The organism is Chryseobacterium sp. D764, from assembly GCF_019317325.1.
In the GTDB taxonomy this organism is placed as follows: domain Bacteria; phylum Bacteroidota; class Bacteroidia; order Flavobacteriales; family Weeksellaceae; genus Chryseobacterium.
The window spans coordinates 1787205-1844875 of sequence record NZ_CP079219.1; the positions used below are offsets into that span (position 1 = coordinate 1787205).

Below are 57671 nucleotides of genomic sequence, written 5' to 3' on the forward strand. Positions count from 1 at the left end.
GTTTGAGAAATATTATTTCCTGAATTGTTCTGGATATATCCGTTATTCGGGAAACTGTAAATTCCGGCAGGGTTGAAGGCTGTAGTATACGTTCCCCCAGGAAAGGTGAAAGTCACATTCGTAGCTGAAGTGATGGTTCCCTGATTTACCGTGAAAGTAAGGTTTGATCCTAAACAAATTCCGCCAACATTTGTAAAGCTCACTACCGGAAGGGTAATTAAAGATACCGGCATAGTGATAATCTTCGTCACTCCACATTTCACTACTTTTAAAACCAAATCAGTAGTACTCGTTGAAGAAATTTCGTTGAAATTTACCGTAATATTAGCTGTACCCTGTCCTCCAATAACACTTCCGAAGTTAGAACTCGCAAATGACCATTCCATAAAATCCGGAACAATTCCATTCAGATTGGCACTGAAATTTTGAGTGCTGCTCGGACAGAAAGGCCCTGAATTCGGATTAATAACAATCGTGCTAAGATCCAGTTTCGTTACATTGAACGATTTTGGAGCCGAAAGACATGCTGCACTGCTGATGGATTTATTCTGTGCAGACACTGTATATGATGTAGTGCCAGCGTTAAATATAACCGTTACAGAAGGACCTGCATTACTTCCCTGAATAGTTCCGTTGGTAACACTCCAAACCGGTACCATTCCCGAGTCAACTGAGCTGATGGTATAAACGTAAGGTTTTCCAGGGCATACTTTTGTTTCTCCAGAGATTGTTCCGTTAGGAGCCTGTGGAATTGGTAATACCTTAATAATTCTTGCATTACTTTCACAACCTCCACCTTGCTTGGTAGCTGTAACAGTATAAGTTCCTGCTGCCGCAAAGTTGTAGTTAAATATTCCTGTCATTACAGGAGAAGTATAAGTAGAACTTCCTGTTGTTACTTTCCAGATAACAGGGATATTAGGCGAGGCTGTAAATCCTTGGCTTGTTCCTGCACATATTTCATCTACACCTCCGCTTATCACTACCGGCGCCTCTACTATAATATCAATAGATGCCTGCCCTTCACAAGTCAATAAAGTATTGAAATAATTAGCTGTAAGGTGATAAGTACCTGGCTGACTTGCTGAGAAAACAACTTCATTTCTCTGCTGGGTATTTGTCAGCTGACCTCCTGCAGGACCTGATACATTCCATTGAACGCTCGTTGTAGGCCATTGAGGAATTGAATATGTGTACTGTCTGCCGGTACATATCACTTCCTGCCCTTTAACTTTTGCATTCTTTAAAACTACAGGAATTTTGATCGTAGTCCACTCAGGACAGGCACAATCAGACATATACATTACATATCCGAAGCCATCAAGCGGATCTACCTGATCCCAAACCACTTCAATTTCGTTACCGTTAGTGTTAACAATTGTTCCACCAATAACTTTCCACTGTCCTTTGTTACATCCATCCTGTGCATTGTATTTTTCAGTACTTCCTTCGCATACTACGGAGGCACAGTTGATCTGTACAGGATCTGCTTTTAATACCTTAATCTGTTTTTTAATTTTATCCTGACAGCCGCACTTGTTGGTTACGGTCAATTGAATTGTATAATTTCCAGGATTAGCATACAAATGAGATGGTTCAAAAGCTGTGGAAGTTGTACCATCGCCAAAATCCCAGAAGTAATTGATGATATCAGACCCTCCGTTCTGTTCGGAAAGATTATCAAAATAGATCGTCGTATTTTTACATACCGTATCGCCCAAATTCATCAATTCAAATTTTGCGATCGGTCTGTTGATCTTCACAATACAGATAGTCTGAGTTTCAACAGTTCCATCATTGTACGTGATGACAGCCTGCAGAGATCCGTTACCTGCTGATCCCCAGCCTACATTGGCTATGGTATTCGCAGGCCCGGAAGTAGTTACCGTTCCTCCGGAAACCGTCCATTGTACACCAAAAACATTAGGTCCCTGCACCTCATAGGTGACAGCTGATGCCTCACAGACACGCAGACATTGGGATGAATTGATGTAGGAAAAGGCGACTCCATTGTCTGGAACCTGATCATCTTTTTCGCCACGGAATTCCTGGCATCCGACCTGAGCGGTCCATGTAATTCGAGCTTGTGCTTGCAGTACCCAAGGTACCAAAAGCCAACATAGTAGAAGCCATCTAAAGATGTGCTCCCTACCAAAATAGGTGTTGTTTTTCATAGTTATTAAAAAAGTTATTAATTTTTTTGTCAAATTAATAAAAAATTTAATACAAAAATCATTTAATAGTGAAAAAATAACATAATTTTACAATTGAATCCCAACGATATAGATAAATTCATATTTATATGTTATTTCACCACTCTATTAGTTATATAAAAAAATCTATTCCTATCTTAATTTTTACAGCTAAAGACCATCATAAACCAAATAAAATTCTAAATTTTAATTTATTAAAAACCAAAAAACACTACCAAAAGATAAATTTGTTTATTTTTTACTAAAAAAATTACATTTAAATTAAAATTAATAACATTAATAAAGATGAAAATAACAATCTTCTCCTCCATTCATTATTCTTCAAATAATCTTCATACATCTTGACCTCATAACCTTCTTGTACAAATACACACATCCAAAACCAGAATGATATCCTAAGGCACAATAAAGGAGAATTGCCAACAAGGTTAAAAAACTTTATCTTTGTTTTTCGAGGCTTATCATAAACATTTTATTTGAAGATCTTCCCTATGAAAAACAACAGCTTTTTATTTTCTGCAAAAGGAATTTGTACCGCAGCTTTTCTTTCCTTAAACACAATAGTTTACGCTCAGAAACCGGCAGACATTTCAACAATTTCAGAAAAAACATTAAACACTATTCTGGAAAAAAACAGAGCTTATTATACACAGGGCAAAGTGGCAGATTACATTCCTGAACTGGGAAAAATGGAGGCTAAAGCAATCGCGTTTTCAGTAGTAGATAAAAATGGAAAAGTATTCAACACCGGAGATGTGAGTAAAAAATTCACGATGCAGAGTATCTCCAAAATCATATCATTAATGGTGGTTGTAAACGAAAAAGGAGAAGCGCATATTTTTGACAAAATGGGATATTTCGGCTCTGACAAACCTTTCAACCATTTTTCAAACCTTGAGACCACAGGCAAACCACTCAATCCCATGATGAATGCAGGAGCTATTCTTACTACTTCGTTAATTTCAGGAGACGGCGAGAAACCTTTCCTTAAGATTCTGGATATGGTAAGGTATATTACCAAAAATCAGACAATTGAGTATAACAAATCTGTTTATGAATCTGAAAAAGCAACCGGACACCGTAACCGGGGTATGTTTTACATCATGAAAAACAGTGGACTGATTTCAGGAAATGAAGATCAGCTGGATAATTATTTTAAGCAGTGTTCTATTGAGCTTACCGCTGAAGATCTTGCAAAAATCGGTTATTTCTTTGCCAACCAATGTGTAAGGTTTGACGGAGATGCCACTTATAAGAATGCAGATATAGCAAAGTTGGTGGAGTCACAGATGCTGACCGCCGGAATGTATGAATTCAGTGGTGAATACTCCAGAACCGTAGGTCTTCCAAGTAAATCCGGTGTCGGAGGCGGAATTACCGTAAGTGTTCCCGGAAAAATAGGAATTGGTGTATTCAGTCCATCTTTGGATCAACATGGAAATTCACTGGCTGGATATCACATGATTTTAGATCTTGCAAAACAATACGGATTAAGTATATTTTAAATCTTGAAAGCCTGTTCATCGGATAATAAAATTACATTATCCAATAATCTTTAAAAGGCTTATTCATCAGAAACATCTCAACCATCAAACCTATAAAAAACAGTAAGTATATCAAACACTTACTGTTTTTTTATGAATTTCGGAAAGATATATTAATTATTCTTAAAATTCTCTATCTATTTATTTATCAAAAAGATAGAGAAAGTTCATAAATAATTCAAATTAAATCACAATATATTGATTAATTTTATTTAAATTCGCTTTGCCGTTTTATCAGATTGATAAAGGCAATTTTTACATTTCGGAACCTTATTCATTCTATATTATCTTTTTGTAATATATGCAAAAACAAATCTCTTGTTTTTGAAATATTTTATTTTTTATTCCTATATTTGCTTAACATTTTTTTAACTATAACTATTTATAATTAAAGTTGAGAAGATTGTACCGGCATGTTTCTAAGAATAAATAAACAATAAATATATTTTAATAACATATGAACAATTGATATTTTTATATTAATAAATAATTATCAAATTGTACTTATGGTTAAAAAATATATACATTTTTATTATTTTTATTCACTCATAACAGAAAAACACCATCAATACTAATGGCATCCGTGTTCTGATATGAGATATCATTAACTATTCCTATACCGTAAATGCTATGAAAAACTTGACCAAAATCAGGCTAATGCCTTTTGAAAAACCGGATACCAACCTTATATCATACAATCTATTAACAAACAATAGATTTTTGAATAATTACCATAAAAACACATACATCATTAAAGATTTAACAAAAACCAATTTTATTATATCGTAACAAAAGCGATCGCCTTAATACCGAAAGGCCTTACATTTTGTTATGAATCTCTTGCTATCATTCAATAATTATCACGCCATGAAAAACTTAACCATTATTGGACTGACGCCTTTTGAAAAACCAGACGTTAACCTTATCCCTAAACTACACCAGGCGGGTGCATTTCCCGTTTTAAGTTTAGGAAATGAAATAACGACTGCACAGGAAGCGTTACATCAACTTGATCAGATAGACGTACCATCGTATGGTATTTATTTTTCTAATGACAATTTCACCGCTCTTCAAATTCCTGAAAAAGTAAGGTTTGCAATCCTTCCGTTCGGAATGTCGAAGCCTTTCAACCTGCCTGCTGTTTATCAGGTAAGCAGTCTGGAAGAAGCCAGACAAGCTGAACAATCAGGAGCAGAAGGAATCATTATCAAAGGAAATGAAGCAGGTGGATGGGTAGGCTATGAATCCACGTTTGTATTATTTCAGCGTGTGATCAAAGAAATTCAGAACATTCCGGTGTGGGTACAGGGAGGAATAGGTCTCCATACCGCAGCGGCATCAAAAGCATTGGGAGCAACAGGAGTTGTACTGGACAGCCAGCTGGCTCTGTTTCCTGAAAGTTCAGCTCCTAACGAACTGAAAGAAGTCTGCTCAAAACTGAATGGTACAGAAACTAAGGTGATTGCTAACCATCGTGTATTGGTAAGACCCAATTCACCTGCATTACCAGAAAACACAACAGCTGAAGATCTGAAACAGTACTTCACTGGTCTGGACCTCAGTACATGTTATATCCCGATGGGACAAGACATTTCGCTGGCAACAGATCTGTATGAGGATTTCAAAACCCTGAAAAAAATGGTTTTCGGATTCAAAGAAGCCATGTATGGACACCTAAAGCAGGCAAAAGCACTTAAAGTAATTGATAAAGACAACACTTTAGCTCAGGAACTGGGTCTTCGTTATCCTATCGCTCAAGGTCCGATGACCCGTGTAAGCGATGTACCGTCATTTGCGAATGCAGTAGCAGATGCCGGAGCATTACCTTTTGTTGCCTTATCCTTATTGAAAGGAGAATCTGCAAAATCTCTGGTAATGGATACTAAAAGACTGGCTGGTGAAAAAACCTGGGGTGTAGGAATCCTGGGATTCGCACCACAGGAATTAAGAGATGAACAGACATCATATATATTAGAAGCCAAACCTCCTGTCGTTTTAATTGCAGGCGGAAGACCAGCCCAGGCTAAAGTATTTGAAAAAGCCGGAATAAAATCATTCTTACACGTTCCTTCCCCTGCCCTTCTGGATATTTTCCTGAAAGAAGGTGCCAGAAACTTCATTTTTGAAGGGCGTGAGTGCGGAGGCCATGTAGGTCCCCTTTCAAGTATGGTTCTTTGGGAAAAACAAATTGAACGTATCTTAAAAGAAGAACACCCTGAAAACATCAGTGTCTTTTTTGCAGGAGGAATTCATAACGCCTTTTCAACTGCGTTCGTTTCTATCATGGCTGCACCGTTAGCTGCAAGAGGAGTAAAAATTGGTGTATTGATGGGAACCGCTTATCTCTATACCAATGAAGCTGTACAGACCGGAGCCATTCAGGAAGAATTTCAGTCGCAGGCTATGCAGGCAAAAGATACAGTTCTACTGGAAACAGCTCCCGGACATGAAACCCGTTGTTTAAATACAGCATTTGCCCACCATTTCAATACAGAAAAAGCAAAGCTTCTTGCTGCAGGAATGGATAAAAAACAAGTGTGGGAACAGCTCGAGAAATTAAACGTAGGCCGTTTAAGAATTGCGGCTAAAGGTATAGAGCGTCAGGGTGATCAACTTGTCAATATTCCTAAAGATGACCAACTAGACTTAGGAATGTATATGATTGGGCAGGTAGCTACCATGCACAATCGTGTGATCTCATTAGCGGCTCTGCATCAAAGTGTTGTAGACAACTATGAGCATATTCAGGAGGCAGCGTTACCGGAAGAACCGGTTTCTACAGAAAAACCTCTGGACATCGCTATCGTAGGAATGGAATGTATTTTCCCGGGTGCTAAAAACCTTGATGAATATTGGAGAAATATTATTTTAGGAAAAGACAGTGTTACCGAAGTACCTGATGAAAGATGGAATAAAGAATTGTATTACCACCCGGATTCTGACGGACCGGATGTATCTCACTCAAAATGGGGTGGATTTATTCCTAAAATCGATTTCGATCCATTGGCATTCGGAATTCCGCCACAATCTCTTGCGGCCATTGAACCTACACAGCTGTTAACTTTATTGGTTGCAAAACGCGCCATGGAAGATGCAGGATATGGTGAAAAACACATCAACAGAGAAAACATTTCTGTTATTATAGGTGCTGAAGGAGGAAATGATCTTGCCAACAGCTATAGTTTCAGAGGATATTATAAGCAGGTTTTCGGAGAACTTCACGAAGAAGTAAAAGAAGCCTTCCCACATACCACAGAAGACTCATTTCCGGGTATTCTTGCCAATGTTATTGCAGGTAGAATCACAAACCGACTGGATCTTGGCGGCAGAAACTTTACCGTAGATGCTGCTTGTGCTTCATCATTAGCAGCTATTGATCTTGCTTGCCAGGAACTTGTATTAGGAAAATCCGATATGGTACTTGCCGGAGGAGCAGATTTACACAACGGAATCAATGATTACCTGATGTTCTCCAGTACTCATGCTCTTTCCAGAAAAGGAAGATGTGCTACATTCGATGGTGATGCAGATGGTATTGCCCTTGGAGAAGGTATCGCTATCCTTGTTTTAAAAAGATATGAAGACGCAGTACGCGATGGTGACCGTATTTATTCGGTGATCAAAGGAGTTGGCGGATCCAGTGACGGAAAAGCTCTGGGATTGACTGCTCCAAGACAGATAGGCCAGGTAAGAGCGTTGGAACGTGCTTATTCCCAAGCTGGTATAAGTGCTGCTTCTGTAGGTCTTGTAGAAGCTCACGGTACAGGAACTGTAGTCGGTGACAAAACTGAATTAAGTGCATTAACTAATTTATTCAGCCGTTCAGGGGCATTACCGGGACAGACTCATTTAGGTTCTGTAAAAACACAGATCGGGCATACAAAATGTGCGGCAGGATTAGCAGGATTAATCAAAGCGTCCCTTGCCGTATATCACGGGGTAAAACCACCTACCCTTCACCTTCAGCAGCCTAATGCTTATTATAATGCAGCAACCAGTCCGTTTGCCTTCCATGCAGAAAGTGGATTGTGGGCGGAGAAAAACCGGTATGCAGGAATCAGTGCGTTTGGATTTGGAGGAACGAACTTCCATACGGTAATTGCCAATCATCCTAAACAGGATAATTCAATCGCAATGCAATCGTGGCCTTCAGAACTGTTTGTTTTCCGTGGAGAGACTTACGAAGAAGCAAAAGGACAGTCGAGCCAGATTAAAGCTTTATTAGAAATCAATGATGGCATTCCATTAAAAGATCTTGCTTACAGTTTAAGCATCAGTTCAGAAAAACCAATCCAGTTCAGTATTGTTGCAGACACCGCTGAAGATCTGATGATGAAGCTTGAACTAGTACTACTAGGGATTGAGACAAAAGATACCTTTACTGTGAATAAGAAAGAAGGTAAAGTAGCCTTCACATTCCCAGGACAGGGCAGCCAGAGAATTAATATGGCTCGTGATTTATTCGTCGTTTTCCCTGCTATGCGTAAGATTATTGATGAGTATCCTGAACTTGAAAAAGTAGTTTTCCCATCTAAAACATTTAATGAAGCTGATTTAAAACAACAAAAAGAAACCATTAAAGATACCCGTTTAGCGCAACCTCTTTTAGGAATTGTAGACCTTGCACTGGCTAAATTCTTAGAATCATTAGGCATTATTCCTGATATGCTGGCAGGTCATAGTTATGGTGAAATACCGGCTTTATGTTTTGCCGGGGTATTTGGAGAAGATAAACTGGTTGACTTAAGTGTTCAGAGAGCTCAGTCTATTTTAGACTCAGTAGAAGGTGGAGATCCTGGTTCAATGCTGGCTGCAAGTGCTACAGCGGAACGTTTACAGCCGATTATTGCAAAAGTAGAAGGATGTTATCCTGTAAACTTCAACGCTCCTGCTCAATGTGTCATTGCAGGAAGTACTGAAGCGATCAATAAATTACTGGAAGTTCTTAAACAGGAAGGTATTTCTGCTAAAAAACTGGAAGTTGCATGTGCATTCCACAGCCCATTATTGGCAAAATCCAAGGATTTATATGCTCAGGTATTGAAAGATGTTCCTTTCCAGGAAATGCAGATTCCTGTTTGGTCTAATACTACAGCTGAGGTATATCCGTCAAATCCATCAGAAATAAAAGAAAGACTTACTGATCATCTGGTACAGCCTGTAAGATTTGTAGAACAGCTTCAGGCGATGTACAATGACGGTGCAAGAATATTCATCGAAGTAGGACCAGGAAAAGTCCTTACAGGATTAACCAAATCCTGCCTTGAAAAAGATCAGCTGACCTTATATGTTGAAGACAACAGCCGTAATAAATTCAGCCATCTTCTTTGTATGCTGGCACAATATTTAGGAACAGGCCGAAGCTTCAATATCGATAAACTTTTTGATGGCCGAAGCGTTAAGGTAATTGATCTTAACCAACCTGAGCTTTACAAGAAAAGCCCTGCCATCTGGCGTGTAAACGGGCAAACTGCCCACCCAACTAATGGTAATCTGCCATCTAATGGTGCTTTACCACTTATAAACCCTATTCCCATGAACAATTTTACTAATAATCCACAACCCCCTGCAACTGAAGCTCAGTCTACTGCTGAACGTATGCTGCAGGAATATTTAAACAGCATGAAATTAATGATACAGGCACAGCGTGATGTGATGCTTTCCTTTATGGGACAGAATCCTCAGGCGTTCCCTGCTCCGGTATATCATTCACCAGTACAGACTCCTGCTCATCAGCCAATATCTACCATTCCGGTTCAGCCTGTTCAACAGGAAAGACCCGTAGCCGTTGCTGCTGTGAAACAGGCCCCTTCAAGAGATATCAAATCCTTATTACTACAGGTGGTAAGTGATAAAACAGGATATCCTCAGGAAATGCTGGGTATGGAAATGGACCTTGAAGCTGACTTAAGTATTGATTCTATTAAAAGAGTTGAAATCATCGGAACACTTCGTAACGAACTTGGAACTCTGGGTAACGGAAACACCAGTGAAGATACTGTTATGGAGCAATTAGCAGGAATAAAAACCTTAAGTGGTCTTGTTTCATGGCTTACTGAATTCTCAGGAGCTGAAACAACTGCTGCCCCTGAAAAAAACGGATCTGCAGCTGAATCAACAGCTTCAAAACCACAAGCTCAACCGGAATTCTCTCTTGAAGACCTTCAAAATGCTATTCTGAATATCGTAAGTGATAAAACAGGATATCCAAAAGAAATGTTAGGTCTTGATCTTGATCTGGAAGCGGATTTGAGTATAGATTCCATTAAACGTATGGAAATTATCGGTGATCTTAAAACCAAAATCGGTTTTGGTCAAAACCTTGAACAGGCTGATGATGTTATGGAAAAACTCGCTGCAATTAAAACACTTCGTGGTCTGGCAGGCTGGATCAACGAAATGAATGGTGAAGCGAACGAAACAAACAGCGAAACCAAGGAAACAAACATTGCAGAACCAACTCAAAATGTACTTTCACGTCTTCGTTTTGATATCACTCCTACTGACGCTTCTTTAGTACAAAACACAGAAATATTGCAGGGAAAACGTTTCGCAATTACTCAGGATGAAAGAAAACAAACCTCAGCGATCAAAGAAGCTCTGGAAAAACATGGCGCAATTGTAGAAATAGTAGATACAGAAAAAGATCTTTCAAACATTGAGGGATTAATTATGCTGGACCTGTTCTCAGCAGTTGATAAACCAAGCATTATTGATCACGTAGATCTGATTAAAAAACTGGATTTTGATAAAGCTAAATGGGTATACCTAGTTTCAGACATCACGGCTCATCTTCAGGAAATCACTGATGTAAGTATATTACGCCACCATCAGGGATATCCGGGACTTTTCAAAAGTTTAGCAAGAGAATTTGATAATACAACATGTAGACTGATCAGCCTGAGTACTCCTCAGGAAGTAGATCAGATTGCTGAAATTACATTAAAGGAGATCCTTACAAATGATAAACCCGCTGAGATCATTTACAAAAATGACCAACGACACAGAGTAGATATCATCCCTTCCCCATTGTCAACGAGTCTGAGTGAAGCTCAAATTCAATTAGATCAAAAATCTGTAGTATTGGTATTGGGAGGTGCACAAGGAATCACGGCCGAACTGGTAAAACATATGTCTCAGGCTTATCCTTGTACTTATATTCTGGTAGGAAGATCTGCAGATCCTAGAAATGAAGTTTCTGCTAAAGAATTCGAAAATATGAAAACAAAAGAGGAAATCAGAGGTTTCCTGATCAGATCCGGACAATTCACTTCTCCTGCAGAAATAGAAAAAGAAACGACGAAGATTTTCAAAAACAATCAGATCCTACGCACAATCCGTGATATGGAAGAACTTGGAAATACCATTATTTACCAATCATTGGATCTTTGTGACGAAGAAGGTTTAAGCAACCTGATCAGCAGTATTTATGAAAAATATAACCGTCTGGACGGAGTAATCCATGGAGCAGGTCTTTTAGAAGATAAACTATTCAAACAAAAGACGACAAGTTCTTTCGGACGTGTATTTGATACCAAAGTAAAACCACTTCGTGTATTGGCTGAACAGCTTCGTACAGACTGTCAGTTTGTAGTATTGTTCTCAAGTATTGCTTCCGTATACGGTAACAAAGGCCAGACAGATTATGCTGCAGCAAACAGTGTACTGGATGATTACGCGAATGCTTTAAACAAAAGATTAAAAGGAAAAGTAATCTCTATCAACTGGGGACCCTGGAAAGGAGCCGGAATGGTCTCTTCCACCCTGGAATCAGAATATGAACGCAGAGGAATATCCATGATTCCTTTGGATGAAGGGAAAGAAATCTTTCTTAACGAGATCAAATATGGAACTGAAAGCCAGGTGCTGATCATGTCAGGAAATAATTGGTAAAACGCTGCATAAATTCAATATGAAAAAAACAGATGTTGCTGTAATTGGCCTTTCCTGTGTCTTTCCCGGGGCACAGGATGCCAACACTTTTTGGCAGAATATTGTCAATAAAGTCGATTCTACCGAGCTGGCTCCGGCTGATCGGATAGATCCGGTTCATTTCAGTGATGCAACAAGTCCCGTTGACCGTTTCTACTGTCAGCGCGGAGGGTTTATCCCTGATTATACATTCGATCCTACGGCGTTTGGTATTCTGCCATTGGCTGTTCAGGGAACGGAACCTGACCATTTGCTTACCCTTGATCTGGTACAGAAAGCATTGGAAGATGCTGGTGTATTTCAAAAGAATGCTTCCCTTGAAAAAGCAGGAATTATTATCGGTAAAGGAAACTATACCGGTCCGGGAGCTACCCGCGCTATTGAAATTGTAAGAACCGGAGAACAGATTTCTTCGTTACTGCAGGAATTACTGCCCCACGTTTCTACTTCCGATATTGAAAAGGTAAAACATGCTTTTCAGGAACGCAAAGGACGTTTTGCAGCAGATACTGCTATGGGATTAATTCCTAATCTTGTAGCCTCTCTTGTAGCCAACCGTTTCAATTTAGGCGGTGCCGCATTTACTGTAGATGCAGCCTGTGCCTCTGCTTTGATTGCTGTAGACCATGCTGTACAGGAACTTCAGAGAGGACGTTCCGACATCATGATTGCAGGAGGAGTACACACAGGACAGAACGCTGCGTTCTGGAGTATTTTTGCCCAGCTGGGAGCCATGTCCCGTCAACAGCAGATCAAGCCGTTCAGTATGGATGCTGACGGACTACTGATTGGCGAAGGTTGTGGTTTTGTCGTTTTAAAACGATTAGAAGACGCCGTTCGCGATCAGGATAAAATCTATGCTGTTATTAAAGGGATTGGAGTAAGCAGTGACGGTACCGGAACCAGCGTGATGAGCCCGTCCGTGAAAGGTCAGTTAAAAGCTTTGGAACAGGCATGGATCAACGCTGATTTAGATAAAAATAAAGTGGGATATCTTGAAGCTCACGGCACAGGAACACCCCTTGGAGATAAAACAGAACTTCAGACCTTAGCTCAATTCTTCGGAAAAGAAGAAGCTGCTCCGATGGCAGGTATTGGTTCTGTAAAGTCCAATATCGGTCATGCTATGCCGGCTGCCGGGATTGCAGGATTAATTAAAACCTGTCTGGCATTGCATCATGATACTTTGCCGCCAACATTATATTGTGAGAATCCAACTGCAGAGATGCAGAACACAAGGTTTGAGCCTGTACAGGAAGCCAAAAACTGGTCAAAAACAGGACTTCCAAAAGTAGCTGCTGTGAATGCTTTCGGATTTGGAGGAATCAATGCACACGTAGTTCTTGAAGGCTATGATATGCCTAAAAAAGATCAGGTGCTGATATTGGCCAGACCTACTCATGAACAACTGCTTTCAGCATTACAAAATAATGAAACAGCCATTGGTGAAGGAGATTTCAGAGTTGCTATATTCGACCCAACACCTGCAAGAGTAGAAAAAGCCATTAAAATAGTTTCCAAAAATATCATCTGGAAAAACAAGCAGGATATCTGGTACACCTCTACCCCATTATTAAAGGATGGTGGTAAAGTAGCTTTTGTATTTCCTGGCTTAGATGGTCTTGCAAAAGGTGAAGTAGAAAGCGCTAGTCGTTATTTTGGATTAACAGCTCCTATCGAAACAGAAGGTGAAGGTCTTTTAACTGATGCATTAAATATTTTCAACAACTGCAGTATCCTTGATAATTCACTGAAAAAACTGGGAATTATCCCGGATATGAATGCCGGACACAGTTTAGGAGAATGGCTGGCAGGATATTCATCCGAATTAGCAGAAGCCAATTCTGTAAAAGCATTAATTGATGTGCTTCACCCTGAAACTTTTGAATTAAAAGACTCCAAGTTCATCGCCATAGGAGCCGGAATTGATGTTATAAAACCTTTTATTAACGAAATTTCAAACCTTTATATTTCCAATGACAACTGCCCTAATCAGGTGATTCTTTGTGGAAGTAATGCCGCTTTGGATGAATTGGTTCCTTTGTTAAAAGCCAATCAGATTTTCCATCAGGTATTGCCGTTCCAATCAGGATTCCACTCTCCTTTTATCGCTGATAAACTGGATATCATCCTTGCAGGAATGGAAAAAGCGCAGTTCCAGAAGACAAAAATTCCATTGTGGTCAGCCACAACATTAGAACCTTATCCTGCAGATCAGGCAGCGATCAGAAAACTGAGTGCCGAGCATTTGGTTCAGCCTGTCCGTTTCCGTGAACTGACCGATACATTATATGAAGAAGGCGCAAGAGTATTCATTCAGGTGGGTACAGGAGGATTGATAGGATTTATTGATGATACCTTGAAAGGAAAAGCCTTCAGTACAATTGCTTCCAGTGTTCCTACCCGTTCTGCATTAGCGCAGTTACAACGTGTTGTCGCTTCATTATTTGTAGAAGGTAAAACAATTGCTCTTGACTTTTTAGAGATACAGAATCATACAAAAAGAACTTCAGGAAAAGGGATTAAGCTGGAATTAGGTTCTCCTATCATCCGTAATTTTAAAGAAGTGAAAGCTTTAGCTCAATCCTTTGATGCACCAAAACAATATACAGCAACAGCTTCAGCTATTGCCACAAAAAGCGGCCATCCGCTGGTACAGGCATTCCAGGATAATGTAGCCGATATGATCCGTATGCAGGAAGAAGTATTGACTTTATTCCAGAACCGTCCGGAAATCACGATTCAGCGCCCTGCACCTGTAACACAAACTGCTCAAAAAGCACCAAGAAGCACAACCTTCTCAAAAGACCTGTATGTAACCCTGGAAAGTCATCCTTATCTGATTGACCACAGCTTATTGAGACAGCCTAAAGGATGGGCTCATGTAGCGGATATGGAACCGGTAATTCCGATGACGATGATCTTTGAACAGCTTGCTGAAATTGCAGAAGCCGAAATTCCGGGAACGCTGGTCCATAAAATCATGAACGTAAGTGTATTCCAATGGATGAACGTAGCCAAACCTTTCGAGAAAAGAGTGAAAGGAGAATGGCGCTCACCCAACCACGCCTATCTTGATATTGAGAACTTTGCCAATGCAGAAGTAATCTTAACATCTACTTCTGTTCCAACACCTAATTTCAATATTTCCATTGGAAACCTTTTACCTATCGAAAGAACTCCTGAAGAAATCTATGACATGCATATGTTCCATGGAGACAAATACCAGGGAATCACTGAAGTTTCAGCCGTTGGAGACAAAGGAATTATCGGAAAAATAAAAGGAAACGGCGGTAAAGGTTCTTTACTGGACAATGCAGGACAGTTATTCGGACTTTGGCTGCAGCTTACTTTGGTGAAAGACCGTATTGCATTCCCTGTAAAAATCAGAGATATTGAATTCTTCGGAGATATGCATGATCAGGAAGGTATTTTTGAATGTACATGCATGCTGACAGAACTTAATGATGAATTTGCCATCGCAGATATCATCCTGAAAAGAGACGGAAAAGTATGGTGTGCCATCACCGGCTGGCAGAACAGAAGACTGGAAATTGATGCCGCCTTGTGGAATGTTTCCATGTCACCGCTGCACAACCGTCTTTCGGAAGAGATTGCTCCCGAAGTATTCTTTTTCCACCAGGCGTATACCAGAGTGGCTTCATGGGATTTTATCCTGAAAAGGTATTTTAACCAGACGGAAAAACAACATCACCAGCAGTTATTACCCAACAAAAAGAAAAACTGGATGGTAAGCCGTGTAGCGGTAAAAGATGCCGTAAGAAATCTTCTTCGTCAGGAAAAAAATCATGCCTGCTTCCCGATCACCTTTGAAATCCGTTCCGATGAAGTGGGGAAACCTTACCTCATCAGTGATTTTACAGAAGACATCCATATTTCATTAGCTCATAAAGGCAAAGAAGCCGTGGGCATTGCGAGATATGGAAAATCTGTAGGAATCGATATGGAACTGATGGAAGAACGCAGCTCAGGATTCTACGATATGGTATTTACCGACAACGAATTAGCCTTATTAAAAGACAGAGATCAGGCAGAATGGACTACCCGTTTCTGGGTAGCCAAGGAAGCCTACGGAAAGTTCATGGGAACAGGACTGAAAGGAAATCCTAAAACCTTCGAAGTCGAAATGATAAAAGATGATCACCTGTGGATCAACAATATTGAAATCAAAACTATTAAACATAAAAATTATATTATCGGATGGACACTGTAAACGCAACATTAAAAATGAACCACGAAGAACTTTTCACTTTATTAAAAGGTTTTATTACTGAAGTGATAGGGGCTGAATTTGTAGAAGAAATGGACATTACTCCGGAAAGTTCATTCACCAAAGATCTTGAAATGGACAGCATCGAGATTGTTTCATTCTCAGAAAAAATCAAAGCGCATTTTGGCGATCAGATCGACTTTACAGGTTGGTTATCTTCTATGGATCTTGACCAGCTTATTAATCTTGACCTTAGTATGATCATCAATTATATCTACGAATGCCAATAATCACTGTCAATAACAGACAAGTTCATATACAGGAACTCAACAAAGGAGCCGAACAAACCGTGGTATTGATCCACGGTATGTTCAGTAACCTGTCCATTTATTATTTTAATATTGCCCCAGTACTGGCAAAGCATTTCCATGTGGTGATGTACGATCTGAAAAGCCACGGAATGAGTGAACGCTTTTTGGATGGGTATGATCTTGACAACATGTCATCCGATTTAATAGGTTTAATAGATCACCTTCAACTGGAAAAAGTACACCTTGTCGGCTATAGTTTCGGAGGTCTTATCGCTTTAAAAACAGCTTTAGAATATCCTGACCGCGTGAATCAGCTCGTGGTAACAGAAGCTCCGGATCCTCAGGACGAAAAAGCCCGTAACATCATTGATGAATACAGCAAAGAATTTCTTGAGCATTATGTCGCCAATTTTACCGATACTACGAAAGTGCAGATGGGTAAAAGACAAATGGAAAAGAACCACCGAATGTATGAATTTCTGTTTAACCAGACCACCATTAAAGCAGATATGATCAGGGAAAAACATTTCCTTGGTGAAGCCCGTTTCAATGAACTGACGGCTCCTACTTTATTGCTTTATGGTGCTGATTCCAACTGCAGACCTACCGGAGAGTGGCTTCAGTCTCAAATCAGCCAGTCTGAACTTGAATTAATCCCGGGCGATCACAATATTCCTATCCAGGAACCCAATCTGATTGCGGAAACAATCGCTCAATTTTTATCTAAAATTTTAACACAAAACCATGGCTAAATTTGCATTTATAGTTCCACCATTGACAGGACATGTCAACCCTACCCTAAGCATCGGTGCTACGCTGCTGGAAAGAGGACATGAAGTAGCCTGGATCAGCCTTGACCCGACTTTAGAGGCTAAACTTCCTGAGGGAGGAAAATTATTACTGATCCAATACGATCAGACCGACGAAGAAAAGAAAGAAAGTGAACAATATCTCGATATTATTTCAAAGAAAGTAGTGTACGGTATAGACAGCGTGAAGTTCCTTTACGAAGAGGTTCTTATCCCGCTGAACAGACATTGCTATAAGGGTATTGTTTCATTATTAAAAACATATCAACCCGATTTGATTATCGGGGATCATCAGTTATTTGCAGCCCCAGTTGCAGCAAAAACACTTGGAATTCCTTGTGCGACTTCCGTTACCGCTCCGGCCGCCATTAAAATTATGAATGAACTGCCTAAGGTACACGAGTGGGAAGTGAATCAGATCATTGATTTACAGAAAGAGCTAGGTTTCCAGGAAGAACGTTCCCTGGCGACTTCAGACCTGTTGACCCTTGTTCTGACTTCCAGTTATTTCTTTGGTGAAATGGATGATCTTCCTGCTCAATATCAGTTCACAGGACCCGTTCTTACCGAAAGACGTGTTTCATGTGAATTCGACTGGGAAAAGTTAAAAAGCAAAAACAACAAAAAGATCCTGGTAAGCATTGGGACGACCTTCGATCATGATCATAAAAAAGCCTTCTTCCAAAAGGTAATTGACGCCTTTAAAGATGAAGATCTAACCGTTGTAGTGGTTTCCGATCCTCAACTTTTCGAGGAATGGCCGGATAACTTTATGGTGTATCAGCAGGTTCCACAATTGGATCTGTTACCTCATCTTGACGGTGTGGTTTGCCATGGCGGTCACAATACCGTATCTGAAACATTATCACACGGTATTCCTTTGGTAGTGATCCCTATTGCCTATGATCAGTCACACGTTGCGGGACGTGTTGTGCGTACAGAAGCAGGTGAACGTCTTAATTTTAACCGATTTAAAGGAAATCACCTTAGAGAAGCTGTACAGCAGGTTCTGAACAATCCGAGCTATAAAGAAGCAGCTCAGAAAGTGAGACAATCTTTTGTAGAAGCCGGAGGTTCTGCTACAGTGGCCAACTTATTAGAACAAGCAATATTGAAAGCTTCAAAACCTGAAAAACCGTCTAAATTTTTATTTGTAGTTCCTCCGTTTTTCGGACATGTGAGCCCTACTTTAAGTGTTGGAGCAAGTCTTATTGCCCGTGGACACGAAGTAAAATGGTTCGGAATTACCCCATTAGACAATAAACATATTCCGGAAGGAGGTTCTTATTTCTATCCTGAAGAAGATCTTGTTCCGTATCAGGAGGAAATTGCCCGTATTTTAAAGAGACAGGATGACGGACCAGCCTGTTCAGGACCTGAAGTGATGAAACTGGCATTGGAAGAAACCTATGTTCCTTTCGCTAAAATGATGATGCCGGGACTTAACAGACTGACTGAAAGCTGGATGCCGGATGTTATTGTGAATGACTGTATTACTTTCGGAGGCGCTCTTTTCGCTCACAAAAATAATATTCCTTGTGTAACGACTACTCCAGTTCCACCAGACGTGATGGGAGATACGGAAAAAAGTGCTCCAAAAATCTGGGAATGGCAGCAAAACCTGATCAAAGACCTTCAAAAAGAAGTAGGCATTCATGAAGAAGGTATTTATATCCATTCTCACAAACTGAATATGGTGTTTACCTCACAGGCTTTCGCTGGCTTTGAAACTGTTCCGTCTCATATGAAATTCGTAGGTCCGGTAAAAGGCCGTCCGAATGATGCACCATTTGACTGGGATAAACTGAATGCTTCTACCACTCCAAAGATATTTGTATCATTGGGGACATTGTTGGTAGACATCAGAAAAGCTTTCTTTGAAAAAATTATTGCTGCATTTAAAGACCAGCCAGTTACGGTAATTGCCGCTACTCCACCAGAAATTTTTGAAGAATGGCCGGACAATTTTATTGTGAACAGTTTTGTTCCTCAATCTGCAGTGATGCAGCAAATGGACATGGTGATCTGCCATGGTGGATTCAATACCGTAAATGATACTTTCCGAAACGGATTACCAATGTTGATCACCCCTATTGCTTATGATCATTTCCATATTGCAAAACTGATTGAGCAGGCAGGCTGCGGAATCAGTATCCGATACAAAAGACTGCGTGTAGATGCACTTCGTGAAACCGTTTTTGAACTGTTGGAAAATCCTAAATACAGAATTGCTGCTCAGGAAGTAAGAAACACATTTACCCTTGCCGGAGGTAACGATAAGGCAGTAGAATTATTAGAGAATTTTGTACAGGAACATTCAACACTAGCTCCCGTATAGCCTATGAATCAACACATGAAAAGAAGATTATTATTTGGTGAACGCATATTATTGGGGGACGGAACAGAACCTTTTAATGCGGTCATCCCGTTCAGACTGAGAGGTACTTTTACGTTAAAAGATATCCAGCAGGCTCTGGCTCAAATTCAACATAAACATCCATGGCTGAGAGCATTGATCAGCCATGATGAAAAAAATATTCCGTGGTTCAATGTTCCGGAAAAACACATTTCTATTCCTGTAAGGATTATCACCCGACAGAGTGAAGATCAATGGCAGGAAGAATCCAGAAGAGAATGGAACACTCCATTTAATTATGAAAAACTGCCCCTGATCCGGTTTATCTGGATCAAAGGGGAAGATGTTTCCGATATGCTGTTTGCCTTCCACCACTGTTTATGTGATGGAGGTTCTGCCATGTCTTTCCTGAATGAGTTTCTGAAAGTGCTGGATAATCCGGCTGCTGAAATCGGGACAGAAAATCCGATTCTGGGAATACAGGATGTAGTTCCTGCCCACATTCTGAACAGCCGCAGACAAAAACTGAAAGCAAAATTTATAGGAAGACTGGCGGCTACTGCCATCAAATGGATTCCTGTAGGCAAAAAAGCGGTAGAAAGACAGAATGACTACCTGATCAACTGGAAACTGGATGAAACGATAAGCAAGGAATTAATCTCTTACTGCAAATCTCAGAAAGTGACCGTGAATACCTTTTTAAGTGCAGCCGTATTGCAGGCATTTAAAAAAGTAAGGGCTGAAAAATCCTTCAATAAGGTTTCCTGTCCAGTAGATATCAGACGTTTTGCCAGTCAGATTAAAGAAGATCATATCTTCGCTTTCGGGCTGATGATTGTGGTTTCAGCTGATGAAAAACTAAGCTTTGAGAACAACCTCCGCGCGATGCAGAAATCTGTGGAACAAAAGACCTCAAAACTGAATCCTTATATCACGATGATGGTCATGGAATCCGGGCATGATGCACTGAATAGTTTCACAAAACTGTTGAAGAACGGAAAATCCTCCAACGACTGTATGTTTTCCAATCTGGGACGTATTCAGATTCCTCATGAGTATAAAGAATTTACGGTTGAAACAATCTTCAGTCCGTCAGTCATTGGTCCTTTGGGGAATACCACTACCCTGGTAGTTTCTACCTACCGTGGAAAAATGGATTTTTCATTCATGGGAAGTGAAGGCTATTTACCCTATACAGAAGCATTGGCTATCCGCGATGAGGTTATGCAGACAATTCATTCACAAATTAAACAGACCGCAATATCATGATCAATAGACCCTTAATGATGGTGGAAAGGATCATGTATGTAGATCCTGAAACGCCTTTAAACTGTGTGTATACCGCAAAAATCAACGGACAGATTTCTGAGGAGACTTTTAAAACAGCTTTAATCAAAATCCAGCAGAAACATCCCATGCTGAGAGCTATCGTTGATCATACCATCGGACGCTATCCTTTTTTTATGGGACAGAAAGATATTGAACCTATTCCACTCCGTATTGTAGAGCGAAAGACAGACGATGACTGGTTCAAAGAATCTGAAAAAGCATGGTTCCAACTTTTTGATCAACCCAAAAAGCCTCTGGCCGAAGTAGTATGGGTGAAGGGACATGACCATTCCGAAATCCTCTGGATCATGCCGCACTGCATTTCAGACGGAACTACCGGAGTGACCTTAATGCGTGAACTTCTGAGCTTGCTGGACAATCCTTATTCTCCATTAATTCCTTATGTTGCTTTTGAATCGGTAGATGATTTTCTGCCTTCGGATTTTAATACGGGAATCAAAAAATACAAGGCCGGTCTTTATCTGCTGTTTGCCAGAATATTTTTTTCTATCCAGCGAAAAAGTAAAAAGAGAAACCTTGGAAAAAGCTACGCCATCCACTGGAAAATGACTCCTGAAGATACCAAACTGATTACTGAAAAATGTAAAGCTAACGGAATTTCCGTCCACGCTTTGCTGTGTTCTTCCGTGATGCAGGCCTTCCGTGATATTCAGGGAGAGCGTGCCAAAGGTAAGGTGATCAGTCCTGTGGATGTACGCCATTTCATTCCGGAAATCAAGGAAGATCATTTGTTTGCTTTTGCCCCAACGGTAGAGCTTTCCATCAAAAAAGACAACAGGAATGTTATGGACAATGCCAAGCAGATCAAAAAAGACCTTATTGAGAAAATCAGTAAGCTGGAAGCCCGTGAACTTCTTTGGATGGGAGAACATATGCACCCTGTTGTAAGCCGTATGATCAGGATGCTGAAATCCAGCGAAGGCGGACATGATGTGACCTTATCCAATATGGGAAAGGTGAATATCCCGAATGATTACACCAATTTCAATCTGGAAACCGTGTTCAGTCCTACCGTGGCTTTCCCATGGCTGAACTCAAATACTTTAGTTGCCAGTACGTACAACCAGCAAATGGACTTCACCTTCATGTCCAATGAAAATTTTCTTCCCAAAGAAGAAGCCCATCTGATAAAAGATAAAGCCATTGAGCTATTGACCACCTCTGTATGAAATTTAAAATAAAGCCTCCGAAGCCAAAACCCATCAAGAAAACCACCCTGAAACGCTTTCTCATCAAGCGTACGATTTACTATGTCCTCCCGAATGTATTTTTTAATTTCATCATTGCGTATGCCAGCTTCAAAGAGTTAGGCTACACCCATTTTTTCTCAGGAACCCAGAACCTGGCCCGCCTTACCCTTCCAATGGCCATCTTCCTTCCGGTAGTCCTTACCATTGATATCATCAAAAGAGTAACGGACGCCGCCAGCCAGGAAGCCATAGAATTTACCGTAGACGAACAGTTGAATATTAAAAAGTTAATGACCAAACTAAGCATCTTACACGGCCTGATTACAGGTTCATTGGTACTTTCCCTACTCTTTATAGGACAATATAATTTCTCAAAGGATTATAAGCTAGATGCTACGGCAATGGCTGTGGTAGTGGGTGTTTTAGCTGGGATTTTGTCTGTGGTGTTTGTGTATTTGCCGGTGTGGAGATTGAGGAGGTGGATGTGTAGGAGAACGCAGGCTATGGCTGTGGATTTAAATTCATAGTTTACTTTATATACCTATTTTTAATATAAATTCATATCTTTGATAGTATCATATGATACTATCAAAGATATGAAACCTCCCTATACCATTACAGACACCATTCTATTTTTAGTGGCTTCTATTTCTGAAAAAATAGGAGAAATAAATGCTTCCCATCTTTATAAACCAGTAACCGAACTAAGGAAAAAAAACAGAATCAAAACCATTCAGTCTTCATTGGAAATTGAGGGGAATACAATTACTGAAGAGCAGATAACCGCTTTACTGGAAAATAAAAGAGTCATTGCTCCACCAAAAGATATTCTTGAAGTTCAGAATGCGATACAGGTATATGAACAAATCAATCAACTGAATCCTTATCACTTAAAAGACCTGGAAAAAGCCCATTCCATTCTGATGAAAGGACTGGTTGATCATCCTGATAAGTTAAGAATCACTAATGTGGGAATCATTAAAGGTTCAAAAGTAGAACATATAGCACCGGGAGGTACAATGATAAAAGGATTGATGAAAGATCTCTTTGCTTATCTGAAAAAAGACAAAGACCTGATTCTAATTAAAAGCTGTGTCTTCCACTATGAGTTTGAATTCATTCATCCTTTTACAGATGGTAACGGAAGAATGGGCAGGCTCTGGCAGACCCTGATCCTGATGCAGCAATATCCCGTATTTGAATATCTACCCATAGAAGCCCTCATCAAACAAAAACAGTCTGAATATTATTATACATTATCAGAATCTGATAAAAAGGGAAATTCTACCACTTTTATAGAATTTATGCTCGGTATTATTCTGGAATCTTTACAAGAGCTTTTGCAATCCCAAAATAAAACATTGTATACAGAAGACAGAATTTTCTTATTTAAAGAGAAGATAAATCAACAAAAGTTCAGCAGGAAAGACTATATGCAAAACTTCAGGAGTATTTCTGCACCCACAGCAAGCAGAGACCTGAAATGGGCTGTTGAACAGGGGTTTTTATTAAAATCCGGAGAACAGAGGTTAACAGAATATTACTTTAAAGAATACTGATGTAAATATTGTTTGTAATTTTTATGGAGATTGAGACGGTGAGTGTATAGAAGAATATAATATTTTAATAGAGCTATTATAATGCTTCTAAAACATTTATTAATTTGTATAAGAGCTGAAAAATATAATATCCATTTATATACAAAATTTTCAGAATAAACTGATATTTTCAAGACAATTATGCTAAAGTTTTTTATTATTTTTAAAGTTGAATTAATTCACTTTATTAAATAATACTCATGATAGATAAAAGTACAATAGAAAAGCTTCTAAAATTTCGTGATGACCGAGACTGGGAACAGTTTCATAATTCAAAAGATTTAGCATTAGCCTTATCTATTGAAGCTTCTGAACTTTTAGAAATATTCTTATGGAAAAAGAATGAAGATTTTGATAAAGATAAATTAGAAGAAGAATTGGCTGACGTATTTATGTATGGTTTACTTCTTGCAAATAAAAATAATATAGATATTAATAGCATTATTTTAAAGAAATTGCAGAGAAATAATGAGAAATATCCTGTAGAAAAAGCAAAAGGAAAATCAAATAAGTACGATGATTTGTAGTACAAAAATGAAGAATTTTACAATTACAGAGGAATACGATTTTGATCACCTCATAGAAACAAAAATAAATAAAAATCACAGAGACTACTTATCTTGGCCAATAGTTTATTTTTTGAAAAATAAAAATACTAAAACGGCTTATGTGGGAGAGACTACAGATGTACTAACAAGAATAAATACTCACCTAAAATCAGAAGAAAAGAAACAACTTTCATCTGTAAATCTTATCTTAAGCAATTTATTTCATAAATCTGCCACATTAGATTTAGAATCAAATCTCATCAAATATATTTCTGCTGACGGACAATACACTTTACAAAATGGTAACCTTGGTATCTCTAATCACCAGTATCATGAAAAGAAAGTGTATTGGGATTTATTCAAAGATATCTGGGATGAACTCAGACAACTAGGTATATCCCGTCACTCTCTAGATTTTATCAATAATTCAGATCTTTTTAAATATTCTCCTTATAAATCTCTTTCGAAAGAACAAATCAAAGGATTGAAAATGATTCTGAATTGTTTGTTAGATGAAAATTCAAAAGTTAGCCTTATTCATGGAGGAGCTGGAACGGGAAAATCCATTTTAGCCATTTTTTTATTTAAATTACTTAAAACTAATTTAGAAGATTTTAACTATGCTGATTTTGATGAAGATGATGATGAACTTTTCCTTTTATTAAAAAGGGTAAAAGAGAAGTTTACAGACTTAAATATGGCGTTGGTTATTCCAATGGCATCATTCAGAAAAACTATTTCTAATGTTTTTAAGAATGTAAACGGTTTATCACGAAAGATGGTAATAGGACCTTCAGATTTAGCACAAAATAAATATGATCTTATTATAGTTGATGAAGGACATCGCTTAAGAAGACGAGTAAATCTAGGTTCATACTTTGGAACATTTGATCGCAACTGTGAAAAATTGGGTTTAGATAAGTTTACCGCTTCCGAGTTGGATTGGGTAATCCTACAAAGTAATAAATCTATTATTTTTTATGATCAATATCAATCTATAAAACCCTCAGACACCCTTAAAAAAAGTTTTAAAAAATTAGAATTGGAACCTTCAACACGTGTCGAAAAATTAAAAACTCAACTTCGTGTACGCGGTGGAAATAACTATATAAAGTTAATTCATAAAATTTTTGATGCCCCTTCAACACTTTCTTCAAAATCATATAAAACTGATGACTACGAATTCTATCTTTTTGATGACTTGTCTCAAATGATTGATAGAATAAAAAAGAAAAATGAGATTTATGGTTTGTCAAGAATGGTGGCCGGTTATGCTTGGGAATGGGTTTCAAACAAAAATACAGAAGCTTATGATATCATTATTGGTGAAAATCAATTAAAATGGAACAGTATTTCTGTAGATTGGATAAATTCTCCTAATTCTATAGATGAGGTGGGGTGTATTCATACCACGCAAGGTTATGATTTGAATTATACCGGAGTTATTATAGGACCGGAACTGGACTATGATTTTACATCGAAAAAATTGACTGTTGATAAGCAAAAATATAAAGATAAAAATGGTAAAAATTCCATTCAAAATGAAGAAGAATTATTAGATTTCATTATCAATATCTATAAAACTATATTATTGAGAGGAATTGAAGGCACTTACGTTTATGCATGTAATGAAAACTTGAGATGTTTTCTTCATCAATTTATCCAGCCTTATACCACTTCTACACAGGAGAAATTAATACAAATTTTTCATACTCCTACAGAAAATTCAATTCCTTTCTACGATCTTAATATTGCAGCGGGTTCTTTTTCTGAACTCCAAGAATTAGAAAATGTAAAATATCTTGAAGTAGAGAGCCTAAACAATAGAGATGATTATTTTGCATGTACTGTAGTAGGTGAATCTATGAATAAAATCATTCCTAATGGGAGTATTTGTTTGTTTAAAAAATATAACGGAGGTTCTCGTAATGGTCTAATCACTCTAGTTGAAGGAAGAAACATTACTGATTTAGAGTTTGGCAGTAACTACACTATTAAAGAATACTCCAGCAAAAAATTAACTGACGAAGAAGGTTGGCATCATGAAGAAATAGTATTGCAGCCAAAGTCAAATGATTCTAACTTTGAACCAATCATTCTTAGAGATGAGGAAACAGTCGATTTTAAGGTTTTAGGTATTTTTGTAAAAGTATTGAATAGATAAAAAAGGTTCAACATGTGCTGAACCTTTTTATAATATCTTAAATTATATCTTTTCAATCAACTTCTCCAGCCTGACTATCATCTCATCCTTCTCCTTCAGCATCCTTTCATAAAGTTCCATCTTTTCTTCATGCATTTTCAGAATGGCTTCTACTGGATTAAAAATAGGATGAATATTAATCGCCGAAGCTCCATCTTTGAAATCACCAAACGTATTAGAAATAATATTCACAACCTGCTCCTCATCAAAATTCTGAAACGCTTCCACCAGAATTTTCAATACTTCAGAAATTCTTTCAGTAAAGGATCTTCAATAATTTCTTTCTGTTCCAGCAGAGAAACTTTCTTCTGGTTCCAGTAGTCCCAAGGTCAAAAGTTAATGCTTCCTGCTTGATACCCAGCATTTTTCTGAATCCTTAAAATGGGCTCCTCTCCTATTTTGTCATTTCTCACTTTACACACTCTTTTTTTCTTCAAAAAGTCAGAAAAAACAAACCTCATTATCCCGTTTGCATTTTCTGATGAATGCTCCCTTAAAATCTTACAACGCCCTATTTTTCTACGCTTTATACTTCCTATATTTAATCACAACAACAACCAAAAACACAAGCATATGGCACTAGACAATTTAATCAGTATAAGCTTTTCAGAAAGCGATTTAAAAACCATTGACAAAGCAATTCAGGACATTCAGACTGTCCTTACAGGGAAAACCATCAACCTTACTCCGGATCAGAGACAGCAATACGGAAGAATTGCAGAGCAGAACAAACTCTTTGTGAATAAAGCCAAAACCTATATGGAACAAAATGTTCAACATGTTCCAAACTTCCTTGATAAGGCAGAATTCGACAGAGATTACACAGCCAGGGAGCAGATAGAGCAAAGACTGCAACTATTAGATTCCGTGGTCGAACAGCTTTCCGATACCAAGGTATTACTGGACCACGATAATTATCATAACGCCATCAGTTTCTACCGAAGCATCAGATACCTTTCTGAAGAAAATGTACCCGGTACCAATGTAATCTACGAAGGAATGAAACAGTTTTTTGTGGCTGGACAAACTTCGGTTCCCACTGAAACACCTCCACCTACTTCAAACAACAATCAGTAAGAATAAACACTTTTTTTTAGAGCACGTGAAAGCGTGCTTTTTTTGTGCTTATCCTTCTGCTTGGTTGGGTTGGAAATCGCAAAGGCGCAAGTTCTTATTATAATGACGCTTTTTTAAGGCGCAAGGATTTTATCTCCGATAAAATTTCTATATCCCGATATACTCACTTGCTGAAAATCTTCGATTTTCTTGCGCCTTAAAAAAACATATAATATTAAAAACTTTGCGTCTTTGCGTTTAAAACAATAATAAGTCATTTTATCCGCGGAAGTAGGATATTTTAAAACGCAAAGGCTTCATTGATAGAAATACATGATTTGAGGGAGCAAAGGAATGGTGGCTGTGCCACTGATGAAGCCGGATGGATAGTGCTCATGATTCTTACAATGGTACTTTACTCCTCTTACCCCCTTTACTAACACCCTCCAGGTAGTATAGCAACGGTCTCTACCCTCTTAAGTAACGGTCTCTATCCCCTTATATAAGTCCCTGCACCCCCTTATGCAAACCCCTCTACCCCCTTACCCAAGGGGGTAAAGCCCCTTCATGAAGGGAGTGGAGACCGTTCATGAAGTCCCTCCAGAGGCTTGGTGAAGGGGTTACAGGGACTTCGGAAGGGGCTACAGGTATTTCTGAGCACTATTTATGGTATTTTTAAAGAAAATTTACGCTTTCCCGTAAGCAAAAGCTGGAGATTTTTATTATCATTGCTAAAAAAGTTTTAAAAACAAGATTAACTAATACATCATGAACGATTATATTTCTTTTTTCAGAGAGATCCAGGCCCACTCCAGGTTTGAAATTGAATATGAAAAAAGACATTCTAAAAAGCTGGCCTCTAAATTTAATGCGATGAAGTTCCTCCACTGGAACGAAAATAAAGTCTCTGAAATATTAGCGTTTTTTCTAAATCCAAATGAAAACCATGGTCAGGGTGATATTTATTTGAAGCTTTTCAAAGAAGAATTAGGATTGTATTTCCCTTATGATACTCCGGAAAAAGTTCAGGTTATTTTAGAGGATTCAACCTTTGAAAACCGACGGGTCGACATTGTTCTGAAGAATCAGGATCAGTCAAGTATTCTGGGAATTGAGAATAAAATTTACCCCTGGACAAAAGATCAGGAAAATCAGGTTGAAGATTATTTGAAATATTTACAGTATATCAGTAATAACCATTATCAGCTTCTCTATTTAACCCCGAGATCAAAGGAATTAACAGAGTACAGCGGCGGAAAAGAAATCGAAAAACTGATAGAAACAGGAAAGCTCTATTTGATCAACTACGAAGAACATATTATACCAATATTAAAAGAATTTATAAAAAATACAGAAAATGAAAGAGTACGTTCTTTTTTGGTAGATTTTGAAAGTCAACTTATTGAAAATTATATGGGAAAAGAAAACTTAGATATGGGTTCATTGAATCATTTTATCACAGAAACTGAAGAAAATATAGAAACAGCTTTTAAAGTATCCAACACTTTAAATTCGATTAAACAGGAAATGAAAAATCTTGTTGATCAGCAGATGCTTCAACTGACAGATGAGTTAACCGAAGAATTAAAAATGCGTATCATATATAATGAACAGTTTCATCATTTTGAAATTCCTGTCTTTAAAAACTTATTCATCAAATTCAATTATGAAGAAGGTGGAGTTATTTATGGTTTGGTAAAAACACCTCAATATAAGGATTCACACCACGATAAAATATATCTGAATGATCTTAGAAATTATTTAGGAATAAAGTTCAGAACATCACATTGGTGGCCTCTGTTTTTCTTACAATATGCTAATATAGAACATGATGCTTCATTCTGGATTGATGTAAGAAATGGCAAGTTTAAAAAATTTATGAAAGATTTTATTATTGCGGTTATAGAAGCTCCTGAAAATTTAAAACTAGATCTGTAGAAGATTCATACCATTTGTCATTTCGTAGGAATCCGGACAGAGATTTGGATAATAAATTATGATAGAATAAGAGTTTAGATTCCTGCAGAATGACAAGGTGAATGCATATTTTTTTGTGTATGTATGTGTGCATAGCCACTTATTTGCTCCAGACTTAATACAAACTATCCGCTTAGACTATCCACGAAGTTTGTCATTCCGTAGGAATCCAGACAATGGTTTGGATAATAAGTGATGAGAAAATAGGAGTTTAGATTCCTGCGGAATGACAAAGATTGTGTCTCATTAACTTGTTTGGTTCGTAGTATATCTTTCACCTTTTCTTACAAATAAAAACTCATACTCAATTGAGAAAGAAGCTATCATTCTTCTTTCAATACTTTGATTAAATCCAATTGAAAATCAAGTTGAAAAATATTTTTTGTAACTTTTATAAAACAAATACACAAATGATTGAGTTTTCAACAGGAAGATATACCTACTATATCTATATTCTTACCAATAAAAATAGAAAAGTACTTTATACTGGCGTTACAGGAAACCTCCACATAAGATTGTTTCAACACAAAACCAGACTAAATCCAAGTAGCTTCACAGCAAGATATAATCTTGAGTTTCTAATTTATTACGAGAAATATGATTGGATTCATCATGCCATTGAAAGAGAAAAGGAAATTAAAAACTGGTCAAGAATTAAGAAGCTTGAGCTTATAAGGAAGACAAATCCTAATTTAGAATTTTTGAATTACTTGTTTGAAAACTGGCTTTGATATGAGTAGTATTTCATATCAAATGACAAAATTGTTTGTCGTATAATGAAGTAAAACTATCCGCTTAGACTATCCACACAGTTTGTCTTTCCGTAGGAATCCAGACAGAGATTTGGATAATAAATTATGATAGAATAAGAGTTTAGATTCCTGCGGAATGACAAGGTGGGCGCATATTTTTTTTGTGTGTGTATGTATGTATGTATGTATGTATGTATGTATGTATTTATGTGTGTGTGTGCATAGCTACTTATTTGCTCCTGACTTAATACAAACCACCCGCTTAGACTATCCACGAAGTTTGTCTTTCCGTAGGAATCCAGACAATGGTTTGGATAATAAGTGATGAGAAAATAAGCAGTTTAGATTCCTACGGAATGACAAGGTGAACGCGTATGTAGATCGTTTGTTATACACGGTTCAACTAACTCCTACGCCCTTCATAATACTTTAACACCCATTATACCCATTCCCCAGATAAATTTTCGTTCTTTTGCAAAAAGTTTTAATTTTTAAATAATTGCATGTCGAAGTTTGATGAAATACGGTATTTTCATGATCATGAAGTGAATGAAAGATTGCAGAGTGTAGCCCGTGATCCCATGATGAAAGCACTGATGAACTTTACTTTTCCCGGTGTGGATGAGCAGGTCTGGCTGGAACAGTTTAAAGAGATCCACTTTATAAGTGATTTTCAGCATCATTTTGTAGCACATACCGTTCGTCAGATCCTTGCGAAAAGTTCTGAAGGTTTAACGACCTCGGGCTTCGATAAGCTGGATAAAAATACGCCCTACCTTTACATTTCAAATCACAGAGATATTGTATTGGATACTTCACTGCTTAATCTGGCTCTTCTGGAAAGCGGCCATATTATGACTGCTTCTGCCATTGGCGATAATCTTGTGAAAAGGAACTTTTTGAATGTATTGGCAAAGCTGAACCGCAACTTTTTAGTTCAAAGAGGATTGTCTCTTCGCGACCAGCTTAAAAGTTCACAAACCATGTCTGAGTATATTGATCATCAATTGCATCATGAAAACCGTTCTGTATGGATCGCCCAGCGTGAAGGCCGTACCAAAAACGGTAATGATGCCACTCAACAGGGTGTTTTAAAAATGCTTGCCATGGCATCGGGAGATCAGTCACTGATAGAGTATTTTAAAACCTTAAAGATTGTTCCTATATCCATTTCTTATGAATATGACCCTACAGATTCTTTAAAAATGCCTCAGCTTCTGGCACAGCACAGGGATGAGGAATACATTAAAGGTAAAAATGAAGATTTTACCACTATGCTCAGCGGAATATTAGGGCAAAAGAAACGAATTCATCTGCATGCCGGTGATATTATTGATACCGAACTGGATGAAATTGCCGCTACTATTGAGAATAAAAACAAACAGTTGCAGGCTATTGCACAGGTGATTGACCATTCAATCATTAAAAATTATAAGCTTTGGCCGACAAAATATATAGCCTACGATCTGATTCACAATACAGATACGTATGCTTCACAATATACCGAACAGGAGAAACAGCTGTTTATCCGAAGACTTGAGATGCGTATAGACCCGTCTGATCCGGTGTCTAAGGAGTATTTCCTGGCGATGTATGCCAATCCTTTGGTGAATAAACTGAAGCTTGAAGAAGGTTTTAAAGGCTAATGAACAGTTAGATAAAAATAAAAAACCACTGCTATTGAGTAGTGGTTTTGTTTTGTTCAGGGTATAAATTGAATATCAAAATCCTTTAATTCTTTCTTTCCAACATTATACTATTTAATCCGACAGATGTTATTTAGATTGCGACATAGAATCTACCTCTATAATGGCATCTGCAAATGCTTTGGGAGCTTCCTGTGGTAAATTGTGTCCAATTCCTCCAGTTAATGTGTGATGTGCATATTTTCCTGTATATCTGGAGGCATAACTTTCCGGTGCAGGAAATGCGGCTCCGTTGGCATCACCTTCCAGGGTAACTGTTGGGACTGTAATAGATGGAGATTTTGCCAGTTTAGCTTCAAGTGTATCATATTGTTTTTCTCCTTTCGCCAATCCCAGACGCCAGCGGTAATTGTGGATTACGATATCAACATGGTCAGGGTTATCAAATGCTCTGGCAGAGCGTTCGTAGGTCTGATCATCGAAAGCCCATTTTGGCGAAGCTGTTTTCCAGATCAGTTTATTAAATGCCACAGTATTGGCTTTGTATCCCTTATACCCTCTTTCAGTTGAAAAGTAATACTGATACCACCATAAAAACTCGGCATTTGGAGGGAGAGGTTTCTCGTTTGCCTTTGGGCTTCCTATTAAATATCCGCTTACGGCAACCAGGCCAGTGCAACGTTCCGGCCACAATGCAGCCATAATATCAGCAGTTCTGGCTCCCCAGTCAAAACCACCGATTATCGCTTTATCAATTTTCAGGGCATCCATAAAAGCAATGATATCCAATGCAACTGCGCTCTGCTGACCATTGCGCTTTGCATTGGGAGATACAAAAGTAGTAGTACCATAGCCTCTTAAATAAGGAACTAAAACACGGTAGCCCTTTCCGGCAAGTATAGCTGAAGATTGTTCAAAACTGTGGATATCATAGGGCCATCCATGAAGAAGGATAACGGGCTTTCCATTTTCAGGTCCTACTTCCGCATATCCTACATCCAGCAATCCGGCTCTTATTTTCTTTGTATGTTGGAAAGCTGCTCTGACAGCTGTATTTTCAATGTCTTTTTCGCCAGCGGTATAAGTCTGTGCTTTCAGAGACCATAATCCCATTCCTATAAAAATAAGTAAGGATAAAATGGCCTGTACTTTTTTACTGAAGTTCAATGTAGTATTCATAATAGTGATGTTTTGTAATGGTAAAATTATTGCAAAACAGAGATAGAAATAAGTGTAAATACTTTGAACAGGCCATATTGAACGGTGAATACTGATTTTCGCACGGTAAACCAGACAGCAGAATACATAAAGATGCATGAAATGATTATCAAAATAGGCAAAACAGAATTCATCATTCAACAGTTTTTCCAAAAACAGTATCTTCGTATCTGAAAAAATTTGACAAAATGAAGAAAATAGTATTGCTGGCTTCGGCTGTCCTTGTTCTCAATTCATGTGTGGTAAGAACGGCTACAAAAGTAGTTTCAGGCGCTGTAAGCTTAAGTTATAAAGCTGTAAAAGGAACCGTAAACGGAATCAGCTGGGCGGTAAGCAAAGCGAAAGGGAAAATTGATGAAGACCGTATAGACGGAACCTGGAAAGTGGTAGGTGTTTACCGTGGTTCTTTCGAGGATTTTTCAAAAGATCAGAATCCTGACGGCTCATTCACCTCAGAATGTACGGAAGGTTTTGACCAGATTGTTTTCAAGGCTAAAAAGTCTAAATTCAAACCTGTACACTGCAGTTCACAAGATGAAGACTGGGTAAAGTATTCTATGGAGTTCGGAAAAAATCCTTCAACGAAAGAAAAGGAAAATTATATAGAATACAATTCCAACAATTATATTTCTGTCATCGATGCTAATAATAAGACGATGATTCTGGAAGGAAACCTGATGCCTAAGCTGGGGTTTTCCGGAGCTAAGCTGTATCTCCTGGAAAAAGTAAAATAGATTTTAAAAATCAATATAAAACAAATCCCTGCTCTCATTTACTTTGACAACAGGGATTTTTCTTTTAAACGTAAGTTTTTTTTAATAAATTGCCATTGAATTTGAGTTAATTCAGTTGAGTACAATGTATTCTTTGTTTTGCAGCTCTACAATGGAATTTTTTAAACTTTTTACCCTTATCCTTTTATTACAATATTTTAAAACAGGCAAAAATGAAATCCTTAGGTGCAAAAATTTTTACAAGTATTGTTATTATTTTAATCCTGATTAAAATAATCTATTCCTTCAATGTTGAATATAAACGTGGATTAAGATTTGACCATACAATAGGTAATCTAATTATTAGTGTTGTAGCCATATTTATTTTATTCTTTTTGCTCAAATGGTTAAAAAAATAAGTGTTATCAGACTTTAAATCTATTTGAAGTCCTAAAATCCAGAGGATTTACTTTATTTCTGTTCAATGTCAACTATTTTCTTTCCCTGCTCTCCCAGATAGTGAACTACCAGTTTTTCATAGACTTTATAGCCATCATCTACATTGGTAAATATCACAATCCCCTTTCCTGAATTGGGCAGTACAATGGCAATACACCTTGTTCCCTGATCGGCACCTCCATGAGATAAAGCATATTCACCATTCCCAAAATCATAGATTTCAAAACCTAACCCGAAATATTTACCTTCTTTTACTTTTACCTGTTTTTTGATCATTTCCTGAAAGACTTCCGGCTTCAGATTTTTTCCTTTCATAACGCTGATCATAAAATTTCCGTAATCTTCTATCGTGGTATGCATATCATCGGCAGCATTGGCTGTTTTAATTTTTTCTATAGGATAAGCATTTCCCTTTTCATTGTATCCTGTTACAAATCTTGATTCATCTGTATTCTGATCCCAGATATAGTTTGTGTTATGCATTTTGAGAGGCTGAAAAATAAGTTCTTTCGCAAGCTGGTCCAGTGATTTTCCAAACTTTTTTTCCAGCGCTTTCCGAAGGTATTCAAAACCTTCTCCTGAGTATTGGTATTTTGTACCGGGATCAAACTGAAAATTCAGTTTTTTGTCAGTGTTCATCCATCTCCAGTTGGGAAAGCCGGTCTGGTGGCTCAGGATCATTCTGGTTGTCAGTTTCTGATGTCTCGGATCGTTGATGATATCCGGATCAGTCCAGTATATATCCAAAGGTTCATCCAACTTCCATTTCCCTAAGCTTATAAGCCTTAATGCGACCATTGCCGTGACAGGTTTGGTAAGAGAGGCTACATTAAAACAGGCATTAAGAGGAGATGAAATTCCTGTTTTAGTATTTCCAAAAACTTTTATCTGTTGCAGTTTTCCTCCTTCGATAATTCCTAATCCCATCGTTGGAATATTATTTTCTTTCAGCCAGCTTTGCATCGACTGATCGTTATCAAACATTGTTTCACTATCAGTAGTCTGCTTCGGATGGTGATCAAAACTCAATGAATTCTTAAGTTTCCACTCAGCATTTTCCAGGATCCACAGATGAGTAAACTTTGCTTCCCCGACTAATTTTTCAGCTTGATCTCCTACCTTCTCATAAAACAGATGATCTCCGTTCTGAATGGCAGCATATATTTTTCCATCTTTATACATGGGATAAATCTCAGTACTTTTATCAACTAATACTCTTTTTAATTGGTAGGTTTCCGGAGACTTGCACAATCCGTTTTTAAAATCAATAATAAATTTCTTTTTGTCCTCAAAGCCGCCTTTATCGTGATAAAACTCAAACTCGTCACTTAACATGCTTTCCATCTTCCCGATGTTACAGGTATTGTAGCCAGCTGAAAAAAACAAGCTGTCTTTCGATATAATTGTTTTATAAAGAGGATCTGTTTTTTCTGTCTGTGCATGAACGATACTCATCAACAGAATAAAAAAAGGAAGGATAAGCTGTGCAGATTTTGTCATTGTTATTTTTTTGACAAAGGTTCAATTTCATTTTGTTTTTTTAATAAAAATGAACCCGACAAAAACCCGACAAAGCCACGACACAAATTATAACATACTGAATTTCAATTTGAAATACAGTTTCTTTTTGCGGTCAATCTCTGCAGCATTCCGGAGGATCATAAATACATTGGACAGTACAATAAGGATCATCAGAATAAGAGTAAACTCTTTTCCGAGCTTTAAAAAGATACCGAGCATAAATACAATGGGTGCCATAGCTGTCCAAAACATTTGCAGTGAAATAATCTGTTTGGTGAGACTGTTTCTCTGCTTCATGATAAACATTAATAGAAAGGGAGCCAGAATATTTAATGGCGGTACAACCACAAATAATAAGGAAGAGAGATTGATCATTTTAACCAAAGAATAATTGATCGTTTCAGGTTCTTCTGCGGTTTCTGTTGTTACCTCATTATTTTCCTGGGAAATGATGATTTCTTCTTGCAATAATAAAGATTCCTCTATTTCCAAAGTCTGCGCCAGCGTTCTTAAAGTATGTCCCTTAGGTTCTGTTCCGGATTCTATCCGCTGAATAGTTCTTACAGAAATTTTTGATTTTTCTGACAGTTCCTCCTGAGTCAGATTTTTTTGTTCTCTTATCGCTTTTAGTCTGGACATGTTCTAAGGTAATTCTGAAAAAAATGTTTTGGCTAATTTACAGTTTTCCATTATTAAAAAACGGAAGACCTCTTTTTTAAATTGAACAGTGCTAAAATTAATATTCATATAAGAAATAAGTGTACTTTTATTAAAAAATAACCTTCTATTTTTCAACTATTTATAAACTACAACACCAAATCAGTTTATGGAAAATACAATATCCAAATCCGAAATCAGGAAGAATATTGCCACTTACCTGTTTCTTACCCTGCTTTTCTGTCTCCCGGTCTATTATATGTGTATTCGTACCGGAAAACTCGGTGGCGGAATTATATCCTATGCTACCATTGTGATGTGGTGCCCGGCCATTGCAGCACTTCTTACCTGCCGTATCCGGAAAATTCCTGTTTCTTCCCTGGGCTGGAAATGGGGCCTTACGAAATACCAGATCATGGCTTACTGTATTCCTGTTCTTTACAGCTTTATTCCTTACCTTATCATCTGGATCAGTGGAGCTGGCGGCTTTTATAATCATGAGTTTATAGCTGAAGCCGGTAAAGGTATGGGCTGGAATCTTTCTGATGGTCTGACCGTCATCCTGTATGTAATTCTGATGAGCAGTTTTGGTATGGTACGTTCTGTAGGATCGGCATTGGGTGAGGAAATAGGCTGGCGGGGATTTCTTACTCCGCAGTTAGCAAAGATCAATTCTTATACTGCCACCTCCCTTTGGATGGGTCTCATATGGGCTATCTATCATTATCCTCTTCTGCTTTTTTCCAATTATAATACGGGCGGTCCCAAATGGCTGGCTCTATTATGTTTTACGATCATGATATTTGCATCTTGTTTCATTTTCACCTGGTTACGGTTAAAATCCGGAAGTTTATGGACAGGTGTTATTTTACATGCCAGCCACAATCTTTTTATACAGTCTATTTTCACACCGCTTACTGTGGATACGGGAAATACCAATTATTATATTGATGAGTTTGGGATTGCCCTGCCCATTGCAACCGCTGTTGTTGCCTATTTCTTCTGGAGAAAGAGAAAGGAATTACCTGAAAAGGAAACTGAAGATACCCTTCTTTCAGCATAGCACTATTCATCAAAAAACAGCCTTCTGTGTAGAAGGCTGTTTTTTTGAAATATCTGTGAAAATTTGTATTGTAATTAACCATTAGAGTCCGGGCTTACTGTTTAATCAGCAATTTCCAACAGTTTTTTGTAATCTTTTCTTTTCTGTGGGATGATTGGGTTATACGTAATTTCTTTGTCAACCCAGCGTTCAGGCTTTAAAAATGAGAGTATAAGCTCCATATCTTTGTCATTAAATCCTTCATTAAACCTGCTTTTTTCTTCTTTTGGTATGGGAGTTAAGGCTTTTTCATCTTTTCTACGCGGAGCGAAATGCGCCCCTGTATAATCTCTTTTTTCGTCTCTGAATTTTGCTTCTATAGTAGGTTTAAGCTGCTGCTTCAGTTCTTTTATCTCATTTTCTGTTTTAGGTGTGGTCATTATTATTTTGTTGATCTCTTCACCTAATTCGTACTCAATTCTTTGATTGATGTCTTTTATTTTTTCCTGAAGAAATTTACCTGATCGTGTTGGTGGTTCACTCAGCAACAAACGTTCATATCCGGTGGCATCACCTCCTTTTTTAGTCTTACCTTCATTCTCCTTCTTCCAGGCAAGCATTCTGCCTCCGCTCTCACTGCCTTCTTCTTCCATGTACCTTACCGTGTATCCTAACATCGCCATCACTTCAAGGTTACCGCTTCTGAAGCCCAGATGCTTTACATGGGTGAAATTTTTCTCAAAATACTCATACAGCTTAAACTGCCCAAAACGGGTATTACCTCCCCATGCTAATAAAGATGGTGTTTTATCATCCCAAAATTCGGTGATGTTGAATACTTTGGAAGGATGAATATACCTTTTGACCTCATTGACAATGTCATCAAACTTAGATCCTCTCTCTTTCACATAGCCTTTATCTCCGATAATAATAATTGCATCATACATCTCTGCTACTCTATAAACAATCTGCCTGATCCCTGTATAACTTGTATCGTGCTCTATATGAATATCTCCTCCTTTCCCACTGAAACGGGACCATAAAATAAGTAAGTTGTTTCCACTGGTGGGTATTCCTTGTTGTTCCAGCCATTTTTTTATAGCGTCATCTTCATAGGTGTTGATATTGACCTCCCATCTTTCTTTTAGCTTAGCCCGTAAGGCCGGCGAGTATTTTCTGGCAATGTAATCTGTTCCATAGTTCACCCCTTTAATATATCCCTTTCGCTGATACTTACGTGCTTCATCTTCTAATTTTTTCTTACCGGCTTTATCTCCCCTTAACTGTTTTACTTCTACAACATGTATTCTGTCCTCACCTATCCCGGAATCTCTATAGAATTTTTTTATAGAATCTGCTTTATCGGTATGGTCTTTGACCGTGCCGTCGCCTTTTGAAATGACAACATGAAGCTCCTCATCATCAATTAAAGTCGCGGCAATTCCAAACATATCACCGGTGGCATATCCGGGCTGGATAAGCACTTTAGGTTTAAATTCAGGTTTGGGGCCACGTTGACGTTCAGGTCTTGGTGCTGGTCTGCGAGCAGCAGCATCTGTATTGGAAACAGCTTCTTTGTTTTTTTTTCTATTTCTTATCATATCGTTTATTATAATACGTTAGGGAACAAATTTCAAGGTAAAGCTCCCGACAAAATAGAGGGGATCTACCCATTTTTAGAAATTCAGGGTTTCCCCTTATGGGCAGATAGTGTATTTGTGTATCATGTAGTAATGATGATAGAAATACAGTTATATGGGCTGTTCTATTTTCCGATTCTGTTATTTACTGACACGATGGTTATCTAAAAAATTCACTCGTAGGAGAATTCCCTTATTTTTTAAAATTCAGTTTTTTCCCTTAATGAAGATTTATTCCGTTTGATGAAATTTGTATCAGACAAAAGAGATCAACAGTCTCACAGTGAAGACCTAACCAAGACCTAACAGTAAGGTTGAGTTGAAACAAAGACTTTGAAAGAAGATGTTTGAAAATAAAAAATAATAGTAACCCATTAAAACCAGAATATGGCAGAAACCGTAAACACCCAGACTACAGATGCAGTAACGCAGACCAATGTTACCGTACTTGGTGAGTCTCCCGCACAGGCTATGAGTATGCTTTACCAGATGGCCACGCATGCCAGTGGAATTTCTATTCAGAATTCTGTAACAAACCAGCAGAACTTGAACCAGCTCAACCCTGCGATTGTTGCAGATGCCATTAAAATTTTAAAAGGATAATATAAAACCTTACAATCATGAGTGAACACAACAGTGAAACCCAACAATCCCAGGCAGCAAATGCTACCACTCCGGCGGAGAAAGCTGTAGTATTTGTGAACAGTGAGGTACTGGCCCCTCCTAAGGCTTCCCCAATGACCGGAGTAACAAAAGTAATGATAGAACAGTCTACAGGAATGATGGTTCAGGATTTACAGTCTTTTTTGAAAGGATTTGAGCAGGTAGGTTTGATTGCATTAAGCAGGCTGGCCAATAATCTACTGACGTATGGAACGACTTTCGGTCCGGCTCCTGGTAGTAAAGAAACTTCCACTCAGATGGCAGAGCACCTGCAAGGCCAGGATGCAGGAAAGGGAAATGAAATGATGAAAGATCTGTTCAAAATGGTAAGTGAATATGCTGAGGTGAAGGCTAAAATTTCCAATACTATTTATAATGTCAACACGCCTCCGGTTCCAGTGGCTCTTCCTTCTCCTCCCTCGTTTACGGAAGTTTCTCCTGAGACTGAAGATCCTGAAAAAAAAAACGAGTAGATCCGGTTCCGGAAGAAGTCTCATCAGAAAAGGAAGGTATGAGAAAAAGCTTTATCACGGCTGATCATGGGGGAAAATTAGTATTAAAGTCAGTAAAACTGACACAGCCACTCGTAAAACCAGAGATTAAGGAAGCAGTAATTCCTTCAGTAGAACCTGAAGTTAACCGCAAGAAAAAAACAATAATAAATCAACTCCTTGAAAAAATTAAAATAAATAAAAGATGAATTATTCTTCAACAACCAAACCCGCCAAAATTTTAAATCTAGAAAATTTAAATGATTTAAATGAACGACTTTACCTGACCCGAAGCAGTGATATTTCTTATTTTGACACGAGAAGTACTGATGTTAAAAAGACGGAACATAATGCAGAGCGAGTTGTATTTAATCTTCAGACCTCAAACATTAATATTCAGCCTGCCATAAGACTGGTGAACTGCATCAACAGAGGAAATAAAAGATACAATCATTTCCAGTCTTTTGTAGTGGAACCTATAGACAGATCAACTGGAATTGCCGTCATCATGGTCAAGCTGGATGATCCGAAAGCTTTTTATTGTAATGTGAGAATTTTACCTTTTACCACCTTAAATGAAATTGCAGTTTCAGATCTTGATTCAAAACTTCTTACCATTAATCTTGAAAAGGCAAAATGGATTCTCAAAACAGATATCACGATCACTCCATCTGATACGGGAGAAGCTCAGTATTCTGTACATGATGTGGATGTAGCTGCTATTGCCGAACTGGTAAGCCAGGAAGAAATAATTGAATTAAAAAGAGAGCTGGAATTCCAGGCTTCTAAGCTGATTGCCCATTATTTCCAGGAAATCCTGAGTATTGTAGTGAATGAAAACCCTCCAAACAACGGCAGGCTTCCTGTAATTCCGGATGATTATATCCTTACCCTTCCTCCGAACCAGTTAAAAGAAATGTTGTCAGCCACTGCTATTTCAGCGTGTATTGCGTTGGAGATAACGGGTTATAATGTAGTAAAAGATATCAACCACGACTGGAAGGCTGCAGCTGCATTTATTAATTATCTGCTGTAAAGTAAGCGTTTACTTTTTCCAACATTATAAAAACAGTACTTATGCGCAGAAGAACCCGCAAGAAGGCACCCGCTCACAAACCTCCGGTACCTGTAACGGAACCTGAAATCGTCGAAAAAGAAATCATGCCTTTTGTTTTAAGACATGAAGAGGAAATCATTAATTACATCAGAGATAAAGCCGTCAAAGAGACCATGAAATCACTTGGCCCTTTGCTGGAAAAGCTGGAAGAAGCTGTGAAACAACAAGAATCACCTCAGGCACAGGAGACTATACCACCACCTCAGGCTGATCCTCCTATGATGAACTATGAAGAACAGTTGAAAAGACTTCAGGAGGCCTCAACAGCAAAGGTAAAGGAGAAAGAGCTCAAAATAATAGACCGAATGAATAAGCTGAGTGCCAGATTTGGTAATATCCGCCCTTAAAAACATCAAAACCAACAGATATTATGAACGAAATCGATACTATAATTATGGGAATGTCTACCGCTGTACCTAACGCCATTTCAACACAGGTAAGTGCGCATTCTACAGGTGCAATGCAGATCAATTCTGCCCTGAACCAGCAACGAAATAACATGACGGCAATCGGCAGCTATGTCATGGGTCTAAAAAAAATGAGTCCAAAGAATATGAAAATAAAAGAACTGGAGACCATTAGGAAAGGACGTTTCTAATTTCAGTTCAACCCAAACTACGGATGTGGTTTATTTCCCTGCAGAGATGAAATCCGGTGCCCTCAACATATATACAATCAGGTCAACATTTATTTGCACCGTCTTTCAGATGCTGTCTATGTACAGAAGCAATCATTCAGAATCCATCTTTAGCCCAAAGGAATCCAGCATTGCCAGTATACCTGCAGTAGAAATTTATTTTTAAGACAGATATTAAAAATAAAAGCCACATCCTTTTATCAGGAAATATGCTTTAAACTCACACAGATTTTACAGATAAGGGTTTCAACCATTGTATTCAGAGCCACCCTTCAAGTCTAATTTATTCATAACCTGTCAATACCAATGCCTTTGAAATGTATCATCTGCAGGATCTGTAGTGAGTTTAAAATAAAATACAAAACTAGTTTACCTCAATAATTATTAACCGAGATCAGATCTCAACAAAAAACAAAAACAATTATGCCAGTTAATGAACAAATCACAGACGCAGTAACGCAATCGAACGTGAAAGTAGTAGGAGAATCTCCTGCAATGGCTTTAGCCAACGTGTACCAATCTGCAGCCCATTCTACAGGAATTATGTTTGAAAATGCAGTGAATGCACAAAACCAACAGAATATTTTAGGGCAGGCAGCTACCACTCAGGGTATTCTGCAGATCTACAGCCTGGATACGGTAGCAGATGCGGTTTCCATTGCTAAGATTCTTAAGCCTTAGTTTTTAGCTTTTTTGATAAAAAGTAATTCTCAGCCGGAAAATCCGGTCGTTTTTTAACCTAATAAACAATAATCATTATGCCAGTTAACGAACAAATCACAGATGCAGTAACACAGTCGAACGTAAAGGTAGTTGCAGAATCTCCTGCAATGGCTTTGAGTAACGTGTATCAATCTGCTGCCCATTCTACAGGAATTATGTTTGAAAATGCGATGACTGCTCAAAATCAGCACAATATCGTAACGCAAGCAGCTACCACACAAGGGATCACTCAAATCTACAGTAAAGATACTATAGCTGATGCCATCTCCATTGCTAAAATCCTTAAACCTTAATCCATTTTTGCAGACCGCAAATAAAACAATTTTATACCACCGGAAAACCCGGTTATTTTAACCCAAATAAACAATAATCATTATGCCAGTTAACGAAAAAATCACAGACGCAGTAACACAATCGAACGTAAAAGTAGTAGCAGAATCTCCTGCAATGGCACTTGCCAACGTATATCAATCAGCAGCCCATTCTACAGGAATCATGTTTGAAAATGCAATAAATGCACAAAACCAGCAAAACATTGTCACTCAAGCAGCTACTACACAAGGAATCACTCAGATCTACAGTCTGGATACCATTGCTGATGCTGTTTCTATGGCTAAAATCCTTAATCCTTAATCCATTTTTGCGAAAAGCTTAAATACCATTGCCCGAACAACCGGAAAAGCCGGTTGTTTTTAACCCAAATAAACAATAATCATTATGCCAGTAAACGAACAAATCACAGACGCAGTAACACAGTCGAACGTAAAGGTAGTTGCAGAATCTCCTGCAGTAGCTTTAAGCAACGTATATCAGACAGCAGCACATTCTACAGGAATTATGTTTGAAAATGCAGTGAGCGCGCAAAACCAACAGAACATTGTAACTCAGGCAGCTACTACACAGGGTATCGCACAGATCTACAGTCTGGATACCATTGCTGATGCTGTTTCTATGGCTAAGATCCTTAATCCGTAATTCATTTTTGAGGAAAGCTTAAATAATTAATTTAAACAACCGGAAAATCCGGATACTTTTAACCCAAATAAACAATAATCATTATGCCAGTAAACGAACAAATCACAGACGCAGTAACACAATCCAACGTAAAAGTAGTAGCAGAATCTCCTGCAATGGCTTTAAGTAACGTATATCAATCTGCAGCACATTCTACAGGAATTATGTTTGAAAATGCAGTGAATGCACAAAACCAACAGAACATTTTAGGTCAGGCAGCTACCACTCAGGGTATTCTGCAGATCTACAGCCTGGATACGGTAGCAGATGCGGTTTCTATTGCTAAAGTATTGAATCCTAAATTATAGTGTATTTTTAGATTTCTTGTTATCAGGGAGTGCATTCATGTACTCCCTGATTCTTTTTTTGGATAAAACTATTTATCAAATAATACGATTTCGTTCGGATCTATAACCTGATTCTGCACTGCGTAAATAACGAGACCTGCCATATTTTTCACTCCTGTTTTGATCATCAGGTTGGTTTTATGGGTTTCTACAGTTTTGGGAGAAATAAAAAGAGAATCAGCTATTTCCTTAGTGCTGAGCTGTTGACAAACCAGCCGCAGAACATCCACTTCTCTATCGGTAAGCTCATTCTTTGAAAAGGAATGAAACTCCGGAAGCTTATTGGAAAGCTGACTTCTCATGACATCAATCTGATCATTGGAAAAGTAATGTCCTGTGTGGTGAACAGTTTTGATGACGGCCAATAATTCTTCTAATTCAATTTCTTTGGGTAAAAAAGCATGGGCTCCCATTTTCAGCATTTGTCCCATAAATGAACGGCGGTAAAAACTGGAAAGAACAATGATTTTTGTCTCCGTTTCTCTTTTGGCCAGTTCAGACATTACTTCAAGGCCATCACCATTCGTCATTCTCAGGTCCAGAATCAGAATATCTAAAGATACGGAATCCTCGGTGAGAAATTGATAGCCGCCTGTTGAGGTCAGCGTAACTTGATACTCTCCATTATGATCAATATATTTTTTCAAAAGCTGTACAAACAGCAGGTCATCATCTACAATTCCGATTTTAATTTTTGTGTGTTCCATGTTTATTTTATTGTATGGCCATACAGGCTATGAATTTTGTGCCTTTTTCGGGCTGTGTTTTAAGTTTATAAATGGCTTGAATTTTTTGTGCTCTTGACTGAATATTCCTCAATCCTATACCTCCTGAGTGGGGTTCCATGATAAAACCTCTCCCGTTATCTTCTATGGTCAGCATCAGATAGTTTAGAGATATTCTCAGGGATACATCTACTCTGGTAGCTCCAGCATGTTTCAGAATATTGGTGATCAGTTCCTGAACAATTCTGAAAAGGTTCAGTTTTACCGGACTGCTGATCGGAGCTCTTATCGTAATATGGCGGAAAATGACTTCTATATTTTTATTAACCTGTTCAAGATAGTCTGCAATCAAATCTTCCAGCTCAACTTCATCAAGATCCGGCGGTGTAAGATTATGAGACAATTCCCTTATCAGCTGCATGGATTTTTTTAGATCGCGATTAAGCTCTTCGGGGTTTTTATCCGTAAGATTCAGACGGATGAGATTCAACTGTGAGATAATATTATCATGAAGTTCTTCTGCCAGACGTTCCCTGTCCTGTTCCTGTAAAAGCAGTGTATTCTCCCAATATTCCTTTTTTGTATTCCGGACCAGCTGAGATACTTTCTGTTTATTTTTCTTTATACTTTTCAAATAATTAATAACCAATAACGTAATGAATAACGTTGTTAAAAAAAATAGTCCAATACCGATCCATATCCATAGAACTATCTGATCCTGATTTTCCCAACGCCACATCCCAGATTAATAAAAGCAATATAAAAAGACAATAGCAAGATGCCTCTAAAAAGCCAGATAGGTGCTACCCAACTCAGATGGTTGCTGATTAAAAAATTAAAGGTCGTGGATATGATGCATTCAATAGAAAAAAACAGGAAAACAATGACGTTCACGATAAACATATCCCGATCTGCCTTCCCTTCCCTTATGATCTTCATAAAATAAGAGGCGGCATAACTACAAATAATAATACTGGTGATAATATTGGAATAAAAAGTAACCTGTGTATTACCCTGCACACACAACACATTAATAATCAGTACCAATATTGCATAACCATAGATCATCCACCTTAACTCACGGGAAAGCCGGATGTAGTAGTTGCTATAAATCACAGTAAGAATCATTAAGCCAAAAAACTGGCTCAATATATAGTTGTAAATATTGAGTGTATTTAATTTCATCAGCCGGTCCGCCAAGTCCGTCAGCTCCAGCATGAATTCTCCTGAGAGAAGTATAATCACAGGAAGTTTTGTTTTTATCCCTTCTCTTACCAATACAATCAGTCCTGTACATAAGACCAGGTTAATAATAATTTGTAAATACAGGGATAAGCTGTTATACGAAAACACTGGTGCTTTGCTTCAAAAGTTGATAATCATTAAGAGTATCAACGGTAAAAGGAGGTCTTGGAGTAGAATAATTTTCTGCAGTCTCACTCATATGATTAATCGCAAGGCTTTTCACTGTTATAATTTCGATATGATAAGGAAACTCCGGATCTTTTTTCTCCAGATCATCGGTAAGTCCAAAGAAACTGGTACAGGTTTGTCCTCCTGTAATTCCCATTTTATCATAATCTGAAAACGGAATTGAAATCAGCTGAAAAATAGCTTCTGTTTTCTGAGCCTGTATCCATGATGTACCGAACATGTTCCATCTGAAATTACGGTTAATGGCTGATTCAGACGTAATTGGAGGTGATATCACTTCTCGGTCATTGCTGCTCTCCATCTTCTCTTCAGGAAATTTGCTTGAAAATTCTTTAATAATGATGGTACTAAAATCGGCATCCTTATCACTTTTAGAATCAATCAGAAAAAATTTCAGCTGCTTCTCATGAATACCTACATACGCATGAATTGTCTTCAATTCTACAGTTCCAAGATTCTGTTTCCATTGTTCAATTTCGTCACCTGAAACACTGAAATGAGTTCCCTGATTTAAAAAATTCAAAATTTCTGCCCCATTTGTATCAATTCCGTTTTTATAAGAATCAATAAGATTTTTCCATTTTCTGATGGCTTCAAAGATGTTTTCAGTAGTCATGATACTATTTATTTGTGAATGATAATTATTTTATGTGTTGAAATTTACAAAAAAAACAGACTGCTATTTATTTTAAATCACATTCAAGTGGAAAATAAAATTTAATTGAGTAAAAATTAATATTTCTGCAATTTTTTATAATATCGGATCAGGGACAGTCTGTATCTTTGTGCCGGGAATACTCCCGTTTAAATAACTACTGTCAATGATTCCATTTCACGAACTTATATTTTTCATCCTGGCTGCACTCATCTTAGTGATCAGTCCGGTCCTAATATGATTTACCTGATTTCAAAGTCTATAACACAAGGGAAAAAGTCCGGATTTATTTCCTTGGCCGGAGTAGTGTGCGGGTTTTTGTTCCACATTATCATGGTATCTTTTGGCCTGACTGCAGTTTTGCTGGCTGTTCCATTGGCTTATACCGTTCTTAAAGCCCTGGGAACGGTCTATCTTTTATATCTGGCCTATCAGGCTGTAAAACCAAAAAGCAGGAATATTTTTGATGTTGATAAGAATGTTGCTCATGACAGTCCCAAAAAGCTTTTTACCATTGGTTTTTTAACGAATGTATTAAATCCGAAAGTGGCTGTCTTTTACCTGTCTTTCTTTCCTCAGTTCATCAAACCTGAGTATGGTTCCGTATTCACGCAGAGCCTTGAACTTGGAGTAATTCAGGTTCTGATCAGCTTCAGCATTAACTTTATCATTGTATTAACTGCTGCAAGAGTTGCCTTATTCTTTTCCAATAATCCGGTCTGGATAAAGATTCAGAAATGGTTTATGGCCAGCGTGTTAACCTATTTAGCGATAAAAATGGCATTTTCAAAAGCAAAATAAAATCCGGAACAGGTTTCTTTCTGTTCCGAATCCCGTTGTATATTCATATAAAATCTGATCTAAAGAAAATATTATCATTATGCACCGCGAATTTGAGATTAATATTCCGGATGTAAAACCGTGAAAATACGTAATTTTACGGTTGCGTATTTATCCTCATCACAACTGGCTTACAGATGAAACAGACTATTCCTACTTACGATTTAAACAGCATTTCTCACCACAGATTCCATGTTAAAAGAATGGATAAACGGACTCAGGATGCTGAAGATATTCTTTTAGACAAAGGAATACACCGGGACAGTCATTACATTTTCACCTGTATGGAAAGCGGTCATGTAAAAATGATGGTAGATTTTAAAACAATTGAATCAAAAGATTCCGGTATTTTCTGTGTATTGCCGGGGCAGGTCCATCAGGGACTTTTGATGAAAGACGTTTGCGGATGGTTTGTAGCTGTAAAAGCGGAACTTGTTCCTGATACGGTACGTGCTTTTTTTGATGAATCTCTGGGTGAAATACAGCCACTGCTTATTGACAAAAAACTCATTAAAAAAATAACCACAACAGCCAGTATGCTTCATGCCTCTTATACAAACGAGATGCTTTCCTCCAAAGAAGGATTTCTGGTTGTTCATTCATTGCTTAATGCATTCCTGGGTATGTTTGCCTTGATTTATTCCCAGAAGAATCTACCTCCTGCTTCCAGTGAAAACCGGGCTTTACAGTTATCGAGAACGTTCAGAAGCTTGGTTCGAAAGGATTTCAAAACCTCGAAAAGTCCATCCGAATATGCAGAAATTTTAAATATCACAAGAGGATATTTGACGGAGGCTGTCCGGGAAGCAACCGGAAAACCTGCACAACACTGGATTCATCAGGAGATTTTAATTGAAGCTAAAAGATTGCTGGTCTTTACGAGCCTAAGTGTAAAAGAGATCGCTTATGAATTGGGATATAGTGACCATACTTATTTCAGCCGCTTATTTTCCAAACTGGAAGACCAATCTCCATCAGAATTCCGGAATCTACATCAAAACAAACACTAACCACGAATAGTCCAATTATTCCCCCGAAACAGCTATCGGTATTTTCTGATTTTGCAACGTCCTTTGCAATAAAAATGATTTATGCCGAGTTTACCAAAATGGATCAACGACACTGTAGAAAATGTCTGGTCCTCAAAATTTAAAGACTGTACGGTTATCCAGATAGAAAAAATTACGAATGATCTTCGTCTTGTCCGTTTTCAGGCTGACTTACAGGATGTTTCTTACGAACCTGCGTATGCAATAGCGATAAGAATCAATGGCCGCGATTTCCGGAATTATTCTCCCTTTAATTTCAACCAGGAGGCCGGCACTTTTGATATCCTATTTCACCTACATGATACATCTGCTGCCGGAAGCTATTTTGTTACCCAGCTTTCTGCCGGAGATTCTATAAAGCTTTTAATGCCCAGAGGAAAACAATTCTTTGCTCCCAACGCAAAAATTCATTTTTCTGTGGGTGACGAAACTTCACTGGGAAGTTCACTTTCGATCAAAGAAGCCGTGGAAGAAAATGGTTCTTTATTCATCTGCCTTCATGAACTGGAAGAATGTTCTGCTCTTGAAAAACTGAATTTATATGGCTATCACAGCCCCAAAAACAATACCATGAGGATGATTGAAGCGCTGAATGATTTTCTGAGGGAGGAAAAAGAAGCTATTTATAATGATGATGCTGTTTTCTACCTCACCGGAAACGGAGAAAGAATGTCTCTGATCAGGAAGTTTCTTAAGGCCAAAGGAGTTTCTCCCAAATGTATAAAATCACAGGCATACTGGATTGAGGGGAAAAAAGGATTGTAAAATGGCAAAACAGCAGTATTTTTACTTTAACAGAGAAACCTTTATCCGGTAATAAAAAATCAATTATTACCGGATAAAGTTATCATCAACTCTACATCTTAAAATTTATAGATTATTTCTGTTTCCTCCCTAATTCCTTCACTTTTCTCAACCATTGCCCCCTCTGCTCATCTTTAGAATTCCGGATGATCCCGATATAGGTCAGTTTTACAGGTTTTACGCCGCAATATTCCAATATGGATTTTTTAAGCTGATTCACGCTGGGTCTGCCAAAAAACAAACGGTAATACCAGCCCGGCTGATCTAAAGTGGTAATTATATGTGCCGTTTTTCCTTTTAAAAGTTTATCCCACCACACAGAATTCTCCCGGTATTTATAAGCCATTCCCGGTAAGAAAAGGCGATCTATAAATCCTTTCATCAAAGCTGGAAATCCTCCCCACCAGACAGGATGTACCCACACCAAATGGTCAGCCCACTGAATAATCTCCCATGCTTTCATCAGATCCGGTTCCAGTTCCATTCTTTTCTGGTATCCAAACTGCAGATTAGGATTAAAGTTTAAATCTCTTATAACAATTTCCTTTACTTCTGCGCCTGTTTCTGCAGCTCCTGCCCTGTAAACTTCTGCCACGCCAAAGTTGAAAGAATCTTTATTGGGATGCCCGTTGATAATTGCTATTTTTTTCATTGTGTGATATCGATATTGATGGTTTCATAGCTATGAAGCTGTGTCATTAATGATAAAGGCTCATGCAGCTGATGGCTGAAATACACATTATTTTCATGGGGATTTCTCAGCAGTTCTTCGGTATGCAGAACAGCAGATAAAGCAGTAAGTTCTGCCTGTCCTTTCATACTTCGTAAGCTCAGTTTCTTCTGACCTTCTTTATCTTTTACCACAATTTCAAACACAGACTGATCTCCGTTTCCACTGGATCCAAAAATCATTTTTCTTTCTTTTAATGATAAAATATTAAAAATTCTAAGGTACTGAAAGGATCCCAGCAGCCATGTAATGAATTTAGAATTATAGGTCATTTTTACACTTACTCCGGGAATTCGTTCCACCTTATTAAGAATATAAAGATCTGGTACATCAAAATTGTAAGCCTTTCTCTCTCCTATTCCAAAAGAGAACTTAAAAGGTTCCGTATCCAGAAAGTGTCTGATAGAAACAGGTCTGTCATTCTTATAATGTACAAAAGGAACGGCTACGTTTTCTGCCATAAAATGAGCTGAACTCTCTCCTGCCAGATCTTTTACCGAATAATAAACAAATACCTTTACTTCCTTAATATCATCTGAACTGGAAAGAGTATTCACCAATCCCGGTACAATTCCGCCCATCCATCCTGAACTGAAAACAATTCTGCTGTTCACGTCTGCTTTTCCGGCAATAGCATAAGCTTTTACCAAGGCCGGAGTAGGCTTGGTGATATCCAGATAATCTATATGATGAGCAATCGCAAAACGAAGTATATGATCTTCTCTATCATTCACAGAAAGAATGATGAGGTTTATTTTTTTTTCCAAAATAACCTTAAAAGAAGCAGGATCTGTAACGTCGATTCTCAGGTCTTTATCCGTTTGTCCACCTTTTCTTCCTCCAATAAAAATGATAAGATGAGGGTTTCTTGATTTCAGAATGCGGGAAATAGTTTTTCCAACCAATCCATTTCCTCCAATGATTAAAATATTTTGCTCCATAACTTTTTTTGACAAAAGTATAGCGCTCCCATTTCAATGAACAGGACAAATGTCTAAAAAGAAACTTCCTTTCTGATACGACTCAAATGCCGCTGTGTAATTCCCAGGTAAGAAGATAAATACTGTAATGGAATTTTCTGAATATAATCAGGATAATTTTCAAGAAGTGCTGCATACCTTTGGCTCGCACTGTCTCTCTGAAGCTGAAAAAATCTTCTTTCCAGTTCAAGATATTCCTGTTCAGCAATAATTTTTAAAAACTGGGTCCAGTTCAGTGCATTCTGAACCAGAATATCCATTTTTTCTTTTTTCAGGATCAATAATTCTACATCGGTAATAGCCTGAATACTTTCTTTACTGAGACATCCTGAAATAAATGATGAATAAGCCGCAATCATCGTGTTCGGAAACTTGAAACAATAAGTCATATCTTTTCCGTCACCGGAAGTATAGAAAGACCGGAAAATTCCGGAGTTTATGAAAGCTACTTCTCTACACCGCTCGCCTTCCTGTACGAAAAAGTCGTTTTTATTCAGCTTCCGGACTTCGAAAAGTTGTAGAAACTCTTCAATTTCGTTCTCTGAAAACAGATTAAAGCTTCGAAAATAATCCTGTATCATCATTCTTAAAAATAAGGGTGTTCTAATGAATCACGAAAATAGATAAAAGATGAATGCAACATGCTTTATAAACGCAAAGTTTTCATTTTTTCTAAGATTTTATTTTAAGTTAGCGAAGATGAGATCAATTTCATTGATTCTTTTTAAGCGAATGTATAGCCATGCAAGTTTCAATTGAGAACAAAAAAAATCACCTCAGGACGAGATGATTTACCGTTTTGAATTTACTTGAGTTATTTATGAAGATATGAATGATGTTTTGTTGGGACAAAGATAGGTCAACGCAGTTTTTTATCAATCAGTAGAATCCCTAGAATTATATCCGTAAAAATACGGTTGTACAAAAAGAAAAGCCCTGCAGGAAATACCTTACAGGACTTTGGTTTATCTAACAATTCTTTTGTTTAATGTTTAAAGCTCAAGATATAAAGTGATGATTTCATTAACTTTAAACCCTAACTAAACTTTATTAAAGAGGGCTTACCAATTGCAGGAACCAGTCTTTAACTTCTCCTTCCAAATAAGGAGCGAGCTTTTCTTCACACGTTTTATGGTAACCATTCAACCATGCGATTTCACTTTCTGAAAGGATTTCTTTCACTACAGTATCTTTGAAGAACGGGCAGAATGTTAAGGTTTCAAATTCATAGAATGTTCCGTGAATTGTTTTTTCTGCTTCTTTTACTGCGATCAGGTTTTCATGACGGATTCCATAATGTCCTTCAAGGTAATATCCAGGTTCGTTTGAACATACCATTCCCGGAAGAAGTTCCTGAGGGTTCAGGTCTTTTCTGATGTTTTGGGGTCCCTCGTGTACATTCATGAAGCTTCCTACACCATGTCCTGTTCCGTGGTTGAAGTCTTTACCTTCCATCCATAAAGGAAGTCTTGCGATAGCATCAAGGTGCACTCCTTTTGTTCCTTTTGGGAATTTTACCATTGATAAACGGATCAATCCCTGTAATACCAATGTTGAATTTCTTTTAAACTCATCCGAAGGTGTTCCTAAGGCGAAAGTTCTTGTAATATCTGTAGTTCCTTCAAGGTACTGACCTCCTGAATCTACCAGGATTGTTTCCTCATTGGTTACGTCTTTGCTTCCTTCTTTTTTGGCAGAATAATGCATGATAGCACCATTATCTTTATATCCCACGATAGAACCAAAGCTTTCCCCGACAAAATTTTCACCTTCTGCACGGAATCCTCTTAGCTTCTGTCCGATAGAATATTCATTCATCGCTTCTTTTCCTGCATTGTGAGTTAACCAATAAAGGAATTTTACCATAGCGACTCCATCTCTTACCATTACTTTTCTGAACCCTTCCAGCTCAGCTTCGTTTTTCTGGGCTTTCATCAAATTACCAGGAACCGGAGCTTTGATAAACTGGTTGTCAGTTTTTAAAGTTTCAAAAATCTGTTGATTGCTGTTTGGAGAAACCAGTACTTTTTCATTTTTGAAGGTCTTCAGGTAATTGTAGAATTCTTCGTAAGGCATCATCTTCACAAAGGAATCATCCATTTGTTTTCTTGCTCCTACTTCCATTTTTTCTAATCCTGTAAATAGAACAACATCGTTTTTAGTAATCACAATATATCCTAAAAACACAGGATTGCTTTCTACATCACTTCCTCTCAGGTTAGCCGTCCATGCTACGTCATCCAGACTTGATATGATATGTACGGTAGCTTCCTGATCTTCCATTTTCTGACGGATGGCAGCAATTTTATCAGAGACGGATTTTCCCGCTCTTTCTACCGGATGTACGAAAATAGGATTGGCAGATGGCGTTCCTCTTTCTTTCCAAACTTCTTTTAAAAGCGGAAAATCTACCAGCGTAATATTTTTTGAATTAAATTTCTGAGAAAGCAATTCCCAGTTTGCATTAGAGGCTGCTAAAGCATTTACAGCCACTTTACCTCCTGAAGGGATTTCTGAAATAATCCAGTCGATATAGTTGGGAGTTCCTTCCATACCGTCTTTGAAAAGATCAATACCTGAACCATCCAGCTCGATAGCAGCTTGTGTAAAGTATCTTCCGTCTGTCCAAAGTCCGGCTTTGTCTTTGGTAACTACCACAAAACCAGCAGAACCTAAGAAACCTGACAACCAAGCTCTCTCCTGCCATTCTTCGGGAAGGTATTCGCTCATATGCGGGTCTGCAGAATATACTATAAATGCATCAACATTATTTTTCTGCATTTCTTCACGAAGCGCAGCAACTTTTTCCTTTGAAGTCATTCTTTTCTTTTTTAAACACCGAAAGTTACGAAAAATTTGAAGTTGGAGCTGAAATCTAACGGCTATTTTACTTAATAATCTGTTATTTTATCCCGATTTCTTTTTGAAGAGATCTGTGGTTTAATTTTATATGTTTTTGTATTAAAAGACATTGATTATTTACCCCCTAAAGTCACAAAATCTTTTTTAATATTCTGTTTTTTAAATGACAATCCTTGTGTTTGAAAAGTATATTTAAGCTTTCTGACACTTAATACATGTAAATGGATTGGGAATAAATTTATAATTTAAAAACATTAAAACCTTAAACATATTTAATAAAATAAATCATTTTCATCTAAAAAAAACTACCACATTATCAAAATAATAAATTTTTGGAAAGATTATTGCTGTATTCAATTCCATGAAACAGCAGAACTACAATAACCACAGGAAGTTTTATCCACCTCATCATTTTATCTATCTCCCTTTACTCATCTTATTAGAGATTTTTGGAATTTATAAAATCTGGGATGACCCGGGAAATCAGCTGACCTGGATTTTATTTTCTATTGTGATTTTTCTGCTTTTTTATCTGGCGTTTATGACGCGGCAGCATTATGCATTGGGGCTTCAAAACCGAATGGTAATTCTGGAATTTCAACAGCGGTATTTTGAAATTTTCAATAAAAGATCGGATGAAACTGTTGAAAAACTAAGATTTGATCAGATTGCTGCATTGAGATTTACCTATGACGATGAGTTCAAAGAGCTTTTATACAGAGCTCTTCACGAAAACATCTCAGGAGATGAAATTAAACGGTCTATAAAAAAATGGAGGGCTGACCGACTCAGAATCTAACACCTCAACAAAATATATGGTTATGAAAAAGTGGAGCTTTTACAGTATTATGATATTAAGTTTGTTGACACTAACAAGTTGTGAAGCAGTAGAAACAATTTTTAAGGCAGGAATGTGGTGGGGAATTCTCTTAGTCTGTATAATAGTAGGGATTCTTTTACTGATTTTTTCGAGGGGTAAAAACTCTTAACCATGCTTTATGGAGAAGAATACAGATCTGGAGATGATTTCTCACCTTAAGCCTTCAAAAATTGTTAAAATAATGAAGGACCCGGAAGCTTCTGCAAAGGCGGTACATCTTGTATATACCACCGATGCAGAGACCGCCGGAATTACCCGTAAGAAAACAGGAAAGAAATATTCCTATTATAAAGACGGTGAAAAGATCAAGGATAAGGAAGAAATTACAAGAATCAACAGCCTGGTACTTCCGCCTGCCTGGGAAAATGTATGGATCTGCGCCCTTGACAACGGGCATCTTCAGGCAACGGGCTTTGACATCAAAAAAAGAAAACAATACCGCTACCACCCTCTTTGGAGCGCTTTAAGAAATCATACGAAATTTTACAGAATGCTTCAGTTCGGATATGCGTTACCGGAAATGCGGCTGCATATAGAACAGGATCTTGCTTTGAGAAATTTTGAAAAGCGAAAAATTCTGGCTTTAATTGTGAGCCTTATGCAAAGAACCAATATCCGTATTGGTAATACTATTTATGAAAAGCTGTACGGTTCTTTTGGACTGACTACTTTAAAGGATAAGCATGTCAAGGTAAAAGGACAGAAAATTACGTTCTCTTTTAAAGGCAAAAAAGGCATTATGCATAACGTTGACCTTAGAAGTAAGAGGCTGGCAAGACTTATTCAGAAATGTAAAGATATTCCGGGAAAGGAACTTTTTCAATATTTTGATGATGAAGGAAACCGCCATTCTGTGGATTCAGGTATGGTGAATGAATATATAAAAGAGATCAGCGGCGAAGATTTTACGGCTAAGGATTTCAGGACCTGGTCTGGAACGGTAAGTGCTCTGATCGCTTTTAAAGAGATCGGGTATGCAGAAAATGATACTCAATATAAAAAGAAAGTAAAAGAAGCTCTGGAGATCGTTGCAGAAAACTTAGGAAATACCTCAGCTGTCTGCAGAAAATATTATGTTCATCCTTTAGTTATTAATCTTTACGAAAACAATACCATCAAAAAATACCTTGACGAACTGGAAATTATAGAAGAAAATGATGGAAAAGCTGATCTGACAAAAGAGGAAAGGCTGGTTCTGAAAATTCTTGAAAATGAGAGGATGTGAGAAAATGGAAGAAAGGAAGCAGGGAGATGGAAGTTCTGAAATCAAATTCCGAACTTTCAACTCATTTTGATCAAGCTTCTGCAATACTTCCAGCATCCGGCTTCCTACTCCCAGCCTTATTATATTGAAATCCTGTTGTTATTCAAAAACTGTATTCTGTATTCCTTTGGAGTAATACCTGCAATTTTTTTGAAAAGCTGGGTAAAATGGGAAGCAGTATGAAAATTCAGTTCGTAAGCAATTTCAGCAATATCTTTACTGGAGTGAAGTAATGCTTTGCTGTAATTGATATCTATCTCATTGATCCACTGTTTTGGGGATTTCTGGGTAACACCTTTTACACATTTATTCAGGTAGCTTTCTGTTACAGATAGTTTATCGGCATAGAACGCCACTCTCTTTTCTCCCACATGATATTTAAACAAAAGATCCCGAAACTGAAGGGACAATTCCATAGGACGTGTCGCAGATTTGTGATGGGTATCAGAATCTGTGCTCAGCATTTTGATTAAAATAAGATGAAGCATCGTTACTACTACATCATTGATATTGAGATTATTTAGCCACAACTCCTGCTCCATGATAGGAAGAAGCTGGGTAATGGTTCCATAAGTCAGGCTGTCCAGATTCAGGAAAGGAGTCATGAAAAAGATACTGCTTTTATGCTTTGGCAGTTCCTGTTCAGACAGGATATTATTTTCATAAGCCAGGAAGAAGCCTTCAATATCGTCTGATAATTCTACAGTTGCCGTGATGGTTCCTTGTTTGATAAAGATAACCCCGCCTTTCCCAGCATGATATTCTTTATTTTCAAGATATTGTCTGATATGACCGTTGGTAACGAAAATGATAAAATTAAACGTTGTACGATACGGAATGACCGGCATCAGAATGCCTTTAAGGTAATTTTCTATCCGATAGAGCTGTATATCAGCATTATTGGCTAATATCCTGTCCGTAATATTCGGAAGAAAGAGTTTTTTATATTGAAAATTGGATAGAACTTCCATATCCTTTTTATGATTATTTAAAGTTATACAAAATATTTTTAAGACTCAACACCGAATCAGTGGAAAGTAAAAGGGCAAAAGCAACTCCCGCATCCAGCAACCTCCTCTCTCACCCCTTTATACTCTCCCACTCATTCATTTAGAACTTATAATACACTCCTACCCTTACTCCAAAAGGACTTCCTGGTGTATAAGTAAGATCTGTAATAGGTTCTGCTTCTCCTTTCAACTGGGTTTCTGTTGCAAACTGGGCTTCATTCCATTTTACATTGAAAAGGTTGTTAAGCTGAACATTTGCACCCCATTTCCGGCGGTTATAAGAAAGCATTAGATCATTTACAAAGTAAGATTTGGTTCTGATACTGTTATCCTCTACTGCTGGTCTTGCTCCCAGATATCGGTATTGAAGTCCTAAAGAAAAGCCATCCAGGAAATCCCAGTTTACAGATCCTGTACTGGTTACTACAGGAGCCAGCGGAACGTAATCCTGTCCTTTTTCTTCTTCGGTAAATCTTGCAT

At 37.8% G+C, this 57671-nt stretch carries 48 protein-coding genes and 2 pseudogenes (2 of these 50 cut by a window edge); 34 read left to right on the forward strand and 16 right to left on the reverse strand.

Going from position 1 to position 57671, the window contains the following annotated elements; all coding sequences use genetic code 11:
* Window positions 1–2174: the 5' end (the start) of a PKD domain-containing protein gene (locus tag KYG33_RS07995; RefSeq protein WP_219073031.1), read on the reverse strand. 2695 nt of this gene lie to the left of the window's left edge; only the first 2174 of its 4869 coding nucleotides appear in the window; its start codon is at window positions 2172–2174; its stop codon lies beyond the left edge, outside the window.
* A 530-nt stretch (window positions 2175–2704) separates the two neighbouring features.
* Between KYG33_RS07995 and glsA the strand changes: the two genes are divergently transcribed.
* The 12 genes from glsA (at window position 2705) to KYG33_RS08055 (ending at window position 26246) form a co-directional block, all read left to right on the forward strand.
* A complete protein-coding gene (glsA, locus tag KYG33_RS08000; protein WP_219073032.1) occupies window positions 2705–3718 on the forward strand; it encodes a glutaminase A in 1014 nt (337 codons plus the stop codon).
* Window positions 3719–4624: 906 nt separating this feature from the next.
* A complete protein-coding gene (locus tag KYG33_RS08005) occupies window positions 4625–11650 on the forward strand; it encodes a type I polyketide synthase (RefSeq protein WP_219073033.1) in 7026 nt (2341 codons plus the stop codon).
* A 19-nt stretch (window positions 11651–11669) separates the two neighbouring features.
* Window positions 11670–15923 carry a type I polyketide synthase gene (locus KYG33_RS08010; protein WP_219073034.1) on the forward strand — a complete coding sequence of 1418 codons (4254 nt, stop codon included), beginning with the start codon at window positions 11670–11672 and terminating at the stop codon, window positions 15921–15923.
* Window positions 15911–16210 carry an acyl carrier protein gene (locus tag KYG33_RS08015; RefSeq protein ID WP_002977699.1) on the forward strand — a complete coding sequence of 100 codons (300 nt, stop codon included), beginning with the start codon at window positions 15911–15913 and terminating at the stop codon, window positions 16208–16210. Before KYG33_RS08010 ends, KYG33_RS08015 begins: the two co-directional genes overlap by 13 nt.
* The gene (locus KYG33_RS08020) at window positions 16201–16983 is read left to right on the forward strand and encodes an alpha/beta fold hydrolase (protein WP_219073035.1); all 783 of its coding nucleotides are present in this window, start codon (window positions 16201–16203) and stop codon (window positions 16981–16983) included. Before KYG33_RS08015 ends, KYG33_RS08020 begins: the two co-directional genes overlap by 10 nt.
* Entirely contained in the window at window positions 16976–19378 is a 2403-nt protein-coding gene (locus tag KYG33_RS08025) for a glycosyltransferase (RefSeq protein ID WP_219073036.1), read from the forward strand. The genes KYG33_RS08020 and KYG33_RS08025 overlap by 8 nt, the downstream gene beginning before the upstream one ends.
* 15 nt (window positions 19379–19393) lie before the next feature.
* Window positions 19394–20665, forward strand: a complete 1272-nt coding sequence (locus KYG33_RS08030) for a condensation domain-containing protein (RefSeq protein WP_257468958.1) — start codon at window positions 19394–19396, stop codon at window positions 20663–20665.
* Complete coding sequence (locus KYG33_RS08035) at window positions 20662–21915, forward strand: phthiocerol/phthiodiolone dimycocerosyl transferase family protein (RefSeq protein ID WP_219073038.1); 1254 nt, start codon at window positions 20662–20664, stop codon at window positions 21913–21915. Before KYG33_RS08030 ends, KYG33_RS08035 begins: the two co-directional genes overlap by 4 nt.
* The gene (locus tag KYG33_RS08040) at window positions 21912–22463 is read left to right on the forward strand and encodes a hypothetical protein (RefSeq protein WP_077418538.1); all 552 of its coding nucleotides are present in this window, start codon (window positions 21912–21914) and stop codon (window positions 22461–22463) included. The genes KYG33_RS08035 and KYG33_RS08040 overlap by 4 nt, the downstream gene beginning before the upstream one ends.
* A gap of 69 nt (window positions 22464–22532) precedes the next feature.
* Window positions 22533–23495 (forward strand): Fic family protein, encoded by a 963-nt coding sequence (locus KYG33_RS08045; protein ID WP_219073247.1) that lies wholly within the window; start codon window positions 22533–22535, stop codon window positions 23493–23495.
* A 239-nt stretch (window positions 23496–23734) separates the two neighbouring features.
* Window positions 23735–24061: a nucleotide pyrophosphohydrolase gene (locus KYG33_RS08050; protein WP_077418536.1), complete on the forward strand. Its 327-nt coding sequence runs from the start codon at window positions 23735–23737 to the stop codon at window positions 24059–24061.
* Between the two features lie 7 nt (window positions 24062–24068).
* Complete coding sequence (locus tag KYG33_RS08055) at window positions 24069–26246, forward strand: DNA/RNA helicase domain-containing protein (protein WP_219073039.1); 2178 nt, start codon at window positions 24069–24071, stop codon at window positions 26244–26246.
* Between the two features lie 42 nt (window positions 26247–26288).
* On the opposite strand, the pseudogene KYG33_RS08060 reads toward KYG33_RS08055, so the two are convergent.
* Window positions 26289–26649 (reverse strand): annotated as a pseudogene (locus KYG33_RS08060) (XRE family transcriptional regulator).
* Between the two features lie 209 nt (window positions 26650–26858).
* On the opposite strand from KYG33_RS08060, the gene KYG33_RS08065 reads away from it, so the two are divergent.
* From KYG33_RS08065 to KYG33_RS08080, 4 genes are all read left to right on the forward strand, one after another.
* Complete coding sequence (locus KYG33_RS08065; protein ID WP_219073040.1) at window positions 26859–27362, forward strand: hypothetical protein; 504 nt, start codon at window positions 26859–26861, stop codon at window positions 27360–27362.
* A 747-nt stretch (window positions 27363–28109) separates the two neighbouring features.
* Window positions 28110–29279, forward strand: coding sequence for a PD-(D/E)XK nuclease family protein (locus KYG33_RS08070; RefSeq protein WP_219073041.1), 1170 nt, complete (start codon window positions 28110–28112; stop codon window positions 29277–29279).
* A 449-nt stretch (window positions 29280–29728) separates the two neighbouring features.
* Window positions 29729–30049: a GIY-YIG nuclease family protein gene (locus KYG33_RS08075; protein WP_219073042.1), complete on the forward strand. Its 321-nt coding sequence runs from the start codon at window positions 29729–29731 to the stop codon at window positions 30047–30049.
* A gap of 524 nt (window positions 30050–30573) precedes the next feature.
* Window positions 30574–31716, forward strand: coding sequence for a 1-acyl-sn-glycerol-3-phosphate acyltransferase (locus KYG33_RS08080; protein WP_077418531.1), 1143 nt, complete (start codon window positions 30574–30576; stop codon window positions 31714–31716).
* Between the two features lie 129 nt (window positions 31717–31845).
* Here KYG33_RS08080 and KYG33_RS08085 read toward each other — a convergent pair whose 3' ends face one another.
* Complete coding sequence (locus tag KYG33_RS08085) at window positions 31846–32895, reverse strand: alpha/beta fold hydrolase (RefSeq protein ID WP_219073043.1); 1050 nt, start codon at window positions 32893–32895, stop codon at window positions 31846–31848.
* Between the two features lie 227 nt (window positions 32896–33122).
* Here KYG33_RS08085 and KYG33_RS08090 point away from each other — a divergent pair, with 227 nt between their 5' ends.
* The gene (locus KYG33_RS08090; RefSeq protein ID WP_077418530.1) at window positions 33123–33668 is read left to right on the forward strand and encodes a hypothetical protein; all 546 of its coding nucleotides are present in this window, start codon (window positions 33123–33125) and stop codon (window positions 33666–33668) included.
* A 450-nt stretch (window positions 33669–34118) separates the two neighbouring features.
* Here the strand turns inward: KYG33_RS08090 and KYG33_RS08095 are convergent, their stop codons facing one another.
* Entirely contained in the window at window positions 34119–35606 is a 1488-nt protein-coding gene (locus tag KYG33_RS08095) for a serine hydrolase (RefSeq protein ID WP_077418529.1), read from the reverse strand.
* 87 nt (window positions 35607–35693) lie between these two features.
* Window positions 35694–36266: a helix-turn-helix domain-containing protein gene (locus tag KYG33_RS08100; protein WP_077418528.1), complete on the reverse strand. Its 573-nt coding sequence runs from the start codon at window positions 36264–36266 to the stop codon at window positions 35694–35696.
* A gap of 187 nt (window positions 36267–36453) precedes the next feature.
* Here KYG33_RS08100 and KYG33_RS08105 point away from each other — a divergent pair, with 187 nt between their 5' ends.
* Window positions 36454–37347, forward strand: coding sequence for a CPBP family intramembrane glutamic endopeptidase (locus KYG33_RS08105; protein WP_219073044.1), 894 nt, complete (start codon window positions 36454–36456; stop codon window positions 37345–37347).
* 101 nt (window positions 37348–37448) lie between these two features.
* Here KYG33_RS08105 and KYG33_RS08110 read toward each other — a convergent pair whose 3' ends face one another.
* Window positions 37449–38927 carry a hypothetical protein gene (locus KYG33_RS08110; protein WP_219073045.1) on the reverse strand — a complete coding sequence of 493 codons (1479 nt, stop codon included), beginning with the start codon at window positions 38925–38927 and terminating at the stop codon, window positions 37449–37451.
* 426 nt (window positions 38928–39353) lie between these two features.
* Between KYG33_RS08110 and KYG33_RS08115 the strand changes: the two genes are divergently transcribed.
* From KYG33_RS08115 to KYG33_RS08165, 11 genes are all read left to right on the forward strand, one after another.
* A complete protein-coding gene (locus KYG33_RS08115) occupies window positions 39354–39569 on the forward strand; it encodes a RebB family R body protein (protein WP_034697211.1) in 216 nt (71 codons plus the stop codon).
* A gap of 17 nt (window positions 39570–39586) precedes the next feature.
* Complete coding sequence (locus KYG33_RS08120) at window positions 39587–40102, forward strand: hypothetical protein (RefSeq protein ID WP_077418525.1); 516 nt, start codon at window positions 39587–39589, stop codon at window positions 40100–40102.
* 38 nt (window positions 40103–40140) lie between these two features.
* Window positions 40141–40329: a hypothetical protein gene (locus KYG33_RS08125; RefSeq protein ID WP_077418524.1), complete on the forward strand. Its 189-nt coding sequence runs from the start codon at window positions 40141–40143 to the stop codon at window positions 40327–40329.
* On the forward strand, window positions 40326–41156 hold the full coding sequence (locus KYG33_RS08130; RefSeq protein ID WP_077418523.1) for a hypothetical protein: 831 nt from the start codon (window positions 40326–40328) through the stop codon (window positions 41154–41156). Before KYG33_RS08125 ends, KYG33_RS08130 begins: the two co-directional genes overlap by 4 nt.
* Window positions 41157–41197: 41 nt before the next feature.
* Complete coding sequence (locus KYG33_RS08135; protein ID WP_077418522.1) at window positions 41198–41584, forward strand: hypothetical protein; 387 nt, start codon at window positions 41198–41200, stop codon at window positions 41582–41584.
* A 23-nt stretch (window positions 41585–41607) separates the two neighbouring features.
* Window positions 41608–41835, forward strand: coding sequence for a RebB family R body protein (locus tag KYG33_RS08140; RefSeq protein ID WP_077418521.1), 228 nt, complete (start codon window positions 41608–41610; stop codon window positions 41833–41835).
* A 462-nt stretch (window positions 41836–42297) separates the two neighbouring features.
* On the forward strand, window positions 42298–42555 hold the full coding sequence (locus KYG33_RS08145) for a RebB family R body protein (RefSeq protein ID WP_047378383.1): 258 nt from the start codon (window positions 42298–42300) through the stop codon (window positions 42553–42555).
* Window positions 42556–42632: 77 nt separating this feature from the next.
* Window positions 42633–42890: a RebB family R body protein gene (locus tag KYG33_RS08150; RefSeq protein WP_077418520.1), complete on the forward strand. Its 258-nt coding sequence runs from the start codon at window positions 42633–42635 to the stop codon at window positions 42888–42890.
* 82 nt (window positions 42891–42972) lie between these two features.
* A complete protein-coding gene (locus KYG33_RS08155) occupies window positions 42973–43230 on the forward strand; it encodes a RebB family R body protein (RefSeq protein WP_077418519.1) in 258 nt (85 codons plus the stop codon).
* Between the two features lie 84 nt (window positions 43231–43314).
* On the forward strand, window positions 43315–43572 hold the full coding sequence (locus tag KYG33_RS08160; RefSeq protein WP_047421299.1) for a RebB family R body protein: 258 nt from the start codon (window positions 43315–43317) through the stop codon (window positions 43570–43572).
* 83 nt (window positions 43573–43655) lie between these two features.
* The gene (locus KYG33_RS08165; protein ID WP_047378387.1) at window positions 43656–43919 is read left to right on the forward strand and encodes a RebB family R body protein; all 264 of its coding nucleotides are present in this window, start codon (window positions 43656–43658) and stop codon (window positions 43917–43919) included.
* A gap of 68 nt (window positions 43920–43987) precedes the next feature.
* On the opposite strand, the gene KYG33_RS08170 is transcribed toward KYG33_RS08165, so the two are convergent.
* From KYG33_RS08170 to KYG33_RS08185, 4 genes are all read right to left on the reverse strand, one after another.
* A complete protein-coding gene (locus tag KYG33_RS08170) occupies window positions 43988–44665 on the reverse strand; it encodes a response regulator transcription factor (protein WP_180564199.1) in 678 nt (225 codons plus the stop codon).
* Window positions 44666–44672: 7 nt separating this feature from the next.
* Window positions 44673–45317, reverse strand: coding sequence for a sensor histidine kinase (locus KYG33_RS08175; RefSeq protein WP_219073046.1), 645 nt, complete (start codon window positions 45315–45317; stop codon window positions 44673–44675).
* A 74-nt stretch (window positions 45318–45391) separates the two neighbouring features.
* Window positions 45392–46036, reverse strand: a complete 645-nt coding sequence (locus KYG33_RS08180) for a hypothetical protein (protein ID WP_219073047.1) — start codon at window positions 46034–46036, stop codon at window positions 45392–45394.
* Window positions 46023–46733: a hypothetical protein gene (locus KYG33_RS08185; protein WP_180564202.1), complete on the reverse strand. Its 711-nt coding sequence runs from the start codon at window positions 46731–46733 to the stop codon at window positions 46023–46025. Before KYG33_RS08185 ends, KYG33_RS08180 begins: the two co-directional genes overlap by 14 nt.
* A 205-nt stretch (window positions 46734–46938) precedes the next feature.
* Here KYG33_RS08185 and KYG33_RS08190 point away from each other — a divergent pair.
* From KYG33_RS08190 to KYG33_RS08200, 3 genes and pseudogenes are all read left to right on the forward strand, one after another.
* A pseudogene (locus KYG33_RS08190) lies at window positions 46939–47573 on the forward strand (LysE family translocator).
* 176 nt (window positions 47574–47749) lie between these two features.
* A complete protein-coding gene (locus tag KYG33_RS08195) occupies window positions 47750–48622 on the forward strand; it encodes a helix-turn-helix domain-containing protein (RefSeq protein WP_219073048.1) in 873 nt (290 codons plus the stop codon).
* A gap of 81 nt (window positions 48623–48703) precedes the next feature.
* Window positions 48704–49426 carry an FAD-binding oxidoreductase gene (locus tag KYG33_RS08200; RefSeq protein ID WP_219073049.1) on the forward strand — a complete coding sequence of 241 codons (723 nt, stop codon included), beginning with the start codon at window positions 48704–48706 and terminating at the stop codon, window positions 49424–49426.
* Between the two features lie 112 nt (window positions 49427–49538).
* Here the strand turns inward: KYG33_RS08200 and KYG33_RS08205 are convergent, their stop codons facing one another.
* From KYG33_RS08205 to KYG33_RS08220, 4 genes are all read right to left on the reverse strand, one after another.
* Window positions 49539–50117 carry an NAD(P)H-dependent oxidoreductase gene (locus tag KYG33_RS08205; RefSeq protein ID WP_219073050.1) on the reverse strand — a complete coding sequence of 193 codons (579 nt, stop codon included), beginning with the start codon at window positions 50115–50117 and terminating at the stop codon, window positions 49539–49541.
* Window positions 50114–51136 carry a saccharopine dehydrogenase gene (locus KYG33_RS08210; protein WP_219073051.1) on the reverse strand — a complete coding sequence of 341 codons (1023 nt, stop codon included), beginning with the start codon at window positions 51134–51136 and terminating at the stop codon, window positions 50114–50116. The genes KYG33_RS08205 and KYG33_RS08210 overlap by 4 nt, the downstream gene beginning before the upstream one ends.
* 53 nt (window positions 51137–51189) lie before the next feature.
* On the reverse strand, window positions 51190–51756 hold the full coding sequence (locus KYG33_RS08215) for a Crp/Fnr family transcriptional regulator (protein WP_219073248.1): 567 nt from the start codon (window positions 51754–51756) through the stop codon (window positions 51190–51192).
* 469 nt (window positions 51757–52225) lie between these two features.
* On the reverse strand, window positions 52226–53995 hold the full coding sequence (locus tag KYG33_RS08220) for an aminopeptidase P family protein (RefSeq protein ID WP_219073052.1): 1770 nt from the start codon (window positions 53993–53995) through the stop codon (window positions 52226–52228).
* Window positions 53996–54398: 403 nt separating this feature from the next.
* Here KYG33_RS08220 and KYG33_RS08225 point away from each other — a divergent pair, with 403 nt between their 5' ends.
* Window positions 54399–54836 (forward strand): DUF6526 family protein, encoded by a 438-nt coding sequence (locus KYG33_RS08225; RefSeq protein ID WP_047387789.1) that lies wholly within the window; start codon window positions 54399–54401, stop codon window positions 54834–54836.
* 199 nt (window positions 54837–55035) lie between these two features.
* Window positions 55036–56142 (forward strand): DNA topoisomerase IB, encoded by a 1107-nt coding sequence (locus KYG33_RS08230; protein WP_077418507.1) that lies wholly within the window; start codon window positions 55036–55038, stop codon window positions 56140–56142.
* 119 nt (window positions 56143–56261) lie between these two features.
* Here KYG33_RS08230 and KYG33_RS08235 read toward each other — a convergent pair whose 3' ends face one another.
* Both KYG33_RS08235 and KYG33_RS08240 read right to left on the reverse strand, forming a co-directional pair.
* On the reverse strand, window positions 56262–57152 hold the full coding sequence (locus KYG33_RS08235; protein ID WP_180564209.1) for a helix-turn-helix domain-containing protein: 891 nt from the start codon (window positions 57150–57152) through the stop codon (window positions 56262–56264).
* Between the two features lie 139 nt (window positions 57153–57291).
* A protein-coding gene (locus tag KYG33_RS08240; RefSeq protein ID WP_219073053.1) for a TonB-dependent receptor crosses the window boundary here: on the reverse strand, window positions 57292–57671 show its 3' portion. 1867 nt of this gene lie beyond the right edge of the window; only the last 380 of its 2247 coding nucleotides appear in the window; its start codon lies beyond the right edge, outside the window; it ends in the stop codon at window positions 57292–57294.

Excerpts from the sequence above, each read along its gene's own strand:
- glsA (WP_219073032.1), top strand. The coding sequence starts at position 2,705 with ATGAAAAACAACAGCTTTTTATTTTCTGCAAAAGGAATTTGTACCGCA.
- KYG33_RS08005 (WP_219073033.1), top strand. The coding sequence starts at position 4,625 with ATGAAAAACTTAACCATTATTGGACTGACGCCTTTTGAAAAACCAGAC.
- KYG33_RS08010 (WP_219073034.1), top strand. The coding sequence starts at position 11,670 with ATGAAAAAAACAGATGTTGCTGTAATTGGCCTTTCCTGTGTCTTTCCC.
- KYG33_RS08015 (WP_002977699.1), top strand. The coding sequence starts at position 15,911 with ATGGACACTGTAAACGCAACATTAAAAATGAACCACGAAGAACTTTTC.
- KYG33_RS08020 (WP_219073035.1), top strand. The coding sequence starts at position 16,201 with ATGCCAATAATCACTGTCAATAACAGACAAGTTCATATACAGGAACTC.
- KYG33_RS08025 (WP_219073036.1), top strand. The coding sequence starts at position 16,976 with ATGGCTAAATTTGCATTTATAGTTCCACCATTGACAGGACATGTCAAC.
- KYG33_RS08030 (WP_257468958.1), top strand. The coding sequence starts at position 19,394 with ATGAAAAGAAGATTATTATTTGGTGAACGCATATTATTGGGGGACGGA.
- KYG33_RS08035 (WP_219073038.1), top strand. The coding sequence starts at position 20,662 with ATGATCAATAGACCCTTAATGATGGTGGAAAGGATCATGTATGTAGAT.
- KYG33_RS08040 (WP_077418538.1), top strand. The coding sequence starts at position 21,912 with ATGAAATTTAAAATAAAGCCTCCGAAGCCAAAACCCATCAAGAAAACC.
- KYG33_RS08045 (WP_219073247.1), top strand. The coding sequence starts at position 22,533 with ATGAAACCTCCCTATACCATTACAGACACCATTCTATTTTTAGTGGCT.
- KYG33_RS08050 (WP_077418536.1), top strand. The coding sequence starts at position 23,735 with ATGATAGATAAAAGTACAATAGAAAAGCTTCTAAAATTTCGTGATGAC.
- KYG33_RS08055 (WP_219073039.1), top strand. The coding sequence starts at position 24,069 with ATGAAGAATTTTACAATTACAGAGGAATACGATTTTGATCACCTCATA.
- KYG33_RS08065 (WP_219073040.1), top strand. The coding sequence starts at position 26,859 with ATGGCACTAGACAATTTAATCAGTATAAGCTTTTCAGAAAGCGATTTA.
- KYG33_RS08070 (WP_219073041.1), top strand. The coding sequence starts at position 28,110 with ATGAACGATTATATTTCTTTTTTCAGAGAGATCCAGGCCCACTCCAGG.
- KYG33_RS08075 (WP_219073042.1), top strand. The coding sequence starts at position 29,729 with ATGATTGAGTTTTCAACAGGAAGATATACCTACTATATCTATATTCTT.
- KYG33_RS08080 (WP_077418531.1), top strand. The coding sequence starts at position 30,574 with ATGTCGAAGTTTGATGAAATACGGTATTTTCATGATCATGAAGTGAAT.
- KYG33_RS08085 (WP_219073043.1), bottom strand. The coding sequence starts at position 32,895 with ATGAATACTACATTGAACTTCAGTAAAAAAGTACAGGCCATTTTATCC.
- KYG33_RS08090 (WP_077418530.1), top strand. The coding sequence starts at position 33,123 with ATGAAGAAAATAGTATTGCTGGCTTCGGCTGTCCTTGTTCTCAATTCA.
- KYG33_RS08095 (WP_077418529.1), bottom strand. The coding sequence starts at position 35,606 with ATGACAAAATCTGCACAGCTTATCCTTCCTTTTTTTATTCTGTTGATG.
- KYG33_RS08100 (WP_077418528.1), bottom strand. The coding sequence starts at position 36,266 with ATGTCCAGACTAAAAGCGATAAGAGAACAAAAAAATCTGACTCAGGAG.
- KYG33_RS08105 (WP_219073044.1), top strand. The coding sequence starts at position 36,454 with ATGGAAAATACAATATCCAAATCCGAAATCAGGAAGAATATTGCCACT.
- KYG33_RS08110 (WP_219073045.1), bottom strand. The coding sequence starts at position 38,927 with ATGATAAGAAATAGAAAAAAAAACAAAGAAGCTGTTTCCAATACAGAT.
- KYG33_RS08115 (WP_034697211.1), top strand. The coding sequence starts at position 39,354 with ATGGCAGAAACCGTAAACACCCAGACTACAGATGCAGTAACGCAGACC.
- KYG33_RS08120 (WP_077418525.1), top strand. The coding sequence starts at position 39,587 with ATGAGTGAACACAACAGTGAAACCCAACAATCCCAGGCAGCAAATGCT.
- KYG33_RS08125 (WP_077418524.1), top strand. The coding sequence starts at position 40,141 with ATGAGAAAAAGCTTTATCACGGCTGATCATGGGGGAAAATTAGTATTA.
- KYG33_RS08130 (WP_077418523.1), top strand. The coding sequence starts at position 40,326 with ATGAATTATTCTTCAACAACCAAACCCGCCAAAATTTTAAATCTAGAA.
- KYG33_RS08135 (WP_077418522.1), top strand. The coding sequence starts at position 41,198 with ATGCGCAGAAGAACCCGCAAGAAGGCACCCGCTCACAAACCTCCGGTA.
- KYG33_RS08140 (WP_077418521.1), top strand. The coding sequence starts at position 41,608 with ATGAACGAAATCGATACTATAATTATGGGAATGTCTACCGCTGTACCT.
- KYG33_RS08145 (WP_047378383.1), top strand. The coding sequence starts at position 42,298 with ATGCCAGTTAATGAACAAATCACAGACGCAGTAACGCAATCGAACGTG.
- KYG33_RS08150 (WP_077418520.1), top strand. The coding sequence starts at position 42,633 with ATGCCAGTTAACGAACAAATCACAGATGCAGTAACACAGTCGAACGTA.
- KYG33_RS08155 (WP_077418519.1), top strand. The coding sequence starts at position 42,973 with ATGCCAGTTAACGAAAAAATCACAGACGCAGTAACACAATCGAACGTA.
- KYG33_RS08160 (WP_047421299.1), top strand. The coding sequence starts at position 43,315 with ATGCCAGTAAACGAACAAATCACAGACGCAGTAACACAGTCGAACGTA.
- KYG33_RS08165 (WP_047378387.1), top strand. The coding sequence starts at position 43,656 with ATGCCAGTAAACGAACAAATCACAGACGCAGTAACACAATCCAACGTA.
- KYG33_RS08170 (WP_180564199.1), bottom strand. The coding sequence starts at position 44,665 with ATGGAACACACAAAAATTAAAATCGGAATTGTAGATGATGACCTGCTG.
- KYG33_RS08185 (WP_180564202.1), bottom strand. The coding sequence starts at position 46,733 with ATGACTACTGAAAACATCTTTGAAGCCATCAGAAAATGGAAAAATCTT.
- KYG33_RS08195 (WP_219073048.1), top strand. The coding sequence starts at position 47,750 with ATGAAACAGACTATTCCTACTTACGATTTAAACAGCATTTCTCACCAC.
- KYG33_RS08200 (WP_219073049.1), top strand. The coding sequence starts at position 48,704 with ATGCCGAGTTTACCAAAATGGATCAACGACACTGTAGAAAATGTCTGG.
- KYG33_RS08205 (WP_219073050.1), bottom strand. The coding sequence starts at position 50,117 with ATGAAAAAAATAGCAATTATCAACGGGCATCCCAATAAAGATTCTTTC.
- KYG33_RS08210 (WP_219073051.1), bottom strand. The coding sequence starts at position 51,136 with ATGGAGCAAAATATTTTAATCATTGGAGGAAATGGATTGGTTGGAAAA.
- KYG33_RS08215 (WP_219073248.1), bottom strand. The coding sequence starts at position 51,756 with ATGATACAGGATTATTTTCGAAGCTTTAATCTGTTTTCAGAGAACGAA.
- KYG33_RS08220 (WP_219073052.1), bottom strand. The coding sequence starts at position 53,995 with ATGACTTCAAAGGAAAAAGTTGCTGCGCTTCGTGAAGAAATGCAGAAA.
- KYG33_RS08225 (WP_047387789.1), top strand. The coding sequence starts at position 54,399 with ATGAAACAGCAGAACTACAATAACCACAGGAAGTTTTATCCACCTCAT.
- KYG33_RS08230 (WP_077418507.1), top strand. The coding sequence starts at position 55,036 with ATGGAGAAGAATACAGATCTGGAGATGATTTCTCACCTTAAGCCTTCA.
- KYG33_RS08235 (WP_180564209.1), bottom strand. The coding sequence starts at position 57,152 with ATGGAAGTTCTATCCAATTTTCAATATAAAAAACTCTTTCTTCCGAAT.